Origin of the sequence: Roseibium marinum, from assembly GCF_002906165.1 — a bacterium.
GTDB classification, from domain to species: Bacteria; Pseudomonadota; Alphaproteobacteria; order Rhizobiales; family Stappiaceae; genus Roseibium; species Roseibium marinum.
The window spans coordinates 114,484-169,666 of sequence record NZ_PPCN01000006.1; the positions used below are offsets into that span (position 1 = coordinate 114,484).

A 55,183-nucleotide genomic window follows, 5' to 3' on the forward strand; every position below is an offset into this window, starting at 1 on the left:
GTTGATTTAGGGTGCCGCCAAGAACATCATCTATGAATTGAAGGACACATGGCACGCTCTGAAGTCAATCGGTCCGGAGAAATGGAAGTCTTCGTGCAAGTGGTCGAACAAGGGGGCTTTTCAGCCGCCGCCCGCACCTGCCTTATGACACCGTCCGCCGTCAGCAAACTTGTCTCGCGCCTGGAAACCCGGTTGGGTGTGCGGCTCGTCAATCGTTCGACTCGCGCCCTTCAGCTCACTCCCGAGGGGTGTGCGTTTTATGAACGGTCCACAGGCATCCTCGCGGACATTGAGGACGCGGAACGCGGCGCGCGTGCCGGGGAAGAGCCTGTCGGGCGCATCCGCCTCAACACCAGCGCCTCCTATGCGGCCCATATCCTGGCGCCGGTCCTGCCGATGTTTCTGGAACTCCATCCCGGCATCACGCTCGATCTCGTCCAGACGGACAGGATCGTCGACCTTCTGACGGAGCGGACGGATGTGGCGGTGCGCGCCGGTCCGATGAAGAGTTCAAGCCTCGTCGCCCGCAAACTCGGCGAGACCGCCATGGTCATCGTCGGCTCTCCCGCCTATCTCGAGCGTTTCGGAGCCCCGGCCAGCGTTGAAGATCTCGAGAAGCATCCCCGGCTGGGATTCCGTTATGTCAGAACGGTGGACGGCTGGCCGCTGAAGGAAAAGAGCGGGACCATAGTCCTGCCGGTTGCCGGCCGGGTGCAGGCAAGCGACGGCGAAGCCCTCCGCCGTCTCGCCCTGACCGGAAACGGGCTCGCCAGGCTGGCCGCCTTTACGGTCCGCGACGACATTGCCGCCGGCCGTCTCGTCCCGGTACTCGATCGTCTCAATCCCGGTGACCGGGAAGCCTTTCATGCCATCCACATCGGTCAGGGCGGCCCTTTGCCCTCCCGTGTCCGGGCCCTTCTGGATTTCCTGGCGGAGCATGGCAGGGTTTCCTGAGCCGGCGGACCTTCAATCGACCTGACCCGGAACCAAAAAGGCCCGGCAGCCGAAACCGCCGGACCTTCCTCGCAAAGGTGTTCGATCCCCTTGTGGTGATGGATCACAAAGATCAAATGGCCACTGCGAGCAGTGACGACGCGGAACCAGCGCTGTGAACACCCGTTGGATCGAAAGCATTATTCCCTGACACGGTCAGTCATCCGGCATCACGAACACCTCGTCCGCGCGGCCATATCCGCCGTCCTTGATTTCTTCGACCAGAACCATGGTCGTGGGCCGCACGGTTTCGCCGAAAAAGCCGACCATCAACTCGGTTGTCTTGTGGATCAGATCTTCCTTCTGGGCGCTCGTAAGCGAATCCTGCGGGAGTTTGTAGTTCGCAAAAGGCACGGTTTTTCCTTTCAGGGAGGGGTGTCAGATCACGCCGCCATTGGCACGAAGTGTCTGGCCGCTGATCCAGCGTCCGTCAGGGCCGGTCAGGAAGGCGACCGCGGATGCGATGTCTTCAGGTGTCCCGAGGCGATTGAACGGGTTCATCTGCCGGATTTTTTCGACGACGGCATCCGGTTTTCCGGCCATGAAAAATTCGGTTTCGACGGGACCCGGCGCGACGCAATTGACGGTGATGCCGCGCGCGCCGAGTTCCTTTGCCAGCACATGGGTCATTGCTTCCACGGCGGCCTTCGTCGCGGCGTAGACGCCATATGCCGGTTGATAAAGGCCGACGACGCTCGATGACAGGCTGACGATTGTTCCATTGTCCGCCAGTCGATTTGAAGCTTCGCGCAGACCCCGAAAAGTTCCGCCGATATTCACGGCGCACTGAGCGTCGAAATCGGCGTCGGAAACAGCGCCGACCGGCCCGACGCGCATGATGCCGGCGTTGTTCACAAGGACCGACACCGGGCTGAAAGCCTTTTCCGCAGCATCGAACAGATCTGTCAGGCACTGCGGCTCCGCGACATCCCCTTTTACGGCCAGCGCCTTGCCGCCCGCGCCTTCAATCGCAGCGACAACCCGATTGGCGCTGATCTCGTCACGCGCGTAATTCACCACGACCGCGTGGCCGTCCCGCGCGAGGCGAAGCGCGATAGCCGCGCCGATGCCTTTGCTGCCACCTGTCACGATGGCTGTCTTGAGTTCCTGTGTCATACCGGTCTCCTTCTTGCTGAGAGAGAACCTAGTGATAAATATCCAGCGAATAATCTGTCTATTTTTGGAAACATAATTCGGATATTACGAACAAATGATCGATCGCCTCGAAACAATGCGCCTGTTCGTTCGGGTGGTGGAACGCGGCAGCTTCTCCAAAGCCGCCGCCGATCTGAATGTTCCCAGATCGACTGCAACGGAAGCTGTCCAGCGTCTGGAGAAAAATCTCGGCAGCAGGCTGCTGGAACGAACGACACGGCATGTCGCTCCCACCCCCGATGGCGATGCCTATTACCGGCGCTGTGTGGCGATCCTGGCAGATCTGGAGGAGGCCGAGGGTGCTCTCAGGGGACACGAACCCTCCGGCGTATTGCGGGTCGATGCCCCTGGAACGCTGACCCGCGTTTTTCTCCTGCCGCATCTGTCCGGGTTTTTCGAAAAATACCCCAGGATCACCCTGCAGCTGGGCCAGACCGAGCGGCTGGTGGATCTGGTCCGGGAAGGCGTCGATTGTGTCATCCGGGCCGGAGACCCCGACGACAGCGGCATGATCATGCGCAAACTGGCAAGCATCCCTGAAATCACCTGCGCCAGCCCGGACTATCTCGAACGTCATGGAACCCCGTCATCGGTCGGGGACCTCGCGGGTCATCGCATGGTCGGCTTCTTGTCCTCGCGCACCGGCGCGGCCCTTCCGTTGGAGTTCCGGCGTGGTGACGGCTATGAAGAAGTCACTCTGCCCGCGACGGTGATCGCCAACGATGCCGACACCGTTCATCATCTGGCCCGGCAAGGCTTCGGGCTGGTTCAAGCGCCCAGATATCGCTTTATGGAAGATCTTGCCGCTGGTCGATTGGTGGAAGTATTGCCCGGAGCCCCGCCTCCACCCTTGGCCCTGGCTGCATTTTATCCGCAGAACCGCCAGCTTTCCCCTCGTGTCAGGGTATTTCTGGATTGGATCGGCCGCATATTTGATGGCGTGGAGATGTGAAATACCGCGCGCGCGAATTCAAGGCAGGCTTCCCGTCCGGACAAACCCTTCCAGCCCGCTCACTCGCTTGGTTCGGCCTTGTCCATCAGGCCCCTTATGTGCCGCGCGAAGGCCCAGGTGGCGGGCAGGCCAAGCACCAGCCCGCCGGCAATGGCCTCATGGGGCGTCAACACCCGCCAGCCGATCCAGCTGAAGATCAGCGAGGCGAAGAACAGATTGACGGCGGCGGCGCCCGCACCGAACGGATAGAGCCCCACAAGCAGTTTCCAGCCTGGCCACGGTTTCCGGCCGGGAAGCGGGTTCATCGCCGGGCGACCAGCCAGTGGACCGCGGCGAGCGCGAGCAGAAGTCCGATCGAAGCCGTAAAGAACCAGAATTCGGCGGTTGCCGATTGCGGATTGGGGATCGGCCTCTGAACGCCGGCGGCAAGGGCCTGGACCGGAACCGCCAGCGATGTCCCCAGGGCGGCAAAAACGGAAAAGATGCGCATATCAGGTCTCCTGTATCAGCGAACGATAGATGTCGGGAAGCGCGCGGGTCAGGCGCGCCGGATCCGGTAAAAGGGTGAAACCGGCCCGGTTGAAGATCCGCGCGAACCAGTCCTGGCCATCGGCGTCGATGATGATGGCGTGCGCCGCCTGCCCCTGCATGCGCGCTTCGCGCACGGCCATGCGGCTGTCCTCGATCCCGTAGACGCCTTCATAGTGATCGAGGTCGTTGGGTTTGCCGTCGGTCAGCACCAGCAACAGCTTGCGGGTCGCGGTTTCCTTCGCCAGCTGCGCCGAGACATGGCGGACCGCCGCGCCCAGCCGGGTGTAATGCCCCGGCCGCAGACTGCCGATGCGGGCCGTGACCGCTGCCGACATGGGTGCGTCGAAATGCTTGCAGCGCGTCAGGAACACCCGGTCGCGGCGCAGCGACGAAAAGCCCCAGATGCCGAAGCGGTCCCCCGCCGCATCGATGCCGCCGGCGAACGCCACGAGTGCCTCGCGCGCCGTGTCGATCACCGAACGCTCGCCGATGACGGCTTCCGTGGAGCGCGAGCAATCCATCAGCACGGCGACACTGAGATCGCGTTCGGTCACCCGCAGGCTCTGATAGATCCGGTCGCTTCCGGCGCCTGTGGCCCGCAACGAGACCTGGGCGGCGATCAGTGCATCGAGATCCAGTTCCGCGCCCTCGATCTGGCGCGGGCGCAGGATACGGCGCGGATGCAAGGTCTCGAACTGCCGCCGAACGCGCGTCACCAGACGCGGATCGGCAACGATGCCCTGCTCCGCGTCCGCCTTGGCTTCCACTTCCAGCACGCGGCAATGATCGGGCAGATAGGCGCGGGCACGGTGGTTCCATTCCGGATAGGTGCTGTGCTCCGACAGGCGTTCGTGATCGGCGTCCTGTGGTGCGAGGTCCAGATGCAGTCGCAACCGGGTCGCGGCGCGCCTGTTGTTTTGCGACAGGGTGATGTGGTCCTGATCCTCGGCGGCCTTTTTGGCATTGTCCTGATCGTCATCGTCGACCGAGCGGTTGAGGTTCATGCTCTCCACCCAGCTCAGGATCGCCTCGAAACGGTGGATGATGAAGCTGTCCTTGCGGTTGGCTTCCTCGCGATCCTCACGCTTGCCGACTTTCCGGGTCGTCGTCGCCAGGCCCGGCGGGGCCGTTCCGGCCTCCGGATCGGCGGCCGCCTTGCCGGGCGCCGCACGCTCCAGCCGCAACCAGATCGGCACCGGCGCGGGCGGTGCATAGCCGCGCGGTGCTTGCAGCGTTCCGGCCCGATACCTGTGCATCAGATCGCAAGCGGGCGCGCCAGGCGGCGCCGGATCGCCGAGATGCCATCGCGTCAGTTCCTCGACCAGGGCCTCGGTGCTGCCATGGGCGTGGGATGCGCGCGTTTCCACAAGATGGGCGCGCAACGCTTCATGGAGGCTCTCCAGTCCCGGACAGGCCTCAAGCACACGTGCCGTCACTGCCTGCATCGCCACGAGATGCCGTAGATCCTCCGCAAGCGGATCGATTGAAGGTTCCGATGCCGTCAGCGTGTCGCCGCAGGCCGCCATCGCGGCCAGCCACAGATAGGCGGCGCGGTTGAGATCGGCCGCCGGAAACACATCCATCACCGGCGGCAGCCGCAGGCGTTCCCCGTCGAAGCTGGCCAGATGTTCCAGTTGCCGGGTGTCGCCGATAGTGCGCAACACGCCGCGGCGATGGCGCGAGGCCGTTGCCGCCGCCGCGCCGATTTCGACGCCGCCCGCGCCGCCAAGGGCGCGAAACAGCACCGCCAGGCTGACACGGACCGCCTCCAGGGGAACCGCACAGTCCAGATAGCCTTCGGTTGAGGCCATCCGGCTTGCCCAGTCGTGCCAGAGATTGCCGACGGTTTCCTCGGGCTCCATCAGGTCAAGCGGTCTGATCATGACGGCTCCCGTTCTACCCGTAGACCACGGCGATCAGATCGCGCAGCGCCTGCTGTACATCCGCCTCGTCCGTCAGCGGTTCGATCACGGCAACTTCCAGCGCCCGCTCAAGCGGCATGCCGCCGGCAATCAGCGTGGCCGCATAGATCAGCAGCCGCGTCGAAATCCCTTCTTCCAGGTCCATTCCCGACAGGGTTCGAACATGGCCGGCGAGCCGCACCAGCGGCGCAACGCGATTTTCCTCCAGCCCGCTCTCGCGTGTGACGACGGCGATTTCGGTGGCCGCATCCGGGAAACCGAAGCCGATCGACAGGAACCGCTGCCGGGTGGAAGGTTTCAGGCGTTTGAGGATATTCTGATAGCCGGGGTTGTAGCTCGCCACCAGCATGAAGCCTGACGGGGCCGCCAGTTCCTCGCCGGTGCGGTCGATCAACAGCCGGCGGCGGTTGTCGGTCAGCGGATGCAGCACGACGGTGACATCCTTGCGTGCCTCGACGACCTCGTCGAGATAGCAGATCGCACCTTCCCGTACCGCCCGGGTCAAGGGCCCGTCGACCCACTCCGTCTCGCCGCCGCGCAGCAGGTAGCGGCCGATCAGATCGGCCGCCGAAAGATCGTCGTGACAGGCGACCGTGTAGAGCGGGCGGCCGAGTCTGGCCGCCATATGCTCCACGAACCGCGTCTTGCCGCAGCCGGTCGGCCCCTTCAAAAGAAGGGGCAAACCATTCGCGTGGGCCGTCTCGAAAACCGTGCATTCGTTGCCGACAGGGCGATAGAACGGGACATCCTGCTGTCCCGCGATATCCGTCATGTGCGCGTTCATGCCCGCTCTCCGTCCGGAAGCACATCAACTTTGCCCGGTTCGACAATCTCGCGCCGGATAACCAGCTGGCTGTAGATGAACAGCAGGGCTCCGATCACAACCGCAACACCCGCGCCGAAGCGCATGATGTAGAAGATTTCGAGCTGGTCCTGCACGTCCATGTAGTAGTCGCCGACAACCCGCTGCATGTGGGTCTGGATGGTGCCGGCGAATGTCAGCACGAAGGTCATGAAGGCCATGCCCCCGGTCATCAGCCAGAAGCTGGCCATGTTCAGCACCTGGTTGTAGGGCGCCCGGCCCCGCAGCATCGGCATGGCGTAGGTGAACATCGCCAGGTTCAGGGCGACATAGGCGCCATAGAAGGACAGATGCCCGTGCGCCGCCGTCACCTGCGTGCCATGGGTGTAATAGTTCACCCCGTGCAGCGTGTGCAGGAAGCCCCAGACACCGGCCCCGAAGAAGGCGACGGTGGCGGATCCGAGAGACCACAGCAGAGCGGCCTTGTTGGGATGATTGCGCCGGCCTTTCCAGACCATCAGGAAGGCGAAGCTCATCATGGCGAAGAACGGCACCACCTCGAAGGTCGAGAAGATCGAGCCGACCCACTGCCAGTATCCGGGCAGGCCGATCCAGTAGAAGTGGTGGCCGGTTCCCAGGATGCCCGAGAACAGCGCCGTCGCGACGATGACATAGAGCCATTTCTCGATCACCTCGCGGTCGACGCCGGTCAGTTTCAGCATCAGGAAGGCAAGGATCGAGGCCATCACCAGTTCCCAGGTGCCTTCGACCCAAAGATGGACGATGAACCACCAGTACATCTTGTCGAGGCTGAGGTTCGACGGATTGATGAAGGCGAAGATCCACAGCAGCGACAGCATCCACAGGCCGGTCAGCAACACGTTGGTGATCGCCGTCTTGCGTCCGGCAAGCACCGTCAGCGAGATGTTGACCAGGAAGATCACCGCCGCCACCAGGATGCCGAACTTGACCCACAGCGGCTGCTCCAGGAATTCGCGCCCGCCGTGAATGCCGACGAGATAACTCGCCACGGCGCCCAGCGTGCCGACGACAAGGATGATCAGCTGCAGATAGGCCAGCTTGACCGAATAGATCTCCCGTTCGCTTTCTTCCGGCACAAGATAATAGGCCGCCCCGAAGAACCCCAGCAGAAGCCAGACGATCAACGCGTTGGTATGGATCATGCGGATGATGTTGAACGGCAGAAGCTCGGACAGCGTGTTGGGGGAAATGTAGATCCAGCCCGCCAGCAGACCGCCGATGACCTGGATTCCGAACAGCCCCATGGCCGCCAGAAAGTAGGCATACGCCACTTTTTGCGATTGATATTTCATGAGTTTTCTCCCTCAGCCCGCGTCGTTCGGCGGCCAGTTCTGGGTGTCGGTCTGGTCGGCCCAGCGCAGGAATTCCGCCAGCCCGCGCATCTCTTCCTCGTTGATGACGAAATGCGGCATCTGGCGGCGGCCTTCCACTCCGGAGGGCTGTGCCTGCATCCAGCCATCGAGGATTTCATAGGCGGACTCGGGATCGTCCATGACGCCCCAGCGGGTCATCACATTGCCCAGCTCGGGCGCGAAATAAGCCCCTTCGCCATGCAGCGTGTGACAGTTGATACAACTGTGCCGCTCCCAGACTTCCTTGCCGAGCTTGACCTCTTCGCTCAGCGGCATGCCTGCGGTCGACGTGGCCACCACATAGCGGTGGCTATGAACCGTCATGGCCACGAAAACGACTATGAAGAACAGCGATCCCCCATAAAAAACGTTTCTGGCCCGCGACTTAGTAAGGATCTCTGACATCGTGCCAAACCTGATCGTTGTTGCGGATCCAACCGGATTACAGCGATCCGAAACAGCCGATGTTGTTGCAGGACAAAGAAGTCGGAGAATTTGCGTGTCATGAAGAAGAACATTCACGGTCAGGCGTCGGGGGCTCCTGATATTCCTGAACAGTACGCTTTGGGGCGCTTAAGAACGCACGGAGTATCGTGCCATGAAACAAGCGAAGATCGACGATCCGGATCTGCCATTGACCCTTTTGTTCAAGGTCTGGCCGCAGACCCCTGCCGTGTTCATCCGGCACAGGATGCTTTGCTACGGCTGCCCGATCGCGCCGTTCCACACGATCATCGATGCCTGCAGGGAATATGACCTGGATGAGCAGGATTTTCGCGCCGAGCTTCGCGCCGCGGCGGGGTTGTGACCGCGCGGCCTCATGGCCCCGTCGGACAGGGTCCGGTCAACGGCGGACGGGATTACCCCGCGACACCGCTTAACAGGACCAGCTGATGCGGCTCGGTCACCACGATGTGCCGCCGCGTGCTCTCCACGATGCCCTGTTTCTGCCAGGCGCTCAGCACCCGGCTGACCGTGTGCAATGTCGTGCCGGTCATTTCCGAAATGTTCTGCCGCGTCACCGGAAAGGCGATCTCGATGCCGTTATCGACCTTCCGGCCGGACTGGTTGACCATTCTGAGCAGCGCCGAAGCGAGTCGCTGTTCCACGGCCTGCGTCGCCAGTTCGGTCAGTTGCGACTGGATATCCTGCATCCGGTCGCCGACGACCTTGTAGGTCTCGGACGCGAACCCGTCGTATTTCGCAGTGAATTCATCCCAAAGCCGCATCGGCCATGACAAGGCCAGTGTTTCGGCGGCCGTGATCGCCGTTGCGGGGTAGGTATCGCGCCCGAGCGCGGCCGCTATGCCGAACAGCTGACCGGGTGCGATATGCATGGCGATGATGTGCTCGCCGCCCGGCGTGGTCTTCACCGCCCGGATATAGCCGTCGAGCAGAAGATAGAACCGCTCGGCGGGCATGCCCTCGGAAAACACCGCCACGCCCTCGTCGAACCGCTTCGATACGGCCAGATCGAGTATCTCCCGGATCTGTTTCCTCTCCAGACGCCGGAAAGGCGGGAGGCCTACCAGCAGGCTTTCGTCGATTCTGTTCACGCGTCGTTCCGGAGTTTGTTGCAGCACAAAGTCTGTTCGCCGTGACTTAAGCATAACGGAGCCACAGAAAATACTCCGGAAACGAAGAAAGGGATTTCCGATGCTACGTAAAACTCTCACCCTGGCTGCCGCTCTCGCCCTGATGACGGGGGCTGCCTTCGCGGAAACCCATGAAGTCAAGATGCTCAACAAGGGCGAAGCCGGATCGATGGTCTTTGAACCCGACTATGTCGCGGCAGCGCCCGGCGACACGGTCATCTTCGTTTCCGTCGACAAGGGACACAATGCCGAAGGCATCAAGGGGATGCTCCCGGACGGCGTTCCCGCTTTCAAGAGCAAGATGAGCAAGGACTTCTCTCTCGTAGTCGAAGCCGAAGGCCTCTACGGCATCAAATGCACCCCCCACTATGGCATGGGCATGGTCGCGCTGATCCAGGTCGGCGACGCCACGAACCTCGACGCCGTCCAGGCCGTCAAGCAGAAGGGCAAGGCCAAAAAGCGGTTTGAAGACATCTTCGCCAAGGTCAAATAACCGCCAATCATTTGAACGAAACCGGGGGCGGTGCTGAGAACGAGCATCGCCCCCTTCTGTTGCAACGCAAGGCGACAAGATCAAAGGCACTGCCATGACAGGTTCAAACCCGAAATCCTTCGGTGGTCCGGCGCTGTTCAGCTACGGCTTCCGGCCCTTTTTCCTCGCCGCGTCGGTATTCGCCGTCGCGGCGATTGTCATCTGGATGCTGGTCCTCGACGGAAGCCTGACGATTGCCGGGCCGTTCACGCCCACCGACTGGCATGTCCATGAAATGCTGTTCGGCTATGCGTCCGCCGTCATCGCGGGATTTCTGTTCACCGCGATCCCGAACTGGACGGGACGAATGCCGAAACGGGGCTGGCCGCTTTTCTTCCTGCTGTCGCTGTGGATCGCCGGACGACTGGCCTGCGCCGGTCTTTTCGGTCCCGGAGCCGTCGTGGCTATGCTGATCGACACCGGATTTCTGGCCGCGATCGTCGCGATGATCGTGGTGGAGATCGTCGCCGGGCGCAACTGGCGCAACCTGATGGTCGTGGTGCCGGTGCTCATCCTGTTCGGTGCCAACCTGATGTTTCATATCGAGGCGCTCACCTACGGCAGCGCCGATACCGGCCGCCGGCTGGGCCTGGCGGTTGTCATCTTCCTGATCACCTTGATCGGCGGCCGGATCATTCCAAGCTTCACCCGCAACTGGCTGGTGAAGCGTAATCCCGCGCATCTGCCTGCTCCCGCCGGCCGCTTCGATGCGGTTTGTCTGCTTGTCGGGGCAGCCGCGCTGCTGACATGGGCGTTTCATCCCGATGGCCGAGTGACGGGCGTATTGTTGCTGATCGCCGCCGCGCTGCACTTCATGCGTCTGAGGCGCTGGCAGGGCCTGCGCACGGGACCCTCGCCCCTGCTGCTGATGCTGCATGTCGCCTACGGCTTCGTGCCCCTCGGCCTTGCGGCGAACGCCGCCGCGTCCTTCGATCTGTTGCCCGCTGCCGTCGGCGTCCATCTGCTCGGCATCGGCGCCATCGGCGGCATGACCCTCGCGGTGATGATGCGCGCGTCCCTGGGACATACCGGCCACGCGCTTGTGGCCGGGCCGGTTCTGACGGCCGCCGCCGGTATGGTTTTCCTGGCGGCCCTCGTTCGGGTCTGTTTCCCGGATGTATCCTTCGCCGGCATCACCGGGTTGTGGATCGCGGCGCTGTTATGGGCCGCGGGCTTCTCGCTTTTCGCCCTGCGCATCGGGCCCTATCTGGCCCGCACCAACCGGAAGCCCACGTAGTCCGCCGGAAGACCGGCGGCGCAGCCTCCGACCTTCGGGTTGCGCACAAGATCGATAATGATCGCCCGGTGCTTGCCTTCCGCGATATGGGCGCCGCAATATTCCTGCTGCTTGACGGGCGAAACGCCATCGGCCGTCAAATCTGTGTTGGCCACACAGGTCGTGGTCCATTCCCAGACGTTGCCGGACATGTCGACCACCCCGTGGGAGTTCTCGCCAAAGGTTCCGCGCGGCTGCGGCTCGGGCTCCAGCTCGCCATTGCCCCGTGCGGCGACATTGCGCGCATAGGCGGCGAGCCACCGCTGCGCCGGATCGTCCTCGTCTTCGGCGACGATCTCGTCCTCCAAAAACCGTTCCGCCGCCGCGCGCTGCCATTCCCGGTCATCGGGCAGGCGCCAGTGCTGGCGGGTCTGACGCGAGAACCAGGCCGCATAGGCCGTTGCGTCATACCAGTTGACCTCGGTTTGCGGCAGGTCCGCGCTTGTGGCGCTGCCGCCCAGCGAGACGATGGACGCCTGACAGGCGCCGGCGGCCACACAGGCGGCGTATTCGGCGCGGCTCACCTGAAACTTCATGATTTCCAGGGGTTGATCCGCAACCAGCGTTTCCAGGGGCACATCGACCAGTTTTCCGTAAAAGCGGTACACGCCGGCGGGCCGGTAGCTGTATTCTCCCGGTTCGATCGTGACCGTTTCCGGCAGGTCTGTGATGGCGGGCCGGGTGATCGTCCAGACGGTCACTAGAGTGGCTGTTGCGACGACCGACAAGGCCGCGCCGGCCAGAAGCAGGGATTTCATTTCGGTCCCCTTTCACATGAAAAAAAGGGGCAGCCGCGAAAACGGCCGCCCCCACTGTTGAGATTGCACCCGGCCGGTGTCACGGCAGAGCTGTCTTGCCCTCGAAGGCGACGTCATATTCCGTGGGAGCGACGAGCTGTTCCATCAGGTCGTTGTTCCACTCGCCCTCGACCAGCACATGCGCCGTGGCGCCGAGGTTCACCGCCTCGATGAGATTGTGGTTCACATAGGCGTAGACGCCCGGCTGCAGGAACTCGTAGAGCGCCGCCCCGGCGGAACCGCCGCGGATGAACCAGGTTTCCAGGTCCCGGTCGGGCGGATTGTTGAACTTGCCCAGCTCCCAGACCAGATCGCCGTGTCCGCCGATCAGATGCGGCCGGGAATCCCGGTTCGCCTGGCTGTGGACCAGCAACACCCGTTCGCCCTGGTTGGCCTTCAGCGCGCCGTCGCCGGTCAGGGCGCCGACCTTGCCGTTGAACACCACATGGCTGGGGATCAGCCCGTTCATCACCTCAAGCGTATCGGCGTAGCTGTCGCCGACATCGTCGAAACGCATGTAGTCGCCATTCTCGTCCTTCGGGACATAGAAGTCGTTCTCGCCGATATAGTAGACCCGGTCGTAGGTGACCGGTTCGCCGTTGTGATCGCTCAGTCCCTTGCGCGGCAGCACCATGATGGCGCCCGACATGCCGGAGACGACGTGCCACGGGATCATCGGACCGCCCGGCGCGCAGTGATAGACGAAGGTGCCCGGCCGTGTCGCCTTGAAGCGCAGCTTGGTCTTTTCGCCCGGATTGACCAGCGTCAGAGATCCGCCGCCCAGCGCGCCGGTGGCCGCATGAAAATCGATATTGTGCTGCATCGTGTTGTCGGCGCTGTTGAACAGCGTCAGCTCGACATAGTCGCCCTCATGCACCACCATCAGCGGTCCGGGTACGGAGCCGTTGAAGGTCATCGCCTGCAGATAGGCGTCATCGGCGATCTGCATTTCCTTCTCGACGATCTTCATCTCGAATTCGACGATCCGCGGCTCGGCGGGGCCCACCTGATCGTGCGCATGCACGAAGGGCGGCGCCACCAGCTTGTGCTTGATGCGCTTGAGGGTGGAAAGGTCGACGGGCGGCGCCATGGACGTGTCCATGATTTCCTCGCCCTGTGCGACCTTTACGATAAGCGGGCTCGCGGCAATGCCGGCTGCACCCATCAATGCGGCTCTACGCGTCAGCATAGGTCTCTCCTTCCGGTTAGAAAAATCCGTCGGAAAGGGATTTAGCAATTCGGCCGCCCCGCCACGTTGTTCCAGAACAATGTTGGAAGCATTACGGGCCGGGCGGATGCGCCGGCGTGTTCAGGCGCGCCCCTGACACCGCTGCCCGTCAGATCCGCGACAGCAGAAGACCAAGCAGCGCGCACACCGTCAGCGTCAGCGGTATGCCCTTGCGCAGGCGCAGCACCAGCAGCCCCGCGACCAGCGTCAGCACCGGCACCCGCCAGTCCAGCGAGGTCACGTCCGGCAGCAAGGGCCGCAGCGGTCCGAAGTCCAGCCGGAAGACGTCGGAAAACGTGACCTGCAGGGCGAACCATATGGACAGGTTCAGGATCACGCCGACCACCGCCGCCGTGATGGCGTCCAGGGCGCTTTTCAGTTTCGGCATGGCATGAAGCCGCTCGATATAGGGCGCACCGGCAAAGACCCACAGGAAGCACGGAACGAAGGTCGCCCAAAGCGTCACTACGGCCCCGGCAACCCCCATGACAAGGTCCGCTTCGCCCGTTCCGGCACGCGCCGCCGCCAGAAAGCCGACAAATTCGGTGACCAGGATCAGCGGGCCCGGCGTTGTCTCGGCCAGACCCAGCGCATCCGCCATTTCCGCCGCGCTCAGCCAGCCGAAGCCGCTGACCGCCTCCTGCGCCATATAGGCCAGCACGGCATAGGCCCCGCCGAAGGTGACCGTCGCCAACACCGAGAAGAACCGGCCGATTTCACCCAGCACCTGCCCGGGAAAGACAAATTCCAGCAACACCAGCGGACACCACCACAGCGCCAGCCAGACCAGGACTGTCCGAAGCGTGCCCCAGGGGCTGACAGCCGCCCGGCCCTGCGCAACCTCACCCGTCCCGCTCCCTTTCCCCGAAACCAAGCCAACCGCAGCGGCAGCCGCTATGACCAGCGGATAGGGCGCATCGAGGACGAACAGCGCCACGAAGGCCCCCGCCGCGATCCAATAATGCAGAGGACGGGTGAGTGCGCGCCGGGAAATGCGCAGCAGCGCCTCGAGCACGATCACCAGAACCGCCGCCTTGACGCCCAGGAACAGCGCCTGCACCAGCGGCAGCGCCCCGAAGGTCACGTAAAGCGCGGCCAGCAGCAGCATCAGCGCCGCCCCCGGCAGTACGAACAGCAGCCCGGCCACAAGCCCACCGACCGTGCCGTGCATCCGCCAGCCCGCGTAGGTCGCCAGTTGCATGGCTTCGGGTCCGGGCAGAAGCATGCAGAACGACAGCGCGTTCAAAAAGGTCTGCTCTGAAAGCCAGCGGCGGTCCTCGACAACCTCCCGGTGCATCAGCGCGATCTGGGCAGCGGGCCCGCCGAACGACAGAACTCCGATCCGCGCCCAGACCCGCGTCGCGGCGGCAAGGGACGGCACGCCGTCCCCGTTCACGGTCTCATTCGCCGTCATCAGGACCACGGCTCCGCTTTGGTGGCAGATGGGGAGGCCGGGGCGGATGCTGAACCGGAAGACGGAACCCAGTCGTGACCTTCCTCGAACCCGTCCCGCGCCCAGCGATAGAGCGCGTCATAGACGGTCATGCCGGCTTCAAGCTGCTTCACATCGTCCGAATATTGCCGCGACAGGCCGACCGAGACCGCCAGCAGGCCTGCCGCCTGGGGCGACAGATCGTGCCGGTTGGTGTCAGCCGCACGAATGACATCCGCCAGACGCTCCAGGGCCGCGCTCTTGAGCTCGAACGTCTCCAGCATCGTATCGAAGGTGCAGCACTCCCCGTGGTGCGAGAAATGAACGTTCTCGATGTCGAACGGCGTCGCGCCATAGCGGCTCGCCACGCCTTCCACCTCGACGGGGGACACGAACAGAAACCTTGCCTTAGGGTCGACAAACCGTCGGATCAGCCACGGGCAGGCGATACGGTCGATTTTCGGGCGGTGCCGTGTGACCCACAGCGTCGCGCCATCGACCGGCTCCGGGATCGATCCGGCGGGGATGCGCAGGGTTCCGGGCGTATCCCGCCACGCATACATGCCGCCGGACAGATATTCCGCCTGAACCCCTTCCGTGCGCAGCCAGGCGACAAGCCCCTGACTGAGCTTGATCCCGCGCTGGCAGGTGATGACGCAAGCCCTGCCGTCCAGCCGCTCGACAAGCCCGCGCTTGTCCGTATGCGGGTGCCGGAACGAGCCGGGGATGAAATACGGGTCTTCGTCGAAGTCCGGATCGATGGAAATATCGACGATCGCCGGGCAGTCCGGCGTACCGATCAGGCGCTGCAGATTGGAGATGGTGATTTCATTGGGGGCTGGCATTTTCGGCTCCTTGATCCTCAATCGAACACACTTGCCGCCGCCACCGGCGCCGAAACAAATGTCGCTCGCGAATCTTGGGCCTGAGCCTCACGGGGCGTTCGCAGGAACCCCATGGGAAAGGAGTAGCGGTGCCGTGCGGGGGTGTCAACTTGGGGGGGGCTTGTCGGGAAAGGAAATAAGGCGGGACGAGTGGCTGCGATATGGAGGCGGATTGGGTGGGGAGCGGATTTTCGCTGCTCTTGTGCAAATGGCCGGAATGGAGCCGAAAGCGGACTGTCCTCTTGCAGTATTCAGATTATCTTAGCAGATATTTGTTTAGCAAGAATTTCTGTGGCTTTCGGCCCATACAGTTGCTGACACAAACCCAAGCGACTGTCCACACTCCGCCTATTCAGCTCTTTTTCATTGTCGCGCTCATCCCCTACCTTCCTCGATTAGATTAAATTAGATCTGTGGAAGAAATTACCCACTTTCGTTCAGAGTAACTAGCGAGGCATTTTCTTGCCGTTTTCCCTCGTTCTTACAGCAGAGTATAAGAGGGTTCAAATTTACCAACTATTAGCCGAACCGCTTGGCTTGGAATATAAAAGCGTTGCTATTTTTTGGTGCACTTATATTCACACACCTCCTGTGATATAATTAACGCTTTTAAAGGTGGCTGTTGAATTGCCCCGGGGGATTTAACAATGCATTCTTCTGACTTTTTCCGTAAAATGTTACTCACGTTTATAGCAATTTCGCTAATTCAAGCGACCTTTACCAGTTTCGCCCGTTCCGCAGAGACGGCCAATCAAGAGCACAAGGTAGGTTTTGGTGAAAACCTATGGAAACTGAGCGAAAAATACCTTCTTCACGGCGTTTCATTTCCACACCTTGCAAAGAAAAATTCGAATGTTGTGACGCATCCCGACCTTATATTTCCGGGGGATGTCCTGAATATCCCGAAATGCGAAACCAATTTTGAATGCAGGGACCGCAAGAACTTTGCCGCCCAGGCCGGCGACATGCAGAAAGCTCGGTCGTCCTTTGGTACGTTGATCGTTGAGAATGGTTGGAAAACCCGCTGGAAGGCTCTTGATGTTACGCGAAAGGCGCTGGATCACGGAAATGCCACTGGCGGTTGGGACGTTTCAGCGGGCATCAACAGGAAAGCGATCGCTACACTTTTATCAACCGTGGTCGGGAGCAAACTCGTCAACAGGGGCAATGGTTTTTTAAGCGGCACCGAGGTCACGGTCGATGACATTGCCCTGGTTCCGTCTCTCGCCTCACTTGATGCGCTGGTCAAAATCACCGCGCAGAAGGGCCCGCTTACACTAAACCTTCTAATGGAAGGCGCAGTTCTAGTCTCTCGTATTGAATATGCCAGTGACAAAAAAGGCAAAGAAATTGCCCGGATCCATTTCCTGCTGGAGCCAATAAGAGTCCAGCCCATCGCGAAACTTGGCCGCCTGTCAGTGAGTGCAAATCGCTTCTGGTCAAGACTTGCCCCTGATCTGGCCCGGACGCTATTGGAACCCGAGGTTTTCGAGACGAGTGTCGATCTCCCGGCAGAATTCACTATCGAAACCGGAATTGACAGTAAAAGAGAAGAGAAAAAAACGGGTAAAGACGCCGTTCTCACTTATTCGGTCAGTGCGCCAAAGACCAAGCTGAGGTCACCGATTGCATATACAGCGCCCATTTATAGTGGCAATGCGATTTGGTTGATGGGAAAGCTGCGCAAGGAAGATGCCAAAGATATTGAGCCCGACTCACCACCCAAAGTCAGCCAGGTTGAGTTAAGGCTTGCTGTCCAAGAGCAATATGAACGCCTGCAGGAAAACCTGCCCGCTGAACTTATCGCTTTCGGCGTGGATGACGAAGAGCCAAAAATTGCGGCCCGTCTTCAAAATCGTTTGATCGCCGATTTGACAGGACAACTCGCTACCTTGACCCCGGAGCAAAGGGAAGTCTCCTTCAAACTGATCTCCTACCAGGGAGATTTGTCCCGCGAAGATTGGAGTATCGACGGGGTCGCGAGAGGCGGAGCTCGCACCTACATCGAATGCGCGACATGCGCTTGGGCAACGGTGAAAATGGGTAAACCCTCTTTCCAACAGGAAATTGGACGAGTTGGCTTTAACCTTCCTGTTAGTGCCGTTGGTAAGTTGGCGCTTGGAATTCATATTGATCCGCTCATCGGTGGCGGCGCAGGTACTTCGGTAGGCTTTGATGTCAATACCGGGGCAACCAAGGTCGCGAAAGTCAACGCAGAGCCACTTATCATCAAAGATGCCGAAGGACGCCCCAGCGCTGTATTGAAATGGAACGCTACGTGCGAAAATCTGGACTTGGTAGCTCTGTCCGATGGTAAATTGAAGTTTCGCGAAGGGTGGATCAGCGCGCCGAAAGTTGGCGTCCGTATCAAGGCGCCGATTGGGCCTGAGGTCTTGGAACCAATTCTGCTGTACGACGCCAAGCCGAACCTGCTTTTGTTTCCCAAACCGCAGCCAAGCGGCAATAGCCGCTGGTCGCGGGATTGGTGGGTAGTAACCCGTAACGTGGGCGCAACGACCACCTTGTTCCCGCGCGTATTTTCAGTTCGACCCGACTCCATATTCGCATCGGCCGATCTGCAGATCCAAGTAACGCCCCGCCCGATGGATGATTTTTCAGGTGATCAGTCGCAGATGATCGCTAATCAGTTGATCGAAAGGACCAATTCACAACGGGATCAGATTGATGCTGTGACAAAAGACGCAATCAAAGCGCACGCGCGTCAAACAGGTTGTGACACGAACCTTGAAATCGCCGTGCGGATTGGGGATTTCGAATTTGGGCCCAACAATGAATTCGTCAAGTTCTTTAGGAACGCATGGAATGATGTGACCAAAGGCCCGGGACCAAACAACGAAGTCGTTAAGTTCTTAAATGCTGTAGGGATTGACCGCAAGGCTCAAGCACAGTTTGCATCTGAATTAAAGAAAGTGCAGCAAAAGCTTGAAGATGCCAGAAAAGACCTCATCAATTCTGTCGAACAGAATTTGAAAGGAGCAAAACGAACAATTGATCGTGCTGCCGATTCAACCAAACGAAATGGTAGAGGGTGTTTGGGCCACTGTTAAATACAGACAAACCGGTAGGGCAGACCTTACTAAACGCTTTCATCGTTTTCTTGATCTGCCTTGATCTGCTCTGATGAGCGAAAAACTGAGGTTAAAGCAAAAATAGTTAGTATCGTTGCAGCAAGCGGCACTCCATAAAACCCGAGTGGCGTCAGACTGCGAGGAAACAACTCAACGCCGCCGATACAAGGCTTGCCACCGAAATCTTGTTTTTGAAGACGCATTTGCTCGCCCTGTTCGGCGGTGGGCGGCCACAAAAGGGTTGTTTCCGAACCCCGGTAAAACGTGTTGGTGTTGAGCTCACAAATGTCTCCTGCTTCTGCTACTTCCATGGACCGCAGAATGCCAACAATCGGAATAACGATAAATACTATCAAAACCGAGAACTGAAATATTTTCCCCTCGCGCGCGCTCGTATTCAGCCCCTTCAACCAGACAACTGGTATTCTACTATGCCAGCTGGTCCCATGGCGCTTTGCATATAGCCACAGTGCCGCTGAAGAAAGTAGCAATAGACCGCTTCCAATAATCGCCCCAAAATATCCGACTGCAGATGCATTGTCCCCGGCATTCCCAGCTTTGTCTCCAAAGAGTCGGCCTAAAAACTCAGAGCCACCTTGGAGGGATATGACACTTGTGATGAGGAACAAGACGCAGAGTATTGAGAGAGCCTGCCATATTTGGGTGAGATGAGTTTTGCTCATTTGGATTCTCGCAATTTCTTGGCTGCTGACTTATGCAATTACAGACAGCAGTGTACCCAAGGTTGAGGTCACGACCAGTGCCAAGTTTTTTTGGTGTAAAATTCCCACACAGGTTCCGCGTCCTCCTTCCAAGATGCTCCGATATACCGAGTGAGGGAATGGCGCAGCGTTGAAAGCGGACGGAAAATCGCATTGCGACCGTCCGAGTTTGGAGCAATAAACGTCTACTTCCTAGCCTCCTCAGCCTTTCGCTTAAACCTGTTATAAATGGCTGCTTTCAGAACCGAATCGAGAGTCAAAGAAGGTCCGAATTGGGGACGCGAAGCAGACGTTCGGAATTTTTTTTGACACCGGCTGCGGACCGATCAAACCGCCGAGACACCTTTGTGCTGGTAATAGGTCCTTGTGAGACAGTCTCGTCCATCACAGACAGTCCTCAACAATCCCGCCGAAAGCTCCAGCAAACGCCTTTCCTCCCCCAGCCTCCCTACCAATCCGGCGCAGATCCAAAAGCACAAATATCCCGGAGTTCGTCGTACGCCCCTGACGAGGCGCCCATGACCGGTGCGGGGAGGGTCAGGCCAGGGCCGTCGGGGAACGGCAGAACGCGGCCGCCGGCCTCGAGGATGAGGACATAGCCCGCCATGCAGTCCCAGGCGCTCATGCGGGGTTCGGCGTAGCCGGTCAGGCGGCCGGCGGCGACCCAGGCGAGCATCAGCGCGCCGGAGCCGTAGCGCATCCAGCCGGCGCCGGCGTCCATCAGCTCGGTCAGCATCCGGCCGACGCGTTTGCTGGCCACCCGGTCGTTCGCGCCGATGCCCAGCAGACCGGCGCGAAGATCGCCGTCGAGCGCGCGGATCGGTGCGCCGTTCAGTGTCGCCCCCTGGCCCCGGAAGGCCACGAAAAGCTCGTCCAGCACCGGTGCATAGATCACGCCCAGCGCCGGGCCGGCGTCGTCGCAGGCGCCGATGGAGACGCACCAGCCCGGCAGGCCGTTGAGGAACGGCGCGGTTCCGTCGATGGGATCGATCACCCAGGTGAAGCCGGACCGGCCTTCGCTCAGCCCGTGCTCTTCGCCCAGTTGCGCGTCGTCCGGAAAGGCCTTGTCCAGGGCGCTGCGGATCAGGGTTTCGACTTCCCGGTCGGCCTCGGACACCAGATCGGTCACATGGCGCTTCGTCTCGACGACAAGCGCGTCGCGCCGATGAAAATACTCCAGCGCCAGGTCACCGGCGCGGCGGGCCAGATCGACCGCCAGGCTCAAGCGTTCCGCATTCAGGTCATTCAGCATCATGCAGTCCCCGGGATCAGCGCAACGCCGCGCGGGCGTACTTCCAGGGCAACAGCCGTGCCCGACGGCAAAGGCGTGTCGCTCTCATCGTCGACCACGAAAATCCGCTCCAGCGGGCCGTCGATTTCATATTCGACGTGATCGCCGAGATAGGCGGAAGAGGCGATGGTGCCCTTTATGCCCGTTCCATCCCCCTTTCCGGCAACCGTCACTTTCAGCGCGTTCGAGCGCAGCGATATCTGCGTGGGTCCGGGCGACTGGCCCCTGGAGGGCAATGACAGCGTCACACCACCCAGCTCGACCTGCGCGACATCGCCTTGGACCGACAGCACGCGGCCGTCGACCACATTCGCCTCGCCGATGAAGTCGGCGATGAAGTCCGAGGCCGGGGATTCGTAAAGTTCGCGGGGTGTGCCGATCTGCGCGACCTTGCCCTCCTTCATCACCACGATGGTGTCGGAGACGGCGAGCGCCTCCTCCTGATCGTGGGTGACGTAGACGGCGGTGAGACCGATCCGCTGCTGCAACTCGCGAATGTCCGTGCGCACCTTGCGGCGCAGTCGGGCATCAAGGTTCGACAGCGGTTCGTCCAGCAGCAGCACCTGCGGCTCGAGCACCAGCGCCCTCGCCACGGCGACGCGTTGCTGCTGACCGCCGGAGAGTTCCGCCGGCAAGCGGCCCGCGAGGCCGGACAGGCCGACCAGTTCCAGCGCCTCTTCCGCACGCTTGCGCGCCTCGGCCGATTTCATGCCACCTGCTTCCAGGCCGTAGGCCACGTTCTGCCCGACGCGCATGTGCGGGAACAGCGCATAGCTCTGGAACACCATCGACACGTCGCGCCGGTCGGCAGGCAGGCGGGTGACATCGTCGCCGCCGATCAGGATCTGTCCGTCCGTCGGGCTTTCCAGCCCCGCCAGCATCCGCAGCGTCGTTGTCTTGCCGCAGCCGGACGGCCCCAGCAGCGTGACCAGCTTGCCGGGTTCGATGTCCAGCGTCAGATCGGGAATGGCGGTGAAACTGCCGAAGGTCTTCCGCACGTTGCGGAACGCCACAGCGCCTTTTGTCTGCGTCATGCTCGTGCTTCCTTTGCGGAAAAACTGGAATTGGCGGCCTTTTCCTCGCCCCGCCGGATGCGGCGTTCCCCGACCAGCAGCTGGAAGCCGCCGATGACGGTGATCATCACCAGGATCAGGACAGAGGAATAGGCGATGGCGATGCCGTATTCGCCGTTCTCGACCAGCCCGACGATATAGGCCGTGGCCATGTTGTATTTCGCGCTGACCAGAAAGATCACCGCCGAGATCGAGGTGATTGCCCGCACGAAACTGTAGACCAGCGCGGCGAGGATCGCTGGGCGCATCAACGGCAGGATCACCTTGCGCATGGTCCGGCCGGAACTTGCCCCCAGCGTCAGGGACGCTTCGTCAAGCGAGCCGTCTAGCTGCGCCATGGCCGCCACCCCGCCGCGCACGCCCACGGGCATGTTGCGGAAGACGAAGCAGGCAATCAGGATCGCCGCGGTGCCTGTCATCTGCAGCGGCGGCAGGTTGAACGCCATGATGTAGCTGATGCCGATCACCGTGCCGGGAATGGCAAAGCTCATCATCAGCGCGAATTCGAACACCCCGCGCCCCGGGAACCTCTGGCGCACGATCAGCCATGCGGTCAGCAGGCCCACCGCCGCGGTCAGCGGCGCCGCGATCAGCGCGATCTCCATCGTCGTCCAGAAACTGTCCCAGGCGACACCGGTCCAAAGGACCCCGTTGTCCCAGCCAACGCCGAAGGCCTTGGCGTAGTGATCGAGCGTCAGGGAGTGGTCGAGACCCCAGATCTTCACGAAGCCGCCGAACAGGATCATCGCATAGACCGTGATGGTGAAGGCGGCCCAGGCGACAGCCACCGTGATCACCGGCCAGCCGACCCGGCGCGGCAGGCTGATATGCCGCCCGCCGTCGCCCTTGCCCGTCACCGTCGCATAGTTGCGCCCGGACAGCCAGAGCCGCTGCGCCAGGAAGGCCGAAAGGGTGAAGAACAGCAGGACCATCGCCAGCACAGCGGCGCGGGACGGATCGTTCTGCGCCCCCACCACGGCGAAAAAGATTTCGGTCGACAGCACACCGCCGGAGCCGCCCAGCACCAGCGGGTTGCCGAAGTCGGCCATCGACTCGATGAAGCCGATCAGGAAGGCGTTCGCCAGCCCCGGAGCCATCAGCGGCAGCGAGACCTTGCGGAAGGTCCGCCAGCGGTCGGAGCGAAGGGTCTGGCTGGCCTCTTCCATCGACGGGCTGATGCCGTCCACGACCCCGATCAGGACGAGGAAGGAAATCGGGGTGAAACTCAGCATCTGGGCGATCCAGATGCCGGTCAGTCCATAGAGCCAGCGCCCCAGTTCCCAGCCCGTGGCGGACTCGATCACCTGGGTCAGCGATCCGGAACGCCCCAGCAGCATGGTCAGCGCGAGGCCGACGACGAAGGGCGGCGTGATGATCGGCAGCACCGTCAGCAGGCGCAGCGATTTCTTGAACCTGAAGCCCGTCCGCGTTGCCACCAGCGCGAACACCAGGCCGAGCAGCGTCGTCCCGGTCGCGGTGCAGATCGCAAGGAAGAAGGTGCGCCATGCAACACCGCAGTTTCCGCCCCAGAAGCAGGCCAGCGACCAGATTTTCGGGTCGACAATATTCCGGCGCACGCCTTCGCTGGTGAAAGACCCGTCGAACTCCTGAAACGCACCGGCAAACATCGACACCAGCGGGTAAAAGACAAACGTGGCGACCAGCAGCACCAGCAGCGTGATCGCGCCAAGCACGAAGGCATCGCCCTTGAGGGCACCGCGTTCGGCGGCGCCAAAGGCGATCATCAGGGCAAAGAGCGTTCCCAGCACAACGGCGCCGGCACCGAATGCCTGCTGCCCGGCGACATCGCCGAAGGTCGCTTCAAGCAGCCCCCAGTTCCAGCCGCGCAGGCCGATTGCCAGCCCTTCGGCCAGCATCCAGGCGAGACCCGCCGCGCCGACGGCAATCAGCGCACCGCCGCGTTTCCCGGGGGCCTGTGTGAACCGCAGCAAGACGGCAACGGCGAGCAGCATCAGAACCGGCCAGAGCTGCCAGCGCCCCATCAATCCCTGCACCAGACCGGGCCAGAGCTTTTCTGAAGAAATGAAATCTTCCAGCCATTCGAAGCTGAAGAAACCCGAGCGAATGCGGTACCAGGGCAACGCGATCAACGCGAAGACCCCGGCCGCGAGGATCAGATCGAGCCTGCGGTTGTCTCTGGATGTCATGGATCGGTCCGATGGGTCTGGAAGGCCGGGCAGCGGGTGACCGGAAGGCCACCCGCCCTGTCAGGGATTTACTGGAGCGGCAACGAGCCGATCTCTTTATCCCAGCGCGCCAGAAGCGCCTTGCGCCGTTCAGCACTGCCGTATTCGGCGAAGTCGTAGTCGATCAGCTTGATCGTCGACAGATCCGGAGCTTCCTTGGGCGGCTTTGCACTGGCGTTGGAGGGGATCTGGAACGAACCGGCCTCCGGCATCAGGCTCTGGACTTCCGCCGTCAGCACCCAATCGTAAAATGTCTTCGCGGCTTCGGGGTTCTGAGCCCCCTCGACCATGGACATGGAGCCGATCTCGTAGCCCGTTCCCTCGCAAGGAGCGACAACGCCGATCGGGAAGCCGGCCACAGCCTGCGCGACGGCGTCATGCTGGAACACGATCCCCAGACCGGTTTCGCCGCGCGCGGCGGCCTTCACAGGCGCACTGCCCGACTTGGTGTATTGCGAGACATTGGCGTGCATCTTCTTGAGGAAGTCGAACGCCTCGTCTTCGCCGAGCAATTGAACCAGCGTCGCCAGCGTCGTGTAGGCTGTGCCAGAGGAGTTCGGATCGGCGATCTGGATCTCGCCCTTCAGCGCGGGATCAAGCAGGTCGGCCCAGCACATCGGCGGAGCGATCCCCTTTTCTTCAAGGATCTTGGTATTGTAGCCCCAGCCGAGCGCGCCGGAGTAAACGCCCACGGTGTGATAGTCGGAGACCTTGGCCTGGCCTTGCGCCCAGTCCTGAAGTTCGCCCAGCATGGGCGATTCATACTTCGCGCTCAGCCCGTCCTGGCCGGCCTGAAGATGCGGATCGCCGGTGCCGCCCCACCAGAGATCGGTTTGCGGGTTGCGGGCCTCCGCCCGGATCTTGGCATAGGCTTCGCCCGACGACAGGCGCACCATGTTCACGTCGATGTCCGAATGGCTGGCCTCGAACTCGCTGACAAGCTTCTCGCAGATCACCACGTCAGCCGAACAGATCAGGTTCAGCTCGTCCGCCATCGCACTGGCAGGCGACACGGCAAGACCGCCCAGAAGGGCATATTTCAAAAGTTTCATGATTTCCTCCCATTTTCCCAAAATCCGGGAATTGGTGTTTTGCACACCTGTGCATTAAATTGAAACCAATGCCGCCTCTTGTCAAGAAAGTGTCAAAAATTTGTTATAATTAGACCAAAGGAACCAGATGCACAGCATTGCGGGAATGTGACATGATCAAGAACAAGGTAAGCGCGAAGGATGTTGCGCAACTGGCCGGCGTATCGCGCACAGCCGTTTCGCGAGCGTTTACACCTGGCGCATCCGTCTCTTCCGAAACGCGGGCCAAGGTACACGCGGCGGCCGAAACACTGGGGTATCACGTCAACAATCTGGCGCGCGGGCTTTTGACCTCGAAGACGGGCATCGTTGCGCTGATTTCGGCCGAGATCCAGACGCCCTACCGGTCCTTTCTGCTCGCCACCCTGTCCGAGAGGTTACAGGCCGCGGGCAAGGTCGGGCTGCTCATCAATACGGACCGCTCGGACGAAAGCGTGGCGCAAGCGCTGCGGCAAGCCATTTCCTATCGCACGGATGCAGCCATCGTGCTGTCCGGCATGCCCGATGCCTCACTGGCCGAGATCTGTCTTCGCAACGGCATGCGTCTGGTCCTGATCAATCGCAACGAGGAGCGGGCGGGCACCTTGCGGATCAGGGTGAACGACTTCGCAGCCGGGCGGCAGGCCTTCGCCTCGCTTGCGGCCGCCGGGTGCACACGCCCGGCGCTTGCCTCCTCCCAGGCACGAACCCCCAGCCTGGAAGATCGTTGCAGGGGCTTCCGCGCGGCCGCCGCTGAAGCGGGAAGCGAGGTCATTGAGGAAGCAAGCGGAATGACATCTTACCAGACAGGTCTTGACGTGGGCACACGGCTCCTGACCGGATCAAAAAGACCGGACGGGATTTTTTGCGTGACGGACCTGATCGCCTGCGGCGTCCTCGACGCCGCCCGCCGCCGCTTCAAGCTGCGGGTGCCGGAAGATGTCTCCGTGATCGGTTTCGACGATATCGAGCAGGCTTCCTGGGAAAGCTACAACCTGACGACGTTTCGCCAGCCGGTGGAAGAAATTTCCGACGCCGCGGTCACCTATCTTTCCGAAACGTGGGACGACACCCCACGTACGGTCACGCTTCAGTCACGCCTGGTCTGGCGTGGCAGCATCCTCGATTAGAGCATGTCGCGTTTAAGCGGATTTCAGCTCAGCCCTTGCGGCCCAGGTAGACGGCCTGCGTGACCTCGCGCCCGTCCTGCAGGGGGTTCGCGAACACCACCGGCTCGGCCCAGGCCTCTTCAAAGGCTTGCCCCAGCAAACCCGTGATCGCCTCATCCGGCGCCTCGTCGGACCACAGCCCCACAATCCCGCCGGCCTTCACGAACCGCTTCAGAGCGCGCAGACCATCTGCGGTGTAGAACCCTTGCGACCCGCCATGCAGCAGCCGGTCCGGCGTGTGATCGATGTCGATCAGAATGGCGTCATACTGACGGGCGGGCCGGTCTCCATCGAAGCCGGCATCGGACGCCGCCATGGCAAAGAAATCCCCTTGCACCAGCTCGCAGCGCGGGTCGTCGGCGAGCTCGGCCTTCATCGGCACAAGCCCTTCCCTGTGCCAGCGGATCACCGGCTCCAGAAGGTCAACGACCGTGAGCCGGGCAACCGCATCATGCGCCAGCGCGGCCTGAGCGGTATAGCCGAGGCCCAGCCCGCCCACCAGCACATCCAGGTCCCCGCCGCTTAGCGCCGCGAGCCCCATATCGGCCAGCGCCACCTCGGATGCGGTGAACAGGCTCGACATCAAGTGCTCCTCGCCGAGCAATATCTCGAAGACATCGGTCTTGAGGGCGAGGATATGCCGCCGGCGCAGCGAAATCGCGCCGATGGGCGTGGGTGAATAATCCAGTTCTTCAAACAATGCGCTCATGAGCGCACCATGACGATGGATTGGCTTTTTGGGAAGGGCGGAATCAGGAGAGGGTCTGCAGGCGTGGGTCGAGAGCAAACCTCTCCCGGGCAACATCGCCATAAAGGCCGTCCGCCTGATCCGCGTCAAAGATCAGATTCCAGCTATGCCGGGAAACGGCAGAGGGGATCAGGATGCAACCATGTTTGCGAAGAAGATTATTGCCGAATTTCTGCTGGTTCTTGCCCGGAGAGGCAGGCGTGATCCAGTTCGGATTGCCGATATCATCAGGCTCAACTACATGGAGCTTCGAGGGATCGATGATCCGGGCGGAGGTCAGATAATGGGGAGCCACGTCCAGAACCTCAAAACCCTTGTGGACGGCCACCTCTAGGCAGGCCGTGGCCGGATCCAGCGATGCATAGACCGCCCGCACACCCGGCGTGTTCCAGCGCCCGCCGACCCGGAAAGCGCCTTCTCCCGTGTGCCACGTCTTGTAATGGCGTTCCTGGTCGATACGCCACAGCCTGATCTCTCCCGAGCCAAGCGGAGGCGGCAACGGGATCACGCATAAACCCCGTATTCCAGGCGGGTCAGGTATTCCTCGACCGCCTCAACCCCGGCCGAGGTCGCAAGAAGATCGACAGGTTTCCGGTTGGAGAGGCCGATTGCAGGCTTGTTCATCCAGATTTCCGCGGCTTCCTCACCCCCCATCACATCGATGGCGTGGGCGAAGATTTCCGCGAAACGCCAGGCCCGGTTGCTTTGCTCTACACTGAGGAGCCGCGGGGCGCTCTTGGCCTTGTGCCGCTGCAGCGTGCGCAGACTGAGTCCGATCGCCTTTTTAAGGGCGTCGCCTCGCTCCAGAAATGTCACCGCCGAGACGAGATGCAGAAGCGCATCAGCAGGCAGGCCCTTCAACAGAACCTCATGCGCGTCCATCGCGTTTCGGACCCTGGCGTGGATTGCCTTCTCCCCGCCGAGAAGCCCGACAGCACGCCCGACATCGCTTTCCACCTGCACCGCTTCCATTACATGCACCTTCGCGTCAATTGACGCTAAATATACGACATGTGTCGTAAATATTCAAGGTTGGCCAACATCGCACCCTTGGCTCATCAACCGACGCTTCGAGCAGTAAGGACGGCGCTCAGGCGGCAACCCGGCAGAGGAAGTCCAAAATTGCCGAAATCCAGCAGCCCCCCCCCTCAAAACACCTGCAGCGTCACCAGCGCAACGATCAGATAACGCGCCGTCTTGGCAATCGCCACCAGCAGAGTGAAGCTCCAGAAAGGTTCCCGCAGCACTCCGGCCGCCAGGGTCAGCGGGTCGCCGATCACCGGCGCCCAGCTCATCAGCAGCGACCAGCGGCCGTAGCGGCGGTACCAGCCCGTCGCCCGCTCCAGCTTCCCGGGTTTGACCGGAAACCAGCGTGCCCCGGAGAACGCCGCCGCGCCGCGCCCGAGCCCCCAGTTGACCATGGACCCGAGCGTGTTGCCGAGGCTGGCGGCGGCCACCAGCAGGACGACCGGATCGGTTCCGGCGGCGATCAGGCCGGAAAGCCCGAGTTCGGACTGCGCGGGCAGAAGCGTCGCCGCCAGGAACGAAAGTCCGAAAAGACCGATGAGACTGGCGCTCATGAGACGGCAATGGCTGGCATGTTCGAGAGGAAGGTCATGGCCTCCCTATACGACAGAATCCCGACCTTGCCATACAGCCTTGAACGTTCTGCGGAACGGCTCGTTCTCGGCGAAGTCATCACCTCTTTCCGGAGTTATACCGACGCATCCATCGAAATTGCGCAGTCATTGCAGGGCTTGACCCTGCAATCCACGCCATGATCTCGCTTCGTGCCAGACCGGGTTTGCGGCAGCGAAACGGCATGGATGCCATGGCAGGACGGAGAAAAACAAGAGACGCCGGCAAGCGCGTCTTTCCCGAGGGGCAAACAAAAAACCCGGCAGCCGAAGCCACCGGGTTTTCCGTCAGGTCTTGGGAGGACCTTGAACTATTTGCCTCAGTGCAGGCGCGATGCCGGGCCGAGGTCGATGAGCTGGGTTTCGCCCGGCGCATCGTCGACGCCGTCATTGTCGGTGACCAGGATCAGGCGGCCGCCGGCGGTGATGGCCAGGCCTTCCGGCTTGTCCAGCACCCAGCCCTTGCCGGCCGCCATGGCCGGAAGAACGTCCATCGCGAAATGCTTTTCCAGAACCGGAAGCTCTTCGCCATAGGCGGCCGGTGTCACGCCATCCAGAGAGATCGTGGTGATCTGCTTGATGGCAGCATCCTCACCGCCCTTGTTGTCGCGTTCCAGGATGGCGAATTCGCCATTGCCCATGGAAACGATTTCCGACAGGCCGACCCAGCCACCGGCAGCGCTTTTCGGCGCGTCGAGCGGATAGTGGACGAAGCCCCAGGACTTTTTCGCCGGGTTGTAGATGGCCAGTTTGACCATGCCCTTCGGATCGTCCTTCCATTCGCGCTGAACGGCGACGGCCACCAGGGTCTCGCCGTTCATCTCGAACTCGGCAACGCCCTCGAAGGAGAAGCGCTGCGCCTGTGCGACCAGCTCTTCCGGCAGGGTGATTTCTTCCTGCACGGTGCCGTCGGTGCCGACTTTCAAGAGCAGGTGCTGCAGCTCCTTGTCCGGATGGCCTTCGGAAGCCAGCCAGAAGCCGCCGTCTTTTGCAACGGAGATGCCTTCCAGGTCGAGTTTCGCCTGCTTGCCGCCCTGAACGGTGACATAGGAAGTGATCTGTGCCGGCGAGGAGGAGATGTCCAGCGTGAAGATGCGGGCATCGTCATAGAAGCTGTCGCTGACAGCGTAGAGCGTGTTGGCGTCCTGCGGATCGGCGGCCAGACCGGAGAGAGCGCCCCAACCGATCGGAGCATGCTTTTCCGGGTCCATGGCGGAGACAACGGACGGATAGGCCGGAGCCTTGGCGCCGAACTTGTAGAGCGAGACATGCGCCCGCACACCGTCCTCATCCACTTCGTTGGCAACCGCGAAGAGATCCCGGCTCGGGATCGTCAGTGAGCCTTCCGGACCGACATGGGTCGGCAGGAACTGGACGAATTCCGGCTCGGCGCCGGTGTCCTTGTAGACCGCGACGAAGTTGCCGCGCTCCGAATTGACGAAGATCAGCGTCTCGCCGCCGAACTCACCGACCGCCACGCCTTCGGGCTCGGTGCCCTTCTTGGCGGCGCGCTTGGCCGGGTAGTGGCCGTGCGACATGCCCAGATGTTCCATTTGGTTGCCGCTGTCGAAGAGAACCTCGCCGCTGGCGTTCCAGATGGTGAAGCCGCGCGAGCCGCCTTGATAGTCGCCTTCGTTGGCGGTGACGAAACGCTCGTCGTCGATCCAGGCAACCGCATCCGGCTCGCGCGCGACGTTTTCGGTGGAACCGGACGCATCGCTCATGCGCGCCTTGGAGACCGGAATGTTTTCAGCCGAAGCCGTGCCGGCGGAAAAATTGGCGAGGATCTTGCCGCTCGCCAGGTCGACGATGGCGATGTGGTTGTTTTCCTGCAGCGTGACCACAGCCTGGTTCTTCGAGTTGATGGAAACGAATTCCGGCTCCGGATCGCTCGGCGCCACTTCGGCGAGGCCGGTCATGTCGACGATGCGTACTGCGTCGCAGTTGGTCGGCATGCCGTTGTCGTCGAGATCGAAGATCGCCAGGTGACCGGCGGGCATCTGCGGAATGACGCCGTCATTCAGGTCTTCGTCCCGCTCGTTCTCGATGGCTATCGCGACGAACTTGCCGTCGGCGGAAATGGCGACGCTGTCCGGCTGGCCCTTGGCGTCGCATTTGGCGGTGATGCCGAGGCCGTCCAGGGCGATGACAGCCAGATGACCGGTGGCGTTGACGTAATCCTCGCTGGTGTTGACACCGGCATAGGCCGCCTTGGCGCCGACGGCGACGGAAGTCGGCTCGCCACCGAGCGCCGTACGGCCCATCGGCTGAAGGTTCAGCGGGTTGGCGGCGTTGACGAAGACGATGGCCTCGCCCGGGCTGTCGGTGAACACCAGCGTGCGGCCGTCCTTGGAAGCGTAGATGATTTCCGCGACCGTCTGGGTGGCCGGATCGGCGCCTGCCGGAAGGGTCTTGTAGACCGGATAGGTGTTGATACGCTCGAAATAGTCCGCCTGAGCCGCCGATACGGCCCCAAGGCCGAACAAGGCGGCAAGACTGACACCTTTCAGGAAACGCCCGCGAAGATTCGCCATTGCACTAGCTCCCATATTGTTGGGTTTGAGGTGGCGGCAAGCTAGTGTCGGAGATTGCAGGTTCGGTGACATTTACATGAAGGTTTGGTGACACCTCTGGGCAGAAGCACCGGTCGGGGAATTTGTGTCGGCCTTCAACGCGCCATTGCGAATTCGGCAATGCCGTGAAACTGGCGGACTCCACCGGTGGAAATGAACTTCAGGTTCCATTGAGAGCCATAATCTCATCCAGTCTGAGATCCTGCCTGATCAGCACCGCCCGGGCGAGCGTGCCGGCCTGCTTGAATCCGATGGAGCGATAAAGCCCGCCGGCCGGACTGTCCGGACCGGTCACGGAAATAAAGACATCCGGATCGAACCTGGAGAGCATGGCCCGGCAACTGAGCGCCACCATCATTTTTCCAAGGCCCTTGCCCTGATGCTGAGGATAGATCCAGACCTCCTGCAGCCGGGCACCGCCACCGGTATCCAGAAAGATACCCATGTCGCCAACTTCCGCGCCAGCCAGGCGTAAAACAAACCAGTTTCCCCGTCCCTGCCTGGAAAGCGCCTTGAACTGCTGGAATTTATCCTGTTCAAAACGCTGTTTGAAATCCTGGTATTTCCCGGTGGCGAATGCCCTGATCCGGTTGTCCAGTATGCGCCGCCACTCAATGTCCTTCGAAACCGGCTCGATTAGGACGCCGCCTTCCCCGGGCACAGGCGCGATGTCCCGCGGACCGGCGCAGAAAACGGTCTCCCGGCCAATGGCGAAACCCCGTTGGATCAGTTCCTGTTCATGTTCCGTCCCCTGCCTGTCCTTCATCCAGCCGAAGGCAGTCGAAAAGGCCGCGGCTCTGCCGGGAAATACCATTTCATGCAGCCCGATCCAGGTCAGCGCCTTCGATTTCCGGGGAAGCGCCTCGAAGAGAAGAAAGTTCCCCCAAACGTGGTCGGGGTGAAGTCTTGACCTAACCGCATAGAACCCATCGTGTTTTTCAATTCCAAGCGTTGTGTTCAGGTCGATTTCGGATCGCCATCCGGGAGAAAATTCCTCATGCATACTTACAATTGTCTCCGATTGAACGCATACTAATATTACCCAAAGTAATTTTCGGTAGGATATTTTAAAATGGCTGAAAAGATATCGCACTACGATTTAATCGCAAAAATTGCCATGAATGCCAAGTTGACAGCTGCGGAAGTTGAAGAAGCTCTTGAAGTACTAAGCGTCGTCATACAGTCAACGTTGCAGGAAGGCGGCTCCGTTGATCTTCTTGGTGTGGGAACTTTCACGGCCGAAGGTGATGAAAAGCGCAGGGAAGTCCACTTCAAGGTGGGAGAGAGCCTTGCGGAAATTGTTTCTGAGCCTTCCATAAAGGCTCGAATTGAACGCCAGCCAGGCATTCTGTCGGGCACACTATTCTCTGTCGGCCCGGCCGACTTCGCGCACAAGGTCAACGTTTGCTAGCAGCGACCAAGCAGAACCGTCAGACATGGGGGTGCCTGTGAAACCGCAACGACACCGCTTTGCGCCGAGCCGTTATCGCGTAACAGCCGCATTCGGAAACAAGATCGCCGTTTGGTCGACACGGACCGGATCCATTGTCGAGCTGGACAAGGAGGATGCGGGTCACTTCGAAGACGGAACGCTGGACAAGATCAGCGGGCGTGTTATCGAAAATCTGCTTGAAGCTCGTCTCCTCGTCGATGGGGAAATCGACGAGCGCGATCTTGTGAACGCGGAAAACCGACAGGCGGCAGGCAACGATTCCGTTCTCGACATCGTGATCCTCCCGAGTTCGGATTGCGCATTGGGCTGCAATCTTGGCCAATTTGGCGCGTATTGCGGTCAAAAGCACGAAAAAGGCCGAATCCAGCCGAAATCGATTTCAGACATTGCGCAACTGGCCGATCGCTCCGTCCGGCCATGCCACACGCGCCTCAATGTCAACTGGTTCGGCGGTGAACCTTTGCTGGCTTTCGACCAGATGCGGCAAGTCACGGCCTCACTGAAAGGCGTCGCCGCAAGACACGGTCTTGATTATGACGCGGCGCTCGTGACTGGCGGTCAGATGTTCACGCTTGATATCGCGCGCGAATGCCATGTTTCCCTGAACATCAGGTCCGTCAGCATCACACTCGACGGCCTGCCGGACGTCCACGACAAGCGCAGGTGCACCAAAGCCGGCCGGCCGACTTTTGAGCGCATCATGGGAAACATCCGCGCGGTGGCCGGCGACCTCGATCTGAACACATTGGCGCTCTCCATAAGGTGCAACATCGACAGGAGAAACGTGGAGAGTTTCGACCGGTTGATTGATTATTTTGTCGAACAGGGAATTCAGGACAGGATCGAATTCTATCCGGCGAACGTTCATCCCTGGGGTGCGATGAACAACCGCGACCTTTTCCTTGCACCTGACGAATTTGCAGCCAGGGAAATTGTCTGGTTGCGGAAACTCATCGCCACGGGATTTACCAGTCCCCGGCTACCGAAACGTAAACCGATCGTGTGCCGCGTGGTCTCCTCGTCGCACATTGTCGTCGGCCACGACGGCGAGGTTCACCGCTGTACGGAAACTCCCCTGACGCCGGTCAATCTTCCAAAGGACAGTTTGGGCAACGCCGGACTATGGCAGTCCATCGATCAGGTCCCCAGGTGGGATTGGCACGACCAGGTCGAGAACCGGCGCTTTCCCTGCGCCGAATGCGTCTATCTGCCGGTTTGCGGCGGCGCCTGCCCTTTGTCCTGGACGACAGGCTCCGATGTGCCCTGCCCTCCCTTCCGGTTCAATGGCTCTGAAAGATTGGCGGTATTCATGAAATCCGTTCAAGCGGCGAGGTCTGGAGAGGACCCCGGCACCGATCTTACGATCAAGAGTTTTTCCATTCCTGAAATTCTGCAATTGTCATCTCCGGACGAGACCGTGAAACGCGACGTCGCCGCGTTCCTGAGAACGCTGGAAACGATAAGAAAAACGACACCGCCTGATAGCTACGAGAGCTGTGCTGAAGACCTTGAGCTCGGTTCGATCAAGGTTCCCTCGCTCACAGACCCCTACCTCAAGAAACTCGCTCAATCCTGCAATCTGGCGACCGCCTCGTATCTCCATTACCTCGACGGCAATCTCGCGAGGCTGACGGATCTGACAGAAGCGAATTTGCGATTGCTGTCTGCCGCCCAGAGGCTTGAACCGAAGCGCGATTTGCGGCTTGCCCAGGTCCAGACGATCCTCAACCTCCTGGGAGGTCAGCTAAAGGGCTTCGGGCGAATTGATCAGGCGCTCGCACAGAGCCTGGAAGCGTATCTCATGGGTTCGGGATCGCTCCGCCTGCCGTTTGTCATCCTCCCGCGCATTCAACCCGGCCGGTATCCCGAAGCCGTGCTGTCAGGTGCCTTGGCTTCCGTTCAGGAAATCCTGTCGCATGCGCAACGGCCGGCCTGCCAACATTGAGATGGGTGCGGATATGCTAAATCGCGTAGCCGCCGAGCTGTATTGGGGCCGGATCTTCGATCCCGGTCTCTCAGCACGGATTGCGGATCTCGCGACCTCTTTCTCAGACTATGAACGGGACAGGGGAGCCAATCCCGTCGGTGAGGATTTCCGGATTTCGGAACATCCCGGCATCTTCAGCCTGTACCGGACGCAGGAAGACTTCATTCGAGAAACCATACTTGAAACGGCGAATACGCGGCCTCTGACACCGCAAACCCCCTATATCGCACGCTATCTGCCCGGTCCGCGCGGTGGGCTTGATATGCATGCCGACAACAGCGCCTGGACGCTCATCTGGTATCTGAACGGCAATTTTTCAGGTGGTGAGCTGATGTTTCCGACCTTGGGCGTGTCGTTGAAGCCACGCGCAGGAATGGCAGTGATGTTCCCCGGAGGAGTGCTTTACCCACATGCCTCCGCTCCTGTTGCAAAAGGATGCAAGCTTGCCATGGTCATTATGGTGGATCGAAAATGACAGGGAAATCCAGCGAGATTTCAGTACCGGAGCTATCGAGTTATCTCGCGTTGCACTGCCATGAAACCGCATACAGATTCGAAACGCTAATTGGCGCATATCTTTCGTCCGGGTCGGAAAACCAGACTGGGGAAATCGCCTCCCAAAACCCGTCAAAAGCCGACGCGGACCTGCTTTCTCGGCGGATCAAGGCGGAACGGCTTCTCGATGGAATTCCGAAATATATAGACAATTACATGCTGACGCTTTTGGCCGCCCGACACCCACTCGAGCGGTTCGACCGGAGCATTTTACGATCCTATATAGGAAATCTGACGGCTCCCTCGCCGCGTTTCGTCTCCTGGAAGGACAGGCAAGCCGATCTTCGCGATCTCACCGCGAATGAGGTCCCGGGGACCGAATGGGACAAAGCGGCGCTCTTGAGCAGTCAAGGCGCGAGCGATGTTCTTAAATGGCGCGATGTGCCGGTATTCAAGCCCGCCAGCGACATGATGATCTACGCCATGCTCCTGTTCGAACTGAAACCGGCCACGATCGTCGAATTCGGTACGGGACATGGAGGATCTACAGGTTTCATGTCCGATCTGGCCCAGCTTTTCGGCCTGGACTGCGATCTCCATTCCGTGGACCGAACCGGAAAAGTTCCCGAAGGCTTTCACACCAATGCCAAACACCATATTGCCGATTGCCTGCAATGGGTGCGTGATGAGCTGCCGAAGCTTCGCTTGGCCCGGCCATGCCTCTTCATTGAAGACTTTCATGAAAAAACCGATGATTTTCTGAACCTGCTTGTCCCCAACCTGGACGTTGGCGACTATCTGGTGATTGAAGACAGCTTCATCAAACAAGCAGCGCTCGACCGTTTCCTGAGGGAACACACTGAAGTTCTCATCGACACCTTCTACACGGATTTCTTCGGAGTGAACTGCACCTCGGCCGTCAACAGCATACTGAGCGTGCAATCGGAGATGACCCGTTCGCCTTCTTCAACCTCTTCCAAGTCCCAGACGACGCAAGGCGGTCGACCTGGATAAAATGAGCTCAATAGCCGCAAATTCTTGCAAGATTGCCTCCGGCGCGCCAAAGGCGCGCCGGAGGCAATCGCCGGTTCACACCAGAAAAACCCGGTCCACGCCGGAAAAACAATGGGCCTCCGCAAGTAGCGTCTGGACATCCAGCCAATAGCCCCTATGGTAGGATGTTCCCAATTTGTGGCGTCACCTTTCTCCTCGAACGCTGCCCTTTTTTCGGATTTTCATATGCAGATCGGATTTGTCCGCTCCGCCGTCGTGCTGGGGCTCTTGGCCGTTGTCGGGCCGTTCGCAATTGACCTTTACCTCCCCGCAATGCCTGAGATTGTGCGGGACCTGAATACGGACGATGCGGCCGTCCACATGACCTTCACGGTCTATTTCATCGCCTTCGGTGTCGCGCAGCTCTTTTACGGGCCGCTCGCCGACCGGTTCGGCCGCAAGCTGCCCGTCTTTATCGGCCTTGTCGTGTTCATCGTCGGCTCCGCGGTCTGCGCTACGGCGCCCGATGTCTCCACCCTGACGATCGGCCGTTTCGTGCAGGCGCTTGGCGCGGCCGCGCCGATGGTGATTGTGCGCGCCGTGGTGCGCGACCTTCACACCGGCAGCAAGGCGACCCGGCTCATGGCTCTCGTCATGCTGGTCATCAGCATCTCGCCGATGCTGGCACCGCTGACCGGCAGCGTGATCATCCAGTTCGGCAGCTGGCGGCTGATTTTTGGCGCCCTTGCGGTTATCGCGCTGGCCGCGATGGTGCAAATGGCCTTTCTGCTGCCTGAAACACTGCCACCGGAGCGCCGCGGACGGATCGATGCGGTGGCGATGATCCGCAGCGCGGTCTACCTCCTGCGGGATGCACGGTTCATGGGCCTGACGTTGATCGCCGGCTTCTCGCTGGCCAGTTTCTTCGTGTTCATCGCCGCCGCGCCGCTTGTTTACATGACTCGCTACGGCCTGACGCCGACAGGCTTCAGCCTTGTCTTCGCGCTCAACGCGGTCGGCTTCTTCGCGTCGTCGCAATTCGCGGCAACGCTCGGGGAACGCTTCGGCATGGCCCGCGTCGCCTTTCTGGCGGTCTGCGGATTCACCGCGGCAACGTCGCTGCTCTTCGTGCTGGTCTGGAGCGGGATCGACGACCTGCCGGTGCTGATGGCCCTGCTCTTCATCGGCAACACCTGCCTCGGACAGGTCATCGCGCCGACCATGGTGATGTCCCTGGAGGAACATGGCGAACATGCCGGCATGGCCGCCTCGCTGGGCGGTACATTCCAGATGGTCTCCGGCGGCGTGATGATCCTGATCTGCAGCCCGTTCTTCGACCGCACGCCGCTGCCGCTGGTGGGCGCTGTCGCGGCCTGCGCCCTGACGGCGTTTGTCCTGGCGCTGCTGACCCTGCGCCCGGCGCGGGAAGGAAACGCCCCGGCCTGAACACCTGATTTAAGAGTTGAGGCGCCCTATGGCCCAACACTCCTGATCGGCAAACCTCACCGTCACTCCAGGCAGCATGAACCGGAGTGACGGGCGGCACAGGCGCGGTCCGCCAATGTTCCGTAGATTGACTCCTGCAAGCCTTGGTTCAAATGCCTTGAAGGAGACAGACATGTTCCGGACGACAATTATCTCAGCAGCGATTTTCTCGGTTTTCGCGGTGGCATCATCCGCCAATGCGGCCATGGATCCCGGTCTGCACATGAAGCAGGTCTCTCACTCAGCATCGGCGGGAACCAATCAAGATGGGCAGGATGTTGTGTTCCACCGCCGGGTGGAGTGCGTTTCCTTTTTCCGGGCCATTTGCCCCAGCCCGAAGTAACCGTGAGATACCCACGGGGAGCGATGCATCCGTCCTTGCCGGGATGATATCACTCGAATGCTTTTATACCGGACGCTGTCACCCGCCAGTTCCACCGGACGACACACGCGGCTCATCTGCCTCTGAAAGCAAGACCCCTGCGCTCGTCTGAACGCAGGGGTTTGCTGTCTTAGGGTACGGACGGCTCTTCAGGCGCCGCCGTCAGGCCGGTTCGCGGGTGGTCTTGCCGATGTCGTTGAGCCTCTTCTGCAGGGAAAGCTTGTCGAGGGACGCCATGGGCAGGCTCATCATGATCGAGATGCGGTTGTTGAGCATCCGGAACGCCTCGTTGAAGGCGACCTGCTTCTCGGCCTCGGTGCCTTCCACCGCCGCGGGATCCGGCAGACCCCAATGGGCGGACATCGGCTGGCCCGGCCAGACGGGGCAGCTTTCCTTCGCGGCGTTGTCGCAGACGGTGAAAACGAAATCCATCACCGGAGCGCCCGGCTCGGCGAACTCGCTCCAGTCCTTGGAGCGCAGATCATCTGTCTTGAAATTCAGCTTCCGCAGAAGCGCCACAGCTTCCGGCCTGACGCTCCCGGCAGGATCGGACCCGGCGGAAAAGGCCTTGAAGCGGCCCGCGCCGTTGCGGTTCAGGATGGCCTCGGCCATGATCGACCGGGCGGAATTCCCGGTGCACAGAAAAAGTACGTTATAGACACCGTCCGACATAGGGACCTCCCCGAGCTAGATTTTCCGGCAGGCGATTGCTTCCATCACCTGCGCGCACAATTCCGGATGACCGCCGCAGCAGTCAGCCATCAAAAACGTCAACAGCTCCTTCGTGCCTTCAAGGTCCGCGAAATACCGGACGGTCCGGCCCTCGCGCTCGTTACGGACCAGTCCCGCCTGCAGCAGCACCGACAAGTTGGCCGACATCGTGTTCTGGCGAACACCCAGCACTTCGCCGATATCTCCGGCGCTCATGCCGGCCGGACCCGCGTTGATCAGCAGCCGGAACACTTCCAGCCGTGTTTTTTGACTAAGCGCCCCAAAGGCACTCAAGGCAGCATTTATATCCATGATTCATGATATCTTGATTTATAGATTCTTTGCAAGCCTTAAATCGTGTTTGTGAAGCACCGGCCCTGATCCCGGCATAATCCGTCATTTGAAAAGGAAAACTTGTATTCAGCCTCAACTGCTGCTGACCTGCGCGCACAACAGCATCGGGGCGACGCATGGACACATTCAAAAATCCCTGGCGGGGCAAGGGCCTGCCGGCAGGCGCCGGTCTCGCCGAAGGCGAACTCTCTGAAACGGCGGCCGAGGCAAGCGGCTTTCTGGAGAGAAGCCCCGACGCACGAGCGACCCCGCTTCTGGATCCGGCGGAACTCGCCGGGACATTCGGTATCGGCGCGCTTTACATCAAGGACGAGCGTAACCGGATGGGTCTTGGCAGTTTCAAGGCTCTCGGCGCCGCCTACGCGATCGCCAAGCGCGCGGGACTGGCCGTTCGCGAGGGTAACGCGAAGGACTATGGCACCGCTCTCGAAGGCCTGACCTTTGCCTGCGCCAGCGCCGGTAATCACGGCCTGTCTCTCGCCGCCGGCGCGCCGCTCTACGGTGCCAAGGCCGTCATATTCGTTTCCGAAACCGTGCCTGAGGCCTTTGCCGTCAGGCTCCGGCAAACGAGTGCGGGCGTCGTCAGGGCCGGCGCCACCTATGAGGACAGCATGGCCGAAGCCCAAAGGGAGGCGGCCAGGAACGGCTGGATCCTGCTTCCCGACAGCACCTGGCCGGACATGACAGGGGCCGGGCGCGATGTGATGGAAGGTTACCTGATCATGGGCGACGAGATTTCGCGGCAGATGCCGGAACCGCCCACCCATGTCTTCCTGCAGGCCGGCGTCGGTGGGCTTGCGGCCGCCTGCGCCCTGAGCGCTCGCGCCACCTGGGGCCAGAAGGTGACCATCATGGTGGTTGAACCGGACTACGCGCCAGCCCTTCAGGCCAGCATCAAGGCTGGAAAAGCCGTCACCGCCCCCGGCCCGGTGTCGGTCATGGGGCGGCTCGACTGCAAGGAACCCTCGCATCTGGCATTGAAATATCTCGCCCGGGAAGCCGATTTTTTCACGACGGTTACGGATGAGGAAGCCGCCGATACGGTCGCCTTGCTTGCCGCGCACAACCTGGCGACCACGCCTTCGGGAGCCGCCGGGATCGCCGCCCTGCATCATGCGGGCGCACATGCCACCGCCCTGAACCTGGGACCGGACTCGCGCGTCCTCTGCTATCTTTCGGAAGGCCCGGAGGATGGCTGACGCGGATTTCCCCGAAACCGAATTCGCCGCGCGCACCGAACGCGCGCAGCGGGCCATGCACGCGGCGGGCCTCGACGCGCTTTTCTTCACAACGGAAGCGGAGGTCCGGTATTTTTCGGGGTTCAGAACACTTTTCTGGCAGAGCCCGACCCGGCCGTGGTTTCTGGTGCTTCCGGCAAGCGGCAAGCCGATTGCCGTGATCCCGCAGATTGGCGCCCATCTGATGGCCGCCACCTGGCTGGACGACATAAGACCGTTTTCCGCACCGCACCCGGTGGACGACGGCATAAGCCTTTTGGCCGGCGTCCTGAAGGATTTCAACACAATCGGGATGCCCATGGGCCGCGAAAGCAGCCTGCGCATGCCGCTTGAAGACTTCCGGTCTCTGCAGACCCGCCTTGCGGGCTCTGAGTTCGTCAACGCCACCGATCTGATCCAGAGCCTCCGGATGGTGAAATCGCAAGCCGAACTCGAAAAGCTGCGCGACATCTGCGCAATCGGGTCGGCGGCTTTCGCCAGGGCTCCAGACCTGTTCCGCAAGGGACAAACGCTCAAGGACGCGTTCAAAGCCTTCCGGATCGAACTACTCACCCAGGGTGCCGACGATGTTCCCTATCTTGTCGGCGGCGCCGGCAGGGGCGGCTATGGCGACGTGATTTCCCCGCCGACCGGTCAGGTGCTTGAGGAAGGCGATGTGTTGATGCTCGACACCGGAGCGACCAGGTACGGCTATTTCTGCGATTTCGACCGCAATTTCGCCATCGGACATGCGACGGACGACGTCAGGCAGGCCCATGAAACGCTGGTGGCGGCGATCCGTGCCGCCACGGCCATTGCCAGGCCGGGCCGGACCTGCGCCGACCTCTATCGCGCCATGGCCGAAACGATTGGTCAGGGAGAGGGCGATGTCGGGCGTCTCGGTCACGGCCTTGGCATGCAACTCACCGAGGCGCCTTCACTGATGGGTTTTGACGCGACACTCCTGCGGGAGCGCATGGTTCTGACACTCGAACCCGGCATCGATCTGGGCAACGGAAAAATGATGGTGCATGAGGAGAACATCGTTATCCGCGACGGCGCGCCTGAATTCCTCAGCCGACCCGCCGAACCGGACATTCCGGTCCTCCTCGATTGAAGCGGTGAGCCCTCCATGAAACTGCCGTTCAAGCTCGATTGCGACACGCAGCGGAAAAAATCTCTCGGCCTGATCGTCTTGTCCGTGGACGAGACCATCGAGGACGAGTTCCGTCCGCTGTTCAGCCGCGACGACGCGGCGCTCTATCACAGCAGGATCGAAAGCGCGCCCGAAGTGACATCGGAAACTCTTGCAAGGATGAAGGACCGGCTTGCGGAAGCCGCAAATCTCCTGCCTGGAGCCCGGTCGCTCGATGTTGTCGGCTATGCCTGCACCTCCGGCGCCACGGTGATCGGGTCCGATCAGGTCGCCGCTGCAATTCGTTCCGTTCACGCCGACACCGCCGTCACCGATCCTGCGCGCGCCGTCGTCGCCGCCTTGCATCGTCTGAATGTGACCAGGATCGGGGTGATCTCTCCCTATGTGGCCGAAGTCTCCGACGCGATCTGCGCATTGCTGGTGCGAAACGGGCTGTCTCCGGTCACGGTCGGCTCCTTCGGTCAGGCGGAAGAGGTCGTCGTCGCCAGGATCGCGCTCCGATCGGTCGAAGAAGCCATATGCGCGGTCGGCGAGGAGCAGCACATCGAGGCGGTCTTTGCCTCCTGCACCAACCTGCGCACCCTGAAGGTGATCGAACGCTGCGAGCAACGCCTCGGCAAGCCTGTGATAAGCTCGAATCTGGCCCTTGCCTGGCACATGATGACCCTTGCGGGCCTCCCCGTGGACGGAGCTGGACCGGGGAGGCTCTTCAATTGCTGACAAGCGATTGCCGCCGGCTATGGCTTTCCCGGTTGACTCAGGTGGAATTCCGGGCAAAAACAGCGCCGTCTCAAGTTTTGACGATTGCGAGCTTCCAATGACCCGGCTGAACGCCGACATTCTGGATATGATGTCCAAGGCCCTTGCCAGCGCGACCTTCCTGCGCGGCGAGACCCGGACGGCTGCCGTGACCGCTCTTAAAACGACAACCAAGACAACCAAAACCACCGCCTGACGGTGCCGCTCATCCCGCCTCCCCGGGGATGGGAGGTGCCGGGAGCCGACCACGCCCATCGAATTCGGGCGGCCGGTGAAGCGGGGAGACGGACAAGGACTGATCCAATGGGTTTCAAGATCGCAATCGCAGGCGCCACCGGCAATGTCGGCCGCGAAATGCTGGACATTCTCGCCGAGCGCGGATTTCCGGCCGATGAAGTCGTCGCCCTCGCCTCCCGCCGCTCCCAGGGGACGGAAGTCTCCTTCGGCGACCGGACGCTGAAGGTTAAGGCGTTGGAAAATTACGACTTCTCCGACACCGACATCTGCCTGATGTCCGCGGGCGGCACTGTCTCCAAGGAATGGTCTCCGAAGATCGCCGCCAAGGGCTGCGTCGTCATCGACAACTCCTCCGCTTGGCGCTACGACTCGGACGTTCCGCTGATCGTGCCGGAAGTGAACGCCGACGCCATCACCGGTTTTTCCAGGAAGAACATCATCGCCAACCCGAACTGCTCCACCGCGCAGCTCGTCGTGGCGCTGAAGCCGTTGCATGATCATGCGAAGATCAAGCGCGTCGTCGTGTCCACCTACCAGTCCGTTTCGGGCGGCGGCAAGGACGCGATGGAAGAGCTGTTCAACCAGACCCGCGCGATTTTCGTCAACGATCCGGTCGAGCCGAGCAAGTTCACCAAGCGCATCGCCTTCAACGTCATCCCGCATATCGACGACTTCATGGAAGACGGCTACACCAAGGAAGAATGGAAGGTGCTTGCCGAAACCAAGAAGATCCTCGACCCGGCGATCAAGGTGACCTGCACCGCGGTGCGTGTTCCCGTCTTCATCGGCCACGCGGAAAGCGTCAATATCGAGTTCGAAAACGAGATCTCGGCGGACGAGGCGCGCAACATCCTGCGCGAAGCGCCCGGTTGCCTGGTGATCGACAAGCATGAAGACGGCGGATACATCACGCCGTATGAAAGTGCTGGTGAGGACGCGACCTATATCTCCCGCATCCGCGAGGACGCAACGGTCGAGAACGGCCTGAACCTGTGGGTCGTCTCCGACAACCTGCGCAAGGGAGCAGCGCTCAACACCGTTCAGATCGCCGAAGTCCTGATCAACCGCGGCCTGATTACGCCGAAGAAGGCGGCGGCGTAGATCAACCGACCGAGGTCTGAAGGCCGATTGCTTTCAAGGTGGTCGAGCAACCTGCCGGCATCGGTAAAATTCATCTGACCGCATTCATATCCGGCGGGCGCCATCCGGCGCCCGTTTTGCTTTGTCCAGAAATCTTTCCACTGACGCAGATGAATTGTGATGACTGGACTAGTCATCGTAATTTTTCCGTAGAGTACAACACGATATAGAGTAGCTTATCCAGATAACAACTTTATGTATAATCCATTGTTACAATATTTACCGCTGACTGATAAATAATTTTCAAATTGTCAGAGGGCTAACAATGAGAAATCTGTATTCACGCCTAAGCATAACTTCAACACTCGCAATAATATCAACAGGATTACTTGCAATCTCCATGCTCGTGGTCGGAGTGATCCTCTATCAGGTTGCGCTGGGACAGGCTCAGGATACGGCTCTCAAAAAGCAGGACGTCAACCTGCGTGTCACCGCGACGATTCTGGAAGAGCGCATCGAGGGCGCGCGGGTAACCTGGAACTCAACCGGCAACGTTTCGAAGATCGAACTCGCTGAAATCCCCAGCTTCGACAATCACGACATGATTGACGTGGTCGGCCGCATGACGGGTGAGACGGCAACCGTGTTTGCCTGGGATGAGGAAACCAGGGATTTCTGGCGCAAGTCCACCAACATCATCAAGGGTGACGGCAAGCGCGCGGTCGGCACACCACTGGGCCAGAACGGAGCCGTTTACCCGGTGGTGACGAAGGGAAACACCTTCCACGGCGAGGCCAACATCCTCGGCAAGGACTATTACACGGTCTATCAGCCGATCTTCTCCAACAAGGGCGACATCATCGGCGAGATTGCCCGGGACAATCTGGAAATCGAGGTGCCTTATGAAGGCCGCACCGACCAGATCGGCATTCTGGCGAATGCGGTCAAAACGCTGAGATCGCGCGCCATGGAGCGGCTGGAACTCACAGACCGGCAAATGCAGTCCGAAGCTGCAGCGGTCGGGCGGCAGGGCACGATACAGGACCTGATCGGCGCTTTCAGGAACAGTGTTTCCAACGTCCTGAATTCCGTTGACGAAACCGTCCATGGCCTCGAAGGCACCGCCGGCCGGCTCTCGGATCTCTCGGGTCAGAGCGCCGCCAGCGCGATGGAAACCCTCAACTCCGCCGACGACGCGACATCCAGCGTTCAGACCGTGGCCAGCGCCGCGGAAGAGCTCTCCGCCTCCATCGGCGAGATCTCGCGTCAGGTTTCCCAGACCACCGAAGTTGTCGGCCGCGCCACCGAGGGCACACGGGTAACCAACGAAAAGGTCGAGGGTCTGGCAGCCTCCGCCTCGAAGATCGGCGAAGTCGTGACCCTCATTCAGGCCATTGCCGAGCAGACCAACCTCCTGGCCCTCAACGCCACGATAGAGGCCGCCCGGGCCGGTGAAGCCGGCAGGGGCTTTGCCGTCGTCGCGGCGGAAGTGAAGGAACTGGCCACGCAGACCTCACAGGCAACCGAGGAAATCAGCGCCCAGATCACGGCGATCCAGGACGCCACCAAGGAGTCCGTCAGCGCCATCGCCGAGATCACGACGATCATGGAAGAGGTCAATTCCTATACCGGCACTATCGCGGCGGCGGTTGACGAGCAGGGTTCCGCTACGGGAGAGATTTCCCAGAACGCCCAGAAGGCCGCGGAAGGAACGACCTTCGTGTCCTCGCGCATGTCGGATCTCTCCAGCACTGTGAACCAGACGTCGGAGTCCTCCCAGGAGGTTCTGGATGCGTCGGGCCTGCTCGCCTCCCGGACGGAAGAACTGAAGCAGGAAGTCGAAAACTTCCTGAAGAACGTCGCGGCGGCTTGAGCCGGTCCCGCTGAGGCAAATCTTCTGACAAATCAAAGGGCGCGGGCAGGTTTGCGCGCCCTTTTTGCCGTCCGCTTCCCTCAGTGCCCGTTGAGCACCCTGCGGCGGATGGCCTGAATGCCGGCGCCGACGGCGCTCGGCTCCGCGGGAATCAGGCTCTGGACATAATCCGGTCCCGGGACGGTGCGACCGTACCTGTCAGGGAGCCTCGGGCCCGTCGCTTCGATCAGCATCTGCCTGAGGGCGGGCGGCGCTTCGCCGCCGAAGACGATAGCCGCCGGATCGAGAATGGCGGTAAGCGCGCGCACCATCCGGTTGAGAGCGGGGGCGACACGGTCCACCCACGCCGCAACTCCGGGCCATTGCGGATCGAAACGTGATTTCACGAACTCGATGTTCGGCACCTCAAGGCCCTCTTCGCGCAGCACCTCGATCAGGAATTGCAGGGCTGGCCGGTCCCGTTTTTCTTCCTCAAGATAAAAGTAGGTCAGCTCCCCGGCATTCCGGTTGAAGCCGTAGAAAGGCCGGCCCTCGAGCACGACCCCGCCGCCGAAGCCGTAGTTGAAGGAAAGATAGGCAAATGTCGGATAGGTCTTGCCGGCGCCGCTCCACAGCTCGGCAATGGCACCCAGTGTGGCGTTGTTTTCCGCAAAGGCGGGGCATTCGAACACGGCGCTGAAGCGATCCTCGATGGCAAAGCCGGTCCAGTTGTCGAGCGGTTGAGGCGTGGTGAACCGGTTTTCGCGGGTCAGCCTGAAACCCTGGATCGACACGCCGCAGCCGGCCACCCGGCGCGGGTCAAGGCCGAGAGCCTGCCGTTGCGCGGCCGCCACGTCCCGCGCCCGCGAAATCACCGCTTCCGGCTCATTGGGATCCACATCGATCCTGGCTTGCGCCAGTATGTTTCCGACCAGGTCCACCCAGACGGTCTCCACGGTATCCGTATCGACGGATACCCCAAACCCGTAGGCGCCGGCGGGATTGACGGCGAGCCTCGGGCTGGGCTTTCCGCGACCCTGAATGACCGGGTCGCGCCGCTCGAGAAAACCCTTTTCGAGCAATTCCTCCGACAGCCGGTGCACCGTCTGCTGAGACAGGCCGGTCGGCACCGGCAGGTCGGAGCGCGCAACCGGACCGATGACCCGAACGGCTTCCAGAATCGCGGCGCTACTCGGACCGATAGGAAAAAAGTCATCTTTTTCAGAAATTTGATTGACCCCTTGCGGTCGCGGCACCCTGTCAGTTCCCGATCCCGGTTGGCATGTCCGGGCATTCTACCCGGCTCGTTCCGCCTGGGCCAATCTCCTGTCATAAATTTATTACTTTTCAAGAGTAAAAAACAATAATACTCATGATGAGTAATAAGAGACGGCAAAAAAACAAACGGGAGGAGTGAGGGGATGGGCGGCATCAGCGCGCACGATCTGAGGATGGAATTCGACGGATTCGCCGCGGTGGCGGACGTCGGTTTCGAGGTCGCCACCGGTGAATTCATAACGCTTCTCGGCCCCTCCGGATGCGGCAAGACCACTCTGCTGAGGATGATCTCCGGCTTTCTGGCGCCAACGGCCGGCACGATCCATCTGGCGGGAGAAGATGTCACACGCACCCCCCCGGAAAAGCGCGACACCGCCCTGTGTTTCCAGTCCTATGCGCTGTTCCCGCATCTGACCGTACGGGAAAACCTGGAATTCGGCCTTCGCCAGAAACGTGTTCCACCCGCGGATCGCGAGACGCGGCTGGAGGCCGTCGTCGGCGCGCTCGACCTTTCCCCCCATCTGGCCAAACTCCCCAACCAGCTCTCCGGCGGCCAGCAGCAGCGCGTCGCGCTCGGACGGGCGCTGGTCATGCGTCCCAGTGTCATCCTGTTCGACGAACCGCTCTCCAACCTGGACGCCAGGCTGCGCGATCAGGTTCGCATCGAAATCCGGCGCATCCAGCGCGATTTCGGACTGACCGCGATCTACGTCACCCACGATCAGGCCGAGGCACTGGCCATGTCCGACCGGGTCTTCGTCATGAAGGGAGGCCGGATCGAACAATCCGACACCCCGGAACGGCTCTACGGACGGCCGCGGACCAGCTTCGTCGCTGACTTCATAGGCAACGCCAATGTCCTGGAAGCGGAGGTCAGAACCGTAGACGGAAACGGTCTTGTCCAACTCGACACCGCGCTCGGACCGCTGCTGGCCGCATCAACCATCCCCCCGCAAGGATCGAGGATCAGGGTCTGCTGGCGCCCGGAAGATGCCGACCTGGCAGCGACCGGACCGAACCTCCTGTCGGGACGCGTCACCCACCGGGCCTTCCAGGGGCATTTCACCGACCTGCATCTCGAGACCGGCGCCACCGGTTGCCGGATACAGACGAAACAGCCCGGCATCCAGGAAGGCGACACCATTACCTTCTCCCTCAAGCCCGAGCAGATCGTGCTTCTGGAGGCGGTGGCATGACCCTCAGGAAGTGGCTGTTCGTCCTGGCACTCCTGACGCCCGGCCTCGGGCTGATCGTCGCCTTCATCGGAGTCGCGGTCTATATCGCCATCGCCCAGTCATTCGGCCTCTACAATCTTTCCGGCGAAAGCGGTTTTTCGCTGGAATTCTGGGTGAAGATGCTGGACCGGAAGGTGTTCAGCCGGGCGATTGCCTATTCCGTCTATATCGGTGTCCTGAGCGCATTCCTGTCCGTGCTGTTCGCCTATCCGCTGGCCATCTGGCTGCGCAAGCCTTTTCCGGGTTCGCTCACCATCGGCGCAATGCTCAAGGCGCCGCTTCTCGTGCACGGGCTGGTCGCCGCGTTCCTGTTCATCAACGTCATTGCCTATCATGGCGTCCTCAACCAGCTCATGCAGGGCCTCGGGATCTGGGACGGACCCAAACGGCTCCAGAATGACAGGAACGCCATCGGCGTGATTGTCCTGCAAACCTGGAAGAACATGCCCTTCGCGCTGCTTCTTCTGACCGGCGCGGTGCAGGCCATCTCCGACGATGTCCTCCATGCGGCAAGGGATCTGGGCGCCGGCGGCTTCGACCGCTTCAGGAAGGTGATCGCGCCGCTCACCGTTTCGGCCATGCAGGCTGCGCTGATCATCATCTTCATCGGCGCGCTGGCCGATTTCAGCTTCCAGGTGATCGCCGGGCCGACAAACCGTCAGTCGCTGGCCCAGCTCATGGTGTTCTACAAGAGCGGCGGTCGCTGGAACGATGCCGCCGTCGTTGGCGTCACCCTGATGGGGATCGCCATTCTCGGCTCCGTACTGCTCGCCGCGCTCCCCCGCATGACCCTGCGCGGGAGGGTCGCATGATGTCCGCGCAGCGCTTCAACAGGATACTGCTGGTTCTTCTGCTTTCGCTCACCGCGATCTGGCTCATCGTGCCCTTCACGATGGCCGTCATGTGGTCGCTGGTCGACCCGTCCGAACCCTGGACCGCCGACCGGCTGGTGCCACCCGTGATCTCCCTCCACCGCTGGCGGGACATGTGGGAGAATTCCTCCCTCAAGACGGCCCTGGTCAACTCCTACCTTCTTGCTCCCTCGGCCGCCCTCGCCGCGCTGACGCTGTCGATGCCGACCGCCTTCGCGCTTGGTCGCATCCGCTTTCCCGGCAGGGAAGCGGCCAAGATCCTGGCCCTGCTGCCGCTGATCGTGCCCCCCTTCGTGACCTCGATCTTCTTCACCTCGCTGCTCTACCAGATCGGCCTTCACCACTGGCGTTTCGGCGCGATCCTGTTTGCCCATGCGATCGTCTTCATGCCCTATTCGATCCGGATCCTGACGGTCAGTTTCGAACAGGTGCGCGCCGATCATGTCGATGCCGCCCGTGACCTGGGTGCCAGCACCTGGGCGCGGTGGAAAGTGGCCTATCTGCCGGCGCTCAAACCGGGGATCTTCGCTTCTCTCCTGATCGTCTTCATCCAGTCGATCGAGGAATTCGCGATCGCCTTTGTCGTCGGTTCACCCGACTTCACCACCATTCCGACACTGCTTTACGGAACGCTCGGGCAGGATTTTGTCCGGCCGAACGCAGCGGTGTTGTCCCTCATTCTCGTCGTCCCGAACGTTTTGCTGATGCTCATCCTGGAGCGGCTGCTGAAATCAGCCAATCCGGCGCTGAACTCTGGCAAGGGCTGACGTGAATAAACGAGCCAATGGAGACCGACCGACATGATGAAAACACTCATTCTTTCCACCACCGCCCTGACGCTAGGGATCAATATCGCCGCATCCGCCGAATTGTCCGGCATGAGCTGGGACGACATTGTCACCCAGGCCAAGGCCGAAGGCGAACTCACCTGGTATGTCTGGTACCTGCAGGACGATCTGCGCCGCGCCGCCAAATCCTTCGAGGACGAATACGGCATCAAGGTCACCATCCCGGAAGGCACGGCAGCTGGGAACGCTGAAAAACTGATGGCCGAACGCGGCCGGGAAACCGGCGACATCGACGTCTTCGCCTGGGGCTACAACGACTTCGAAACCGTCGATCTCACGTCACAGTTCACGCCCCTCACCATGCTGCCGCAAGACGATGGCCGCGTGTCTGAACTCGTCGGCATCGACGGCGGCGACTACCTGCTGGCCTATTGGGGCAACCAGACCGGCGTCGCCTACGATCCAACGCATGTGTCCGAGGGCGAGCTGCCGCAGACCCCGGAAGAATTCGCCGCCTTCTGGTCCGCCCATCCGGAAAAGTTCGGCTTCAACTACGAAAAGGGCGGCTCCGGTCCGTCCTTCTACCAGAACGTCCTGCGCACCCTGACCGGCGTGGATTTCTCCGACGGCGAAGTGACCGACACAAAGCTCGAGAAGGTTTCGGAAGGCTTCGGCTTCTTCAAGGAAAACGGCGAAAACTTTGTCGTCACAGCTTCCAACGCCGATAGCATCATTCGCGTCAGCGACGGTGAACTCTGGATGGCTCCGGCCTGGGAAGACCATCTCGCCGGTCTGCAGAAGCGCGGAGAAGTGCGCCGCGAAATCAAGTTCTACATTCCCGAAATGGGTATGAATGGTGGTGGCAACGGTGTAGCCATTCCGAAAAACTCCCCGCATCCGGCAGCCGCCGCCGTTTTCGTCAACTGGCTGACTTCCGCGGAAACCCAGACCATGTTCAACCGCGAATTCGGCACCGCGCCGATGCATGCCAAGGCGGATGACAGCCACGCCCTGGTTTCCAACGAACAGCGCAAGAGCCGTCAGGCCTGGGCCGCCCAGCCGTTCCGCAAGGCGGTCGAGGAGAGCTTTGTCGAAAACGTGATCCTGGAACGCTGATCACCACAGGAAAAAGGCGCCCCGCGCGGGATCTGTCTGCCAAAAGTGCAGACTGCTCCCGCGCGGGGCCGCACCCGTCACCATCGATGAAAAAAGAAGAAGCATGACAATCCCACCATCATCCAGCATCCGGCCGCCTTTGAAGAAATTCCTGGCGGACCGAACCTGGCCTCTTGCCGTGATCGCCCACCGCGGCGCCTGGCACGGTGCACCGGAAAATTCCCTGGCATCTGTCGAACTGGCGATCCGGAACGGCTATGATTTTGTCGAGATCGACGTCCAGACGACCGCCGACGGGGGCCTGATCTGCCTGCATGACGACACGCTCGAGCGCATGACCGGCCGGAGCGGGCAGGTCGCGCGGTCGCGCACCGCGGACCTGGCCGACCTTCGCCTGAAGGACGGAGCCGGTGGCGACGGCGCCGCCTTCAGCTCCCACGCCCCCGCGTTTCTGGAGGACCTGCTCAGTGTGAGCGCCGGAAACATCTATGTCGATATCGACGTGAAACACCTGCGCGACATGGACGCCGTCGGCCACATTCTTCGCGATCACCCGTACCGGTCCCACTTGAACCTGAAGATGCTCGTGCAGGACGAACAGGATCTGCGCCGCATCGACGCCCTGGAAGCCAGCGCGGGCGTACTGGTCAAGCCGATCCTGCGGCTCAGCCCCCGCACGCTGCCCGCCTGTCTCGAGTTGCTGCGGCAAAGGCCGACGCCGCTTGTCGAGACGCTGTTCGACGACTGGGACTGCTTCGTGCCCTTTGCCAAAGCGGCCCGCCTATGCGGCACGGACATGTTCCTGAACACGCTCGACGCCGTTCCCTCGGCGGACGTGACCGATACGCTTTCGGTGAAGGATCCCGACCGGGGATGGGGCCGGCTGGTCGCCCATGGTGTGCGGCTCGTTCAGACGGACCGGCCGCAGGCTCTCAAAGCCTATGCCTCGACGCTGTAGGGCGATTGCTGCAACCAGGCGGGATTGGCTCCCGGTCTTCGGTACGACTTTTTCGGAGCGTCTGCCGCGAAATCGCTTGTACAGGTCGGTCCGGAGGGAAAAGACACATGCAATCAAATTCTTGATCAAAATACGGGTGACAATTTCAAGTTGAGGGAATCACTCAAAATACAGACCAAAGTGGCCCCTGCTCGAAATGAAGGCGAATGCTAGACTTCACCTGCTTGTCCATCAGAGGAGGATACGACATGAAAACCTGGAAAAAACCCGCAATGACCGCCGTTGAAGCCGGTTTCGAAGTCACGCGCTACATGCCCGCTGAAATCGGCACCTGCGGCCGCAAGAAGTAATTCAGCATAGCACAGGGGGAGGTACCCGGTGAAAATCAGGGTCCTCGGCTCCGCAGCTGGCGGCGGCTTTCCGCAGTGGAACTGCAACGCCCCGCTCAGCCGTGCTGTACGTGAAAAAAGGCCCGGCTTTCTCGTTCGAACGCAATCGAGCATCGCAGCGAGCGCGAACGGCCGAAGCTGGGCTGTTTTCAATGCCTCTCCCGACATACGTGAGCAGATCGCGGCAACCCCGGAATTGCAGCCCCGGGCGGACGGAGCTCTCCGGCATACGCCGATCGGCGCGATTGTCCTGACCAATGCCGATGTCGACCATATCGCCGGGCTCCTGTCCCTGCGTGAGCGCGAACCATTCATACTCTACGCAACGGCCCGGGTGCTGAAGACCCTGGCCGAAAACAGCATCTTTCAGGTGTTGAACCCGGACGTGGTGGAACGGCGCGAGCTTCCCCTCGAGGGGATAACGGAACTGGAGGGACCAGAAGGGCCTCTCGGCCTGAGCATCGAGACCTTCGCGGTTTCGGGCAAGGTCGCTCTGTTTCTGGAAAACGCGGCGGACCGAAATTTCGGCACCGCTCCTGGAGACACCATCGGCATTGCCCTTAGACCCTCAGGCTCACAGGGATCGGTTCCGCGGGGCAAGACACAGCCGGATGGTACCCTGTTCTACATTCCCGGCTGTGCGGCGGTGGACGATATCCTGCGGAAACGGATCGACGGCGGCGCCTGCCTCCTGTTCGACGGCACGGTCTTTCACGACACCGAGATGGCGGATACCGGCGTCGGCAGCAAAACCGGTGCCCGCATGGGCCATATGGCCATCGATGGAGACAACGGAACCCTGGCAGCGCTGAGGGACGTCAATCTCGGCCGCCGGATCTTCGTGCACATCAACAATACGAACCCCATCCTCGATCCCGGCTCGGAAGCCGCGAAAACGGTGGAAGCGGCGGGATGGGAGATCGGCTATGACGGGATGGAGCTGACGGTATGACTGAAGCGGTAACGGCCAGGAATTTTCACAGCGTCGCGGAGACCGGCAATCAAAGTGGCGTCGAACTGTCACCGGCCGATGAAATACGCAAGGCCGGGCGCCTGCTTTCCCCCGCGGCTCTGGAACAGACGCTGCGCACCGCCGGTTTCGACCGCTATCATATCCATCATCCGTTTCACAAGCTGATGAACGCCGGCGAGCTGACCAGGGCGCAAATGCAGGCCTGGGCGCTCAACCGCTATTGCTATCAGGCCGCTATCCCGAAAAAGGATGCCATTATCCTGTCGCGCTCGGAGGATCCCGAATTCCGCCGCGAATGGCGCAAGCGCATCGTCGATCACGACGGCGGCGGCGGCGAGGAAAAGGACGGCGGCATCAAGCGCTGGCTGAAACTGGCCGAGGGGCTCGGTCTCGATACCGGCATGGTGATGTCCCGCAAATACGCCTTGCCCGCGACCCGCTTCGCGGTCCAGGCCTATATCGACCTGGTCTCCCGTTCGTCCCTCCTGGTTGCCGTCGCCTCGTCCCTGACCGAACTCTTTTCGCCGGTCGCCATTGGCGAGCGGGTTCCCGCAATGCTCGCCCGCTACGACTACATCACCGAAGACACGCTCGCCTATTTCAAGCCGCGCCTGCATCAGGCCCCGCGCGATGCCGAGCACGCGCTCGATCTCGTCACCCTTTGGGCCGATACGCCGGACAAGCAGGCCGACGCCGTCGAGGCACTCTTCGCCAAGTGCGACATCCTCTGGGCGATGCTCGACGCGCTGCATTTCGCCTATGTGAACCCCGGCATGATCGCCCCGGGCGCTTTCCGTCCGGCAGATGCGGAGTGAGACTTTGACACCTTTTCGAACCCGGGTGGTGATCACATCGGCGAGCCGGCCCCTGGTGCCGCCTCACGTCCACCTGCGGTTCGACGATCTGAGGGGCAAATGGGTGGTGCTGGCGCCTGAAAAGGTGCTCTGGCCGGATGAGATCGGCGCCGACATTCTCGGCCGCTGCACGGGTGCGGCCACCGTCTCCGATATCGTCGGCGGCCTTGCCGAAGATTACGATGCGCCGGCCGAGCAGATCGCCCCCGACGTTCTCGCCTTCCTGCAGGAATGGTGCGACCGCCTCCTGCTCCGCTGCGAGGAGACAAAATGACCGCCCCGACCGCAGGACCCGCAGTCGGCCCGCCGCTTGGCATGCTCGCGGAACTGACCCACCGCTGCCCGCTGCAATGCGGTTATTGCTCCAATCCGGTCGAACTGCTCAAGGCGAACCGGGAGCTGGACACGCAAGCCTGGCTCGACACCTTCGAACAGGCCGCCGATCTCGGCATTCTTCAGGTGCATCTGTCCGGCGGCGAGCCCACCCTGCGCAAGGACCTGGAGCGGCTCATCGCCTGCCTCGACGCGCGGGGGGTCTACACCAATCTCATCACGGCCGCCGTTACCCTGACCCGGGACCGGCTGGAGGCATTCGCCGAGGCCGGCCTCGCCCATGCGCAGGTGAGTTTTCAGGGAGCCTGTGCGGAAACGACGGAACGGGTCGGCCACTACAAGAACGCCCACCAGAAGAAGCGTCAGGCGGCGGCCTGGATACGCGAGCTCGGCCTGCCGCTGACCGTCAATGCGCCGATCCACAAGCTGAACATTCATGAAGTTCCCGACTTCGTCGCCCTTGCCCTGGAGCTTGGCGCCGAGCGGTTGGAAATCGCCAATGTCCAGTATTACGGATGGGCCTATCTCAACCGCGCCGCTCTCCTGCCGGACTACGACGCGGTCATGCGTCAGGTAGACTACGTGGAAAAAACGCGCGAGGAGCTGACCGGCGTCCTCAACATAGACTTCGTCACGCCCGATTATTACGCCGATTATCCCAAACCCTGCATGGGCGGCTGGGCCGCGGATGCGTTCATGATCACTCCTGACGGCACCGTGCTGCCCTGCCATGCGGCCCAGACGATCACGTCGCTCGCCTTTCACAGGGTCGGCGAGAAACCGCTTCGCGAGATCTGGGAAAATTCCGAGGCCTTCAACCGCTTTCGCGGCTTCGACTGGATGCCGGAACCCTGCCGCTCCTGCGAAAGAAAAGAGATCGATTTCGGCGGCTGCCGCTGCCAGGCATTCGCCATGACCGGCGATGCAGCGGCCACCGACCCGACCTGCATCAAATCCCCGCACCACGCCGCTTTACGCGACCTCCCACCCGAGGAGCCGATCCGCAGACGCGTGGTCGGAAGGCAGTCTGCGTCCACCTAGAGCATTTCGTAAATGCCTGCCCTCTCCGTACCGGAAAAATGGGGGAGAGTTCGCGGCGGCATTGCGCAAAGGTGGAAACCCGGCGTGCACTTTCTCTATACTGCATCGGGGCT

The 55,183-nt window shown here is 61.2% G+C and carries 57 protein-coding genes; 30 read left to right on the forward strand and 27 right to left on the reverse strand.

All coding sequences use genetic code 11. The features are described 5' to 3' along the window. The first annotated feature begins 48 nt into the window (after window positions 1–48). On the forward strand, window positions 49–954 hold the full coding sequence (locus CLV41_RS14925) for a LysR substrate-binding domain-containing protein (RefSeq protein ID WP_103223215.1): 906 nt from the start codon (window positions 49–51) through the stop codon (window positions 952–954). 195 nt (window positions 955–1,149) lie between these two features. Here CLV41_RS14925 and CLV41_RS14930 read toward each other — a convergent pair whose 3' ends face one another. Both CLV41_RS14930 and CLV41_RS14935 read right to left on the reverse strand, forming a co-directional pair. After that, on the reverse strand, window positions 1,150–1,347 hold the full coding sequence (locus CLV41_RS14930; RefSeq protein ID WP_103223216.1) for a tautomerase family protein: 198 nt from the start codon (window positions 1,345–1,347) through the stop codon (window positions 1,150–1,152). A gap of 24 nt (window positions 1,348–1,371) precedes the next feature. Next, window positions 1,372–2,109, reverse strand: a complete 738-nt coding sequence (locus CLV41_RS14935; RefSeq protein WP_103223217.1) for an SDR family oxidoreductase — start codon at window positions 2,107–2,109, stop codon at window positions 1,372–1,374. A gap of 97 nt (window positions 2,110–2,206) precedes the next feature. Here CLV41_RS14935 and CLV41_RS14940 point away from each other — a divergent pair, with 97 nt between their 5' ends. After that, window positions 2,207–3,100, forward strand: coding sequence for a LysR family transcriptional regulator (locus CLV41_RS14940; protein WP_103223358.1), 894 nt, complete (start codon window positions 2,207–2,209; stop codon window positions 3,098–3,100). Between the two features lie 59 nt (window positions 3,101–3,159). Here the strand turns inward: CLV41_RS14940 and CLV41_RS14945 are convergent, their stop codons facing one another. From CLV41_RS14945 to CLV41_RS14970, 6 genes are read right to left on the reverse strand one after another with little or no spacing between them, the layout of a single operon-like run. Then, window positions 3,160–3,405, reverse strand: coding sequence for an NnrT protein (locus CLV41_RS14945; protein ID WP_103223218.1), 246 nt, complete (start codon window positions 3,403–3,405; stop codon window positions 3,160–3,162). Beyond that, window positions 3,402–3,590 (reverse strand): hypothetical protein, encoded by a 189-nt coding sequence (locus tag CLV41_RS14950; RefSeq protein WP_103223219.1) that lies wholly within the window; start codon window positions 3,588–3,590, stop codon window positions 3,402–3,404. Before CLV41_RS14950 ends, CLV41_RS14945 begins: the two co-directional genes overlap by 4 nt. Before the next feature lies 1 nt (window position 3,591). After that, window positions 3,592–5,514: a nitric oxide reductase activation protein NorD gene (locus CLV41_RS14955; protein WP_103223220.1), complete on the reverse strand. Its 1,923-nt coding sequence runs from the start codon at window positions 5,512–5,514 to the stop codon at window positions 3,592–3,594. A gap of 13 nt (window positions 5,515–5,527) precedes the next feature. After that, the gene (locus CLV41_RS14960) at window positions 5,528–6,337 is read right to left on the reverse strand and encodes a CbbQ/NirQ/NorQ/GpvN family protein (RefSeq protein WP_103223221.1); all 810 of its coding nucleotides are present in this window, start codon (window positions 6,335–6,337) and stop codon (window positions 5,528–5,530) included. Continuing rightward, window positions 6,334–7,689, reverse strand: coding sequence for a cbb3-type cytochrome c oxidase subunit I (locus CLV41_RS14965; RefSeq protein WP_103223222.1), 1,356 nt, complete (start codon window positions 7,687–7,689; stop codon window positions 6,334–6,336). Before CLV41_RS14965 ends, CLV41_RS14960 begins: the two co-directional genes overlap by 4 nt. Before the next feature lie 12 nt (window positions 7,690–7,701). Continuing rightward, entirely contained in the window at window positions 7,702–8,154 is a 453-nt protein-coding gene (locus CLV41_RS14970) for a c-type cytochrome (RefSeq protein WP_103223223.1), read from the reverse strand. Between the two features lie 193 nt (window positions 8,155–8,347). On the opposite strand from CLV41_RS14970, the gene CLV41_RS14975 reads away from it, so the two are divergent. Further along, on the forward strand, window positions 8,348–8,557 hold the full coding sequence (locus CLV41_RS14975; protein ID WP_103223224.1) for a DUF1858 domain-containing protein: 210 nt from the start codon (window positions 8,348–8,350) through the stop codon (window positions 8,555–8,557). A gap of 52 nt (window positions 8,558–8,609) precedes the next feature. Here CLV41_RS14975 and CLV41_RS14980 read toward each other — a convergent pair whose 3' ends face one another. After that, entirely contained in the window at window positions 8,610–9,305 is a 696-nt protein-coding gene (locus CLV41_RS14980) for a Crp/Fnr family transcriptional regulator (RefSeq protein ID WP_103223225.1), read from the reverse strand. Window positions 9,306–9,405: 100 nt separating this feature from the next. On the opposite strand from CLV41_RS14980, the gene CLV41_RS14985 reads away from it, so the two are divergent. Both CLV41_RS14985 and CLV41_RS14990 read left to right on the forward strand, forming a co-directional pair. After that, window positions 9,406–9,837, forward strand: a complete 432-nt coding sequence (locus CLV41_RS14985; protein ID WP_103223226.1) for a pseudoazurin — start codon at window positions 9,406–9,408, stop codon at window positions 9,835–9,837. 94 nt (window positions 9,838–9,931) lie between these two features. Continuing rightward, window positions 9,932–11,113, forward strand: coding sequence for an NnrS family protein (locus CLV41_RS14990; protein ID WP_103223227.1), 1,182 nt, complete (start codon window positions 9,932–9,934; stop codon window positions 11,111–11,113). Here the strand turns inward: CLV41_RS14990 and CLV41_RS14995 are convergent. From CLV41_RS14995 to CLV41_RS15010, 4 genes are all read right to left on the reverse strand, one after another. Beyond that, window positions 11,080–11,910 (reverse strand): SUMF1/EgtB/PvdO family nonheme iron enzyme, encoded by an 831-nt coding sequence (locus CLV41_RS14995; protein WP_103223228.1) that lies wholly within the window; start codon window positions 11,908–11,910, stop codon window positions 11,080–11,082. The genes CLV41_RS14990 and CLV41_RS14995 overlap by 34 nt on opposite strands. Before the next feature lie 79 nt (window positions 11,911–11,989). Continuing rightward, window positions 11,990–13,138, reverse strand: a complete 1,149-nt coding sequence (nirK, locus tag CLV41_RS15000) for a copper-containing nitrite reductase (RefSeq protein ID WP_103223229.1) — start codon at window positions 13,136–13,138, stop codon at window positions 11,990–11,992. A 148-nt stretch (window positions 13,139–13,286) separates the two neighbouring features. Further along, window positions 13,287–14,591: a chromate efflux transporter gene (chrA, locus tag CLV41_RS15005; RefSeq protein ID WP_103223230.1), complete on the reverse strand. Its 1,305-nt coding sequence runs from the start codon at window positions 14,589–14,591 to the stop codon at window positions 13,287–13,289. Continuing rightward, on the reverse strand, window positions 14,591–15,454 hold the full coding sequence (locus CLV41_RS15010; RefSeq protein WP_103223231.1) for a chromate resistance protein ChrB domain-containing protein: 864 nt from the start codon (window positions 15,452–15,454) through the stop codon (window positions 14,591–14,593). Before CLV41_RS15010 ends, chrA begins: the two co-directional genes overlap by 1 nt. Window positions 15,455–16,140: 686 nt before the next feature. Between CLV41_RS15010 and CLV41_RS15020 the strand changes: the two genes are divergently transcribed. Further along, entirely contained in the window at window positions 16,141–18,561 is a 2,421-nt protein-coding gene (locus tag CLV41_RS15020) for a LysM peptidoglycan-binding domain-containing protein (protein ID WP_103223233.1), read from the forward strand. A 29-nt stretch (window positions 18,562–18,590) separates the two neighbouring features. Here the strand turns inward: CLV41_RS15020 and CLV41_RS15025 are convergent, their stop codons facing one another. The 5 genes from CLV41_RS15025 to CLV41_RS15045 all read right to left on the reverse strand — a co-directional run bounded on the left by CLV41_RS15025 (window position 18,591) and on the right by CLV41_RS15045 (window position 24,927). Next, complete coding sequence (locus CLV41_RS15025) at window positions 18,591–19,265, reverse strand: hypothetical protein (protein ID WP_103223234.1); 675 nt, start codon at window positions 19,263–19,265, stop codon at window positions 18,591–18,593. Window positions 19,266–19,752: 487 nt separating this feature from the next. After that, window positions 19,753–20,559 carry an inositol monophosphatase family protein gene (locus CLV41_RS15030; RefSeq protein WP_103223235.1) on the reverse strand — a complete coding sequence of 269 codons (807 nt, stop codon included), beginning with the start codon at window positions 20,557–20,559 and terminating at the stop codon, window positions 19,753–19,755. Beyond that, window positions 20,556–21,629, reverse strand: a complete 1,074-nt coding sequence (locus CLV41_RS15035) for an ABC transporter ATP-binding protein (RefSeq protein ID WP_103223236.1) — start codon at window positions 21,627–21,629, stop codon at window positions 20,556–20,558. The genes CLV41_RS15030 and CLV41_RS15035 overlap by 4 nt, the downstream gene beginning before the upstream one ends. Next, the gene (locus tag CLV41_RS15040) at window positions 21,626–23,836 is read right to left on the reverse strand and encodes an ABC transporter permease (RefSeq protein WP_103223237.1); all 2,211 of its coding nucleotides are present in this window, start codon (window positions 23,834–23,836) and stop codon (window positions 21,626–21,628) included. Before CLV41_RS15040 ends, CLV41_RS15035 begins: the two co-directional genes overlap by 4 nt. 68 nt (window positions 23,837–23,904) lie before the next feature. After that, window positions 23,905–24,927, reverse strand: coding sequence for an ABC transporter substrate-binding protein (locus CLV41_RS15045; protein ID WP_103223238.1), 1,023 nt, complete (start codon window positions 24,925–24,927; stop codon window positions 23,905–23,907). Between the two features lie 152 nt (window positions 24,928–25,079). On the opposite strand from CLV41_RS15045, the gene CLV41_RS15050 reads away from it, so the two are divergent. Next, the gene (locus CLV41_RS15050; protein WP_408013927.1) at window positions 25,080–26,075 is read left to right on the forward strand and encodes a LacI family DNA-binding transcriptional regulator; all 996 of its coding nucleotides are present in this window, start codon (window positions 25,080–25,082) and stop codon (window positions 26,073–26,075) included. A gap of 28 nt (window positions 26,076–26,103) precedes the next feature. Here the strand turns inward: CLV41_RS15050 and CLV41_RS15055 are convergent, their stop codons facing one another. From CLV41_RS15055 to CLV41_RS15070, 4 genes are all read right to left on the reverse strand, one after another. Beyond that, window positions 26,104–26,823 carry a spermine/spermidine synthase domain-containing protein gene (locus CLV41_RS15055; RefSeq protein ID WP_146048571.1) on the reverse strand — a complete coding sequence of 240 codons (720 nt, stop codon included), beginning with the start codon at window positions 26,821–26,823 and terminating at the stop codon, window positions 26,104–26,106. Window positions 26,824–26,866: 43 nt separating this feature from the next. Further along, on the reverse strand, window positions 26,867–27,370 hold the full coding sequence (locus CLV41_RS15060) for an RES family NAD+ phosphorylase (RefSeq protein WP_103223239.1): 504 nt from the start codon (window positions 27,368–27,370) through the stop codon (window positions 26,867–26,869). Then, window positions 27,367–27,834 (reverse strand): type II RES/Xre toxin-antitoxin system antitoxin, encoded by a 468-nt coding sequence (gene parS / locus CLV41_RS15065; protein ID WP_103223240.1) that lies wholly within the window; start codon window positions 27,832–27,834, stop codon window positions 27,367–27,369. The genes CLV41_RS15060 and parS overlap by 4 nt, the downstream gene beginning before the upstream one ends. Window positions 27,835–28,010: 176 nt before the next feature. Next, window positions 28,011–28,442: a YqaA family protein gene (locus CLV41_RS15070; RefSeq protein WP_103223241.1), complete on the reverse strand. Its 432-nt coding sequence runs from the start codon at window positions 28,440–28,442 to the stop codon at window positions 28,011–28,013. Between the two features lie 9 nt (window positions 28,443–28,451). Here CLV41_RS15070 and CLV41_RS15075 point away from each other — a divergent pair, with 9 nt between their 5' ends. After that, window positions 28,452–28,643: a hypothetical protein gene (locus CLV41_RS15075; RefSeq protein ID WP_103223242.1), complete on the forward strand. Its 192-nt coding sequence runs from the start codon at window positions 28,452–28,454 to the stop codon at window positions 28,641–28,643. A gap of 176 nt (window positions 28,644–28,819) precedes the next feature. Here the strand turns inward: CLV41_RS15075 and CLV41_RS15080 are convergent, their stop codons facing one another. Beyond that, entirely contained in the window at window positions 28,820–31,033 is a 2,214-nt protein-coding gene (locus tag CLV41_RS15080; RefSeq protein WP_103223243.1) for an esterase-like activity of phytase family protein, read from the reverse strand. Between the two features lie 199 nt (window positions 31,034–31,232). Further along, window positions 31,233–32,075 (reverse strand): GNAT family N-acetyltransferase, encoded by an 843-nt coding sequence (locus CLV41_RS15085; protein ID WP_103223244.1) that lies wholly within the window; start codon window positions 32,073–32,075, stop codon window positions 31,233–31,235. A gap of 69 nt (window positions 32,076–32,144) precedes the next feature. Here CLV41_RS15085 and CLV41_RS15090 point away from each other — a divergent pair, with 69 nt between their 5' ends. The 6 genes from CLV41_RS15090 (at window position 32,145) to CLV41_RS27565 (ending at window position 37,828) form a co-directional block, all read left to right on the forward strand. Beyond that, a complete protein-coding gene (locus CLV41_RS15090; protein ID WP_103223245.1) occupies window positions 32,145–32,483 on the forward strand; it encodes an HU family DNA-binding protein in 339 nt (112 codons plus the stop codon). A gap of 37 nt (window positions 32,484–32,520) precedes the next feature. After that, complete coding sequence (locus CLV41_RS15095) at window positions 32,521–34,470, forward strand: radical SAM protein (protein ID WP_170107204.1); 1,950 nt, start codon at window positions 32,521–32,523, stop codon at window positions 34,468–34,470. After that, entirely contained in the window at window positions 34,442–34,987 is a 546-nt protein-coding gene (locus tag CLV41_RS15100) for a 2OG-Fe(II) oxygenase (protein WP_103223247.1), read from the forward strand. The genes CLV41_RS15095 and CLV41_RS15100 overlap by 29 nt, the downstream gene beginning before the upstream one ends. After that, window positions 34,984–36,021 carry a CmcI family methyltransferase gene (locus tag CLV41_RS15105; protein WP_170107205.1) on the forward strand — a complete coding sequence of 346 codons (1,038 nt, stop codon included), beginning with the start codon at window positions 34,984–34,986 and terminating at the stop codon, window positions 36,019–36,021. Before CLV41_RS15100 ends, CLV41_RS15105 begins: the two co-directional genes overlap by 4 nt. A 225-nt stretch (window positions 36,022–36,246) precedes the next feature. Beyond that, window positions 36,247–37,446 carry a multidrug effflux MFS transporter gene (locus CLV41_RS15110; RefSeq protein WP_103223361.1) on the forward strand — a complete coding sequence of 400 codons (1,200 nt, stop codon included), beginning with the start codon at window positions 36,247–36,249 and terminating at the stop codon, window positions 37,444–37,446. Between the two features lie 172 nt (window positions 37,447–37,618). Beyond that, window positions 37,619–37,828 (forward strand): hypothetical protein, encoded by a 210-nt coding sequence (locus tag CLV41_RS27565; RefSeq protein WP_146048572.1) that lies wholly within the window; start codon window positions 37,619–37,621, stop codon window positions 37,826–37,828. Between the two features lie 201 nt (window positions 37,829–38,029). Here the strand turns inward: CLV41_RS27565 and CLV41_RS15120 are convergent, their stop codons facing one another. Together CLV41_RS15120 and CLV41_RS15125 are read right to left on the reverse strand one after the other, a co-directional pair. Then, window positions 38,030–38,539, reverse strand: a complete 510-nt coding sequence (locus CLV41_RS15120; RefSeq protein ID WP_103223250.1) for an arsenate reductase ArsC — start codon at window positions 38,537–38,539, stop codon at window positions 38,030–38,032. Window positions 38,540–38,554: 15 nt separating this feature from the next. Next, window positions 38,555–38,890, reverse strand: a complete 336-nt coding sequence (locus CLV41_RS15125; protein ID WP_103223251.1) for an ArsR/SmtB family transcription factor — start codon at window positions 38,888–38,890, stop codon at window positions 38,555–38,557. A gap of 158 nt (window positions 38,891–39,048) precedes the next feature. Between CLV41_RS15125 and CLV41_RS15130 the strand changes: the two genes are divergently transcribed. The 6 genes from CLV41_RS15130 (at window position 39,049) to CLV41_RS15155 (ending at window position 45,254) form a co-directional block, all read left to right on the forward strand. After that, the gene (locus tag CLV41_RS15130) at window positions 39,049–40,131 is read left to right on the forward strand and encodes a pyridoxal-phosphate dependent enzyme (RefSeq protein WP_103223252.1); all 1,083 of its coding nucleotides are present in this window, start codon (window positions 39,049–39,051) and stop codon (window positions 40,129–40,131) included. Beyond that, a complete protein-coding gene (locus CLV41_RS15135; protein WP_103223253.1) occupies window positions 40,124–41,266 on the forward strand; it encodes a M24 family metallopeptidase in 1,143 nt (380 codons plus the stop codon). The genes CLV41_RS15130 and CLV41_RS15135 overlap by 8 nt, the downstream gene beginning before the upstream one ends. Before the next feature lie 15 nt (window positions 41,267–41,281). Next, window positions 41,282–42,025 carry a maleate cis-trans isomerase family protein gene (locus CLV41_RS15140; RefSeq protein WP_103223254.1) on the forward strand — a complete coding sequence of 248 codons (744 nt, stop codon included), beginning with the start codon at window positions 41,282–41,284 and terminating at the stop codon, window positions 42,023–42,025. Window positions 42,026–42,122: 97 nt separating this feature from the next. Beyond that, window positions 42,123–42,260 carry a hypothetical protein gene (locus tag CLV41_RS27785; protein WP_170107206.1) on the forward strand — a complete coding sequence of 46 codons (138 nt, stop codon included), beginning with the start codon at window positions 42,123–42,125 and terminating at the stop codon, window positions 42,258–42,260. Between the two features lie 107 nt (window positions 42,261–42,367). Next, the gene (locus tag CLV41_RS15150; RefSeq protein WP_103223256.1) at window positions 42,368–43,402 is read left to right on the forward strand and encodes an aspartate-semialdehyde dehydrogenase; all 1,035 of its coding nucleotides are present in this window, start codon (window positions 42,368–42,370) and stop codon (window positions 43,400–43,402) included. A gap of 379 nt (window positions 43,403–43,781) precedes the next feature. Next, window positions 43,782–45,254, forward strand: coding sequence for a methyl-accepting chemotaxis protein (locus CLV41_RS15155; protein ID WP_208987527.1), 1,473 nt, complete (start codon window positions 43,782–43,784; stop codon window positions 45,252–45,254). An 80-nt stretch (window positions 45,255–45,334) separates the two neighbouring features. Here CLV41_RS15155 and CLV41_RS15160 read toward each other — a convergent pair whose 3' ends face one another. Then, the gene (locus tag CLV41_RS15160) at window positions 45,335–46,489 is read right to left on the reverse strand and encodes an ROK family transcriptional regulator (RefSeq protein ID WP_103223258.1); all 1,155 of its coding nucleotides are present in this window, start codon (window positions 46,487–46,489) and stop codon (window positions 45,335–45,337) included. Window positions 46,490–46,654: 165 nt separating this feature from the next. Between CLV41_RS15160 and CLV41_RS15165 the strand changes: the two genes are divergently transcribed. The 10 genes from CLV41_RS15165 to pqqE all read left to right on the forward strand — a co-directional run bounded on the left by CLV41_RS15165 (window position 46,655) and on the right by pqqE (window position 55,070). Beyond that, window positions 46,655–47,707 carry an ABC transporter ATP-binding protein gene (locus CLV41_RS15165; RefSeq protein WP_103223259.1) on the forward strand — a complete coding sequence of 351 codons (1,053 nt, stop codon included), beginning with the start codon at window positions 46,655–46,657 and terminating at the stop codon, window positions 47,705–47,707. Further along, on the forward strand, window positions 47,704–48,558 hold the full coding sequence (locus CLV41_RS15170) for an ABC transporter permease (protein WP_103223260.1): 855 nt from the start codon (window positions 47,704–47,706) through the stop codon (window positions 48,556–48,558). Before CLV41_RS15165 ends, CLV41_RS15170 begins: the two co-directional genes overlap by 4 nt. Further along, window positions 48,555–49,385: an ABC transporter permease gene (locus CLV41_RS15175; RefSeq protein ID WP_208987528.1), complete on the forward strand. Its 831-nt coding sequence runs from the start codon at window positions 48,555–48,557 to the stop codon at window positions 49,383–49,385. The genes CLV41_RS15170 and CLV41_RS15175 overlap by 4 nt, the downstream gene beginning before the upstream one ends. Window positions 49,386–49,418: 33 nt before the next feature. Continuing rightward, entirely contained in the window at window positions 49,419–50,522 is a 1,104-nt protein-coding gene (locus CLV41_RS15180) for an extracellular solute-binding protein (protein ID WP_103223261.1), read from the forward strand. Window positions 50,523–50,625: 103 nt separating this feature from the next. Next, window positions 50,626–51,480 (forward strand): glycerophosphodiester phosphodiesterase family protein, encoded by an 855-nt coding sequence (locus CLV41_RS15185; RefSeq protein WP_103223262.1) that lies wholly within the window; start codon window positions 50,626–50,628, stop codon window positions 51,478–51,480. A 248-nt stretch (window positions 51,481–51,728) separates the two neighbouring features. Continuing rightward, window positions 51,729–51,830 carry a pyrroloquinoline quinone precursor peptide PqqA gene (gene pqqA / locus CLV41_RS15190; protein ID WP_103223263.1) on the forward strand — a complete coding sequence of 34 codons (102 nt, stop codon included), beginning with the start codon at window positions 51,729–51,731 and terminating at the stop codon, window positions 51,828–51,830. A gap of 28 nt (window positions 51,831–51,858) precedes the next feature. Continuing rightward, on the forward strand, window positions 51,859–52,821 hold the full coding sequence (gene pqqB / locus CLV41_RS15195; RefSeq protein ID WP_103223264.1) for a pyrroloquinoline quinone biosynthesis protein PqqB: 963 nt from the start codon (window positions 51,859–51,861) through the stop codon (window positions 52,819–52,821). Further along, entirely contained in the window at window positions 52,818–53,657 is an 840-nt protein-coding gene (gene pqqC / locus CLV41_RS15200) for a pyrroloquinoline-quinone synthase PqqC (RefSeq protein ID WP_103223265.1), read from the forward strand. The genes pqqB and pqqC overlap by 4 nt, the downstream gene beginning before the upstream one ends. Window positions 53,658–53,661: 4 nt before the next feature. Beyond that, the gene (gene pqqD / locus CLV41_RS15205; protein ID WP_103223266.1) at window positions 53,662–53,970 is read left to right on the forward strand and encodes a pyrroloquinoline quinone biosynthesis peptide chaperone PqqD; all 309 of its coding nucleotides are present in this window, start codon (window positions 53,662–53,664) and stop codon (window positions 53,968–53,970) included. Then, on the forward strand, window positions 53,967–55,070 hold the full coding sequence (pqqE, locus tag CLV41_RS15210; RefSeq protein WP_103223267.1) for a pyrroloquinoline quinone biosynthesis protein PqqE: 1,104 nt from the start codon (window positions 53,967–53,969) through the stop codon (window positions 55,068–55,070). Before pqqD ends, pqqE begins: the two co-directional genes overlap by 4 nt. Window positions 55,071–55,183: the final 113 nt, after the last annotated feature.

What these genes read in the sequence shown, in the direction of transcription:
- CLV41_RS14925 (WP_103223215.1), top strand. Translation starts at nt 49, where the DNA reads ATGGCACGCTCTGAAGTCAATCGGTCCGGAGAAATGGAAGTCTTCGTG.
- CLV41_RS15105 (WP_170107205.1), top strand. Translation starts at nt 34,984, where the DNA reads ATGACAGGGAAATCCAGCGAGATTTCAGTACCGGAGCTATCGAGTTAT.
- CLV41_RS27785 (WP_170107206.1), top strand. Translation starts at nt 42,123, where the DNA reads ATGACCCGGCTGAACGCCGACATTCTGGATATGATGTCCAAGGCCCTT.
- CLV41_RS14990 (WP_103223227.1), top strand. Translation starts at nt 9,932, where the DNA reads ATGACAGGTTCAAACCCGAAATCCTTCGGTGGTCCGGCGCTGTTCAGC.
- CLV41_RS15170 (WP_103223260.1), top strand. Translation starts at nt 47,704, where the DNA reads ATGACCCTCAGGAAGTGGCTGTTCGTCCTGGCACTCCTGACGCCCGGC.
- CLV41_RS14955 (WP_103223220.1), bottom strand. Translation starts at nt 5,514, where the DNA reads ATGATCAGACCGCTTGACCTGATGGAGCCCGAGGAAACCGTCGGCAAT.
- CLV41_RS15185 (WP_103223262.1), top strand. Translation starts at nt 50,626, where the DNA reads ATGACAATCCCACCATCATCCAGCATCCGGCCGCCTTTGAAGAAATTC.
- CLV41_RS15010 (WP_103223231.1), bottom strand. Translation starts at nt 15,454, where the DNA reads ATGCCAGCCCCCAATGAAATCACCATCTCCAATCTGCAGCGCCTGATC.
- CLV41_RS15140 (WP_103223254.1), top strand. Translation starts at nt 41,282, where the DNA reads ATGAAACTGCCGTTCAAGCTCGATTGCGACACGCAGCGGAAAAAATCT.
- CLV41_RS15080 (WP_103223243.1), bottom strand. Translation starts at nt 31,033, where the DNA reads ATGGCGAATCTTCGCGGGCGTTTCCTGAAAGGTGTCAGTCTTGCCGCC.
- CLV41_RS14960 (WP_103223221.1), bottom strand. Translation starts at nt 6,337, where the DNA reads ATGAACGCGCACATGACGGATATCGCGGGACAGCAGGATGTCCCGTTC.
- CLV41_RS15120 (WP_103223250.1), bottom strand. Translation starts at nt 38,539, where the DNA reads ATGTCGGACGGTGTCTATAACGTACTTTTTCTGTGCACCGGGAATTCC.
- CLV41_RS15155 (WP_208987527.1), top strand. Translation starts at nt 43,782, where the DNA reads ATGCTCGTGGTCGGAGTGATCCTCTATCAGGTTGCGCTGGGACAGGCT.
- CLV41_RS15135 (WP_103223253.1), top strand. Translation starts at nt 40,124, where the DNA reads ATGGCTGACGCGGATTTCCCCGAAACCGAATTCGCCGCGCGCACCGAA.
- CLV41_RS14970 (WP_103223223.1), bottom strand. Translation starts at nt 8,154, where the DNA reads ATGTCAGAGATCCTTACTAAGTCGCGGGCCAGAAACGTTTTTTATGGG.
- CLV41_RS27565 (WP_146048572.1), top strand. Translation starts at nt 37,619, where the DNA reads ATGTTCCGGACGACAATTATCTCAGCAGCGATTTTCTCGGTTTTCGCG.
- CLV41_RS15165 (WP_103223259.1), top strand. Translation starts at nt 46,655, where the DNA reads ATGGGCGGCATCAGCGCGCACGATCTGAGGATGGAATTCGACGGATTC.
- CLV41_RS15130 (WP_103223252.1), top strand. Translation starts at nt 39,049, where the DNA reads ATGGACACATTCAAAAATCCCTGGCGGGGCAAGGGCCTGCCGGCAGGC.
- CLV41_RS15035 (WP_103223236.1), bottom strand. Translation starts at nt 21,629, where the DNA reads ATGACGCAGACAAAAGGCGCTGTGGCGTTCCGCAACGTGCGGAAGACC.
- nirK (WP_103223229.1), bottom strand. Translation starts at nt 13,138, where the DNA reads ATGCTGACGCGTAGAGCCGCATTGATGGGTGCAGCCGGCATTGCCGCG.
- CLV41_RS14995 (WP_103223228.1), bottom strand. Translation starts at nt 11,910, where the DNA reads ATGAAATCCCTGCTTCTGGCCGGCGCGGCCTTGTCGGTCGTCGCAACA.
- CLV41_RS15075 (WP_103223242.1), top strand. Translation starts at nt 28,452, where the DNA reads ATGGCTGGCATGTTCGAGAGGAAGGTCATGGCCTCCCTATACGACAGA.
- pqqA (WP_103223263.1), top strand. Translation starts at nt 51,729, where the DNA reads ATGAAAACCTGGAAAAAACCCGCAATGACCGCCGTTGAAGCCGGTTTC.
- parS (WP_103223240.1), bottom strand. Translation starts at nt 27,834, where the DNA reads ATGGAAGCGGTGCAGGTGGAAAGCGATGTCGGGCGTGCTGTCGGGCTT.
- CLV41_RS15070 (WP_103223241.1), bottom strand. Translation starts at nt 28,442, where the DNA reads ATGAGCGCCAGTCTCATCGGTCTTTTCGGACTTTCGTTCCTGGCGGCG.
- CLV41_RS14945 (WP_103223218.1), bottom strand. Translation starts at nt 3,405, where the DNA reads ATGAACCCGCTTCCCGGCCGGAAACCGTGGCCAGGCTGGAAACTGCTT.
- CLV41_RS14935 (WP_103223217.1), bottom strand. Translation starts at nt 2,109, where the DNA reads ATGACACAGGAACTCAAGACAGCCATCGTGACAGGTGGCAGCAAAGGC.
- chrA (WP_103223230.1), bottom strand. Translation starts at nt 14,591, where the DNA reads ATGACGGCGAATGAGACCGTGAACGGGGACGGCGTGCCGTCCCTTGCC.
- CLV41_RS15050 (WP_408013927.1), top strand. Translation starts at nt 25,080, where the DNA reads ATGATCAAGAACAAGGTAAGCGCGAAGGATGTTGCGCAACTGGCCGGC.
- CLV41_RS15030 (WP_103223235.1), bottom strand. Translation starts at nt 20,559, where the DNA reads ATGATGCTGAATGACCTGAATGCGGAACGCTTGAGCCTGGCGGTCGAT.
- pqqE (WP_103223267.1), top strand. Translation starts at nt 53,967, where the DNA reads ATGACCGCCCCGACCGCAGGACCCGCAGTCGGCCCGCCGCTTGGCATG.
- CLV41_RS15110 (WP_103223361.1), top strand. Translation starts at nt 36,247, where the DNA reads ATGCAGATCGGATTTGTCCGCTCCGCCGTCGTGCTGGGGCTCTTGGCC.
- CLV41_RS15125 (WP_103223251.1), bottom strand. Translation starts at nt 38,890, where the DNA reads ATGGATATAAATGCTGCCTTGAGTGCCTTTGGGGCGCTTAGTCAAAAA.
- pqqC (WP_103223265.1), top strand. Translation starts at nt 52,818, where the DNA reads ATGACTGAAGCGGTAACGGCCAGGAATTTTCACAGCGTCGCGGAGACC.
- CLV41_RS14965 (WP_103223222.1), bottom strand. Translation starts at nt 7,689, where the DNA reads ATGAAATATCAATCGCAAAAAGTGGCGTATGCCTACTTTCTGGCGGCC.
- CLV41_RS14975 (WP_103223224.1), top strand. Translation starts at nt 8,348, where the DNA reads ATGAAACAAGCGAAGATCGACGATCCGGATCTGCCATTGACCCTTTTG.
- CLV41_RS14985 (WP_103223226.1), top strand. Translation starts at nt 9,406, where the DNA reads ATGCTACGTAAAACTCTCACCCTGGCTGCCGCTCTCGCCCTGATGACG.
- CLV41_RS15020 (WP_103223233.1), top strand. Translation starts at nt 16,141, where the DNA reads ATGCATTCTTCTGACTTTTTCCGTAAAATGTTACTCACGTTTATAGCA.
- CLV41_RS15040 (WP_103223237.1), bottom strand. Translation starts at nt 23,836, where the DNA reads ATGACATCCAGAGACAACCGCAGGCTCGATCTGATCCTCGCGGCCGGG.
- CLV41_RS15150 (WP_103223256.1), top strand. Translation starts at nt 42,368, where the DNA reads ATGGGTTTCAAGATCGCAATCGCAGGCGCCACCGGCAATGTCGGCCGC.
- CLV41_RS15055 (WP_146048571.1), bottom strand. Translation starts at nt 26,823, where the DNA reads ATGAGCGCATTGTTTGAAGAACTGGATTATTCACCCACGCCCATCGGC.
- CLV41_RS15100 (WP_103223247.1), top strand. Translation starts at nt 34,442, where the DNA reads ATGCGCAACGGCCGGCCTGCCAACATTGAGATGGGTGCGGATATGCTA.
- CLV41_RS15180 (WP_103223261.1), top strand. Translation starts at nt 49,419, where the DNA reads ATGATGAAAACACTCATTCTTTCCACCACCGCCCTGACGCTAGGGATC.
- CLV41_RS15025 (WP_103223234.1), bottom strand. Translation starts at nt 19,265, where the DNA reads ATGAGCAAAACTCATCTCACCCAAATATGGCAGGCTCTCTCAATACTC.
- CLV41_RS15090 (WP_103223245.1), top strand. Translation starts at nt 32,145, where the DNA reads ATGGCTGAAAAGATATCGCACTACGATTTAATCGCAAAAATTGCCATG.
- CLV41_RS14950 (WP_103223219.1), bottom strand. Translation starts at nt 3,590, where the DNA reads ATGCGCATCTTTTCCGTTTTTGCCGCCCTGGGGACATCGCTGGCGGTT.
- CLV41_RS15085 (WP_103223244.1), bottom strand. Translation starts at nt 32,075, where the DNA reads ATGCATGAGGAATTTTCTCCCGGATGGCGATCCGAAATCGACCTGAAC.
- CLV41_RS15045 (WP_103223238.1), bottom strand. Translation starts at nt 24,927, where the DNA reads ATGAAACTTTTGAAATATGCCCTTCTGGGCGGTCTTGCCGTGTCGCCT.
- CLV41_RS15175 (WP_208987528.1), top strand. Translation starts at nt 48,555, where the DNA reads ATGATGTCCGCGCAGCGCTTCAACAGGATACTGCTGGTTCTTCTGCTT.